The sequence below is a fragment of the Aeromonas sp. S5(2024) genome, from assembly GCF_041403025.1.
Classification (GTDB): domain Bacteria; phylum Pseudomonadota; class Gammaproteobacteria; order Enterobacterales; family Aeromonadaceae; genus Aeromonas; species Aeromonas hydrophila.
The window spans coordinates 110723-168393 of the sequence record NZ_JBGLRI010000010.1; the positions used below are offsets into that span (position 1 = coordinate 110723).

At 63.4% G+C, this 57671-nt stretch carries 52 protein-coding genes; 12 read left to right on the top strand and 40 right to left on the bottom strand.

Features of this window, described 5'->3' with window-relative positions; all coding sequences use genetic code 11:
• Nucleotides 1–8: 8 nt before the first annotated feature.
• The 6 genes from ACB032_RS18030 (at nt 9) to ACB032_RS18055 (ending at nt 5634) form a co-directional block, all read left to right on the top strand.
• Nucleotides 9–725, top strand: a complete 717-nt coding sequence (locus tag ACB032_RS18030) for a MarC family NAAT transporter (RefSeq protein ID WP_162516719.1) — start codon at nt 9–11, stop codon at nt 723–725.
• 160 nt (nt 726–885) lie between these two features.
• The gene (locus ACB032_RS18035; protein WP_005308127.1) at nt 886–1089 is read left to right on the top strand and encodes a hypothetical protein; all 204 of its coding nucleotides are present in this window, start codon (nt 886–888) and stop codon (nt 1087–1089) included.
• Nucleotides 1090–1353: 264 nt separating this feature from the next.
• Nucleotides 1354–2250, top strand: a complete 897-nt coding sequence (gene murQ, locus ACB032_RS18040) for an N-acetylmuramic acid 6-phosphate etherase (protein WP_371138475.1) — start codon at nt 1354–1356, stop codon at nt 2248–2250.
• Between the two features lie 99 nt (nt 2251–2349).
• On the top strand, nt 2350–3804 hold the full coding sequence (murP, locus tag ACB032_RS18045) for a PTS N-acetylmuramic acid transporter subunit IIBC (RefSeq protein WP_011704386.1): 1455 nt from the start codon (nt 2350–2352) through the stop codon (nt 3802–3804).
• Between the two features lie 101 nt (nt 3805–3905).
• Nucleotides 3906–4979, top strand: a complete 1074-nt coding sequence (locus tag ACB032_RS18050) for a porin (RefSeq protein WP_042005526.1) — start codon at nt 3906–3908, stop codon at nt 4977–4979.
• Between the two features lie 49 nt (nt 4980–5028).
• Nucleotides 5029–5634, top strand: a complete 606-nt coding sequence (locus ACB032_RS18055) for a DUF2057 domain-containing protein (protein WP_371138476.1) — start codon at nt 5029–5031, stop codon at nt 5632–5634.
• Nucleotides 5635–5722: 88 nt separating this feature from the next.
• Here ACB032_RS18055 and ACB032_RS18060 read toward each other — a convergent pair whose 3' ends face one another.
• The 27 genes from ACB032_RS18060 to mshI form a co-directional block, all read right to left on the bottom strand.
• Nucleotides 5723–6583 carry an SIS domain-containing protein gene (locus ACB032_RS18060; protein ID WP_011704383.1) on the bottom strand — a complete coding sequence of 287 codons (861 nt, stop codon included), beginning with the start codon at nt 6581–6583 and terminating at the stop codon, nt 5723–5725.
• Nucleotides 6584–6615: 32 nt separating this feature from the next.
• Entirely contained in the window at nt 6616–8064 is a 1449-nt protein-coding gene (gene tldD, locus ACB032_RS18065) for a metalloprotease TldD (RefSeq protein WP_016349174.1), read from the bottom strand.
• Between the two features lie 150 nt (nt 8065–8214).
• Nucleotides 8215–9021 carry a carbon-nitrogen hydrolase family protein gene (locus ACB032_RS18070; protein ID WP_371138477.1) on the bottom strand — a complete coding sequence of 269 codons (807 nt, stop codon included), beginning with the start codon at nt 9019–9021 and terminating at the stop codon, nt 8215–8217.
• 28 nt (nt 9022–9049) lie between these two features.
• Entirely contained in the window at nt 9050–9370 is a 321-nt protein-coding gene (locus tag ACB032_RS18075) for a Dabb family protein (protein ID WP_371138478.1), read from the bottom strand.
• Between the two features lie 34 nt (nt 9371–9404).
• Nucleotides 9405–13304 carry a YhdP family protein gene (locus tag ACB032_RS18080; protein ID WP_371138479.1) on the bottom strand — a complete coding sequence of 1300 codons (3900 nt, stop codon included), beginning with the start codon at nt 13302–13304 and terminating at the stop codon, nt 9405–9407.
• Nucleotides 13305–14774, bottom strand: coding sequence for a ribonuclease G (gene rng, locus ACB032_RS18085; RefSeq protein ID WP_011704378.1), 1470 nt, complete (start codon nt 14772–14774; stop codon nt 13305–13307).
• Nucleotides 14775–14960: 186 nt separating this feature from the next.
• Complete coding sequence (locus tag ACB032_RS18090; protein ID WP_336750761.1) at nt 14961–15548, bottom strand: nucleoside triphosphate pyrophosphatase; 588 nt, start codon at nt 15546–15548, stop codon at nt 14961–14963.
• A 51-nt stretch (nt 15549–15599) separates the two neighbouring features.
• On the bottom strand, nt 15600–16085 hold the full coding sequence (gene mreD / locus ACB032_RS18095) for a rod shape-determining protein MreD (RefSeq protein ID WP_005308115.1): 486 nt from the start codon (nt 16083–16085) through the stop codon (nt 15600–15602).
• Nucleotides 16085–16990 carry a rod shape-determining protein MreC gene (gene mreC, locus ACB032_RS18100; RefSeq protein WP_011704376.1) on the bottom strand — a complete coding sequence of 302 codons (906 nt, stop codon included), beginning with the start codon at nt 16988–16990 and terminating at the stop codon, nt 16085–16087. The genes mreD and mreC overlap by 1 nt, the downstream gene beginning before the upstream one ends.
• 42 nt (nt 16991–17032) lie before the next feature.
• Nucleotides 17033–18073 carry a rod shape-determining protein gene (locus ACB032_RS18105; protein WP_005308111.1) on the bottom strand — a complete coding sequence of 347 codons (1041 nt, stop codon included), beginning with the start codon at nt 18071–18073 and terminating at the stop codon, nt 17033–17035.
• 204 nt (nt 18074–18277) lie between these two features.
• Nucleotides 18278–21991 (bottom strand): MSHA fimbrial biogenesis protein MshQ, encoded by a 3714-nt coding sequence (mshQ, locus tag ACB032_RS18110; RefSeq protein ID WP_371138504.1) that lies wholly within the window; start codon nt 21989–21991, stop codon nt 18278–18280.
• Between the two features lie 2 nt (nt 21992–21993).
• Nucleotides 21994–22461: an MSHA biogenesis protein MshP gene (locus ACB032_RS18115; protein WP_371138480.1), complete on the bottom strand. Its 468-nt coding sequence runs from the start codon at nt 22459–22461 to the stop codon at nt 21994–21996.
• Complete coding sequence (gene mshO, locus ACB032_RS18120; RefSeq protein WP_371138481.1) at nt 22451–23272, bottom strand: MSHA fimbrial biogenesis protein MshO; 822 nt, start codon at nt 23270–23272, stop codon at nt 22451–22453. The genes ACB032_RS18115 and mshO overlap by 11 nt, the downstream gene beginning before the upstream one ends.
• Nucleotides 23272–23832, bottom strand: a complete 561-nt coding sequence (locus ACB032_RS18125; protein ID WP_371138482.1) for a prepilin-type N-terminal cleavage/methylation domain-containing protein — start codon at nt 23830–23832, stop codon at nt 23272–23274. The genes mshO and ACB032_RS18125 overlap by 1 nt, the downstream gene beginning before the upstream one ends.
• Entirely contained in the window at nt 23819–24319 is a 501-nt protein-coding gene (locus tag ACB032_RS18130) for a type II secretion system protein (protein ID WP_371138505.1), read from the bottom strand. The genes ACB032_RS18125 and ACB032_RS18130 overlap by 14 nt, the downstream gene beginning before the upstream one ends.
• A gap of 66 nt (nt 24320–24385) precedes the next feature.
• The gene (locus ACB032_RS18135; protein WP_039212866.1) at nt 24386–24817 is read right to left on the bottom strand and encodes a prepilin-type N-terminal cleavage/methylation domain-containing protein; all 432 of its coding nucleotides are present in this window, start codon (nt 24815–24817) and stop codon (nt 24386–24388) included.
• Nucleotides 24818–24831: 14 nt separating this feature from the next.
• Nucleotides 24832–25503: an MSHA fimbrial major subunit MshB gene (mshB, locus tag ACB032_RS18140; protein ID WP_371138483.1), complete on the bottom strand. Its 672-nt coding sequence runs from the start codon at nt 25501–25503 to the stop codon at nt 24832–24834.
• A 77-nt stretch (nt 25504–25580) separates the two neighbouring features.
• Nucleotides 25581–26042, bottom strand: coding sequence for a hypothetical protein (locus tag ACB032_RS18145; RefSeq protein ID WP_371138484.1), 462 nt, complete (start codon nt 26040–26042; stop codon nt 25581–25583).
• A gap of 169 nt (nt 26043–26211) precedes the next feature.
• Complete coding sequence (mshG, locus tag ACB032_RS18150; protein WP_270801616.1) at nt 26212–27432, bottom strand: MSHA fimbrial biogenesis protein MshG; 1221 nt, start codon at nt 27430–27432, stop codon at nt 26212–26214.
• Nucleotides 27433–27485: 53 nt separating this feature from the next.
• Nucleotides 27486–29195: an MSHA fimbrial ATPase MshE gene (gene mshE, locus ACB032_RS18155; protein ID WP_011704368.1), complete on the bottom strand. Its 1710-nt coding sequence runs from the start codon at nt 29193–29195 to the stop codon at nt 27486–27488.
• Nucleotides 29196–29227: 32 nt separating this feature from the next.
• Nucleotides 29228–30325 (bottom strand): MSHA fimbrial biogenesis protein MshN, encoded by a 1098-nt coding sequence (gene mshN / locus ACB032_RS18160; protein ID WP_371138485.1) that lies wholly within the window; start codon nt 30323–30325, stop codon nt 29228–29230.
• On the bottom strand, nt 30322–31212 hold the full coding sequence (gene mshM, locus ACB032_RS18165; RefSeq protein WP_041216125.1) for an MSHA fimbrial biogenesis protein MshM: 891 nt from the start codon (nt 31210–31212) through the stop codon (nt 30322–30324). The genes mshN and mshM overlap by 4 nt, the downstream gene beginning before the upstream one ends.
• 77 nt (nt 31213–31289) lie before the next feature.
• The gene (mshL, locus tag ACB032_RS18170) at nt 31290–32963 is read right to left on the bottom strand and encodes a pilus (MSHA type) biogenesis protein MshL (protein WP_371138486.1); all 1674 of its coding nucleotides are present in this window, start codon (nt 32961–32963) and stop codon (nt 31290–31292) included.
• A 70-nt stretch (nt 32964–33033) separates the two neighbouring features.
• On the bottom strand, nt 33034–33360 hold the full coding sequence (gene mshK / locus ACB032_RS18175) for an MSHA fimbrial biogenesis protein MshK (protein WP_016349155.1): 327 nt from the start codon (nt 33358–33360) through the stop codon (nt 33034–33036).
• Entirely contained in the window at nt 33353–34000 is a 648-nt protein-coding gene (gene mshJ / locus ACB032_RS18180) for an MSHA fimbrial biogenesis protein MshJ (protein ID WP_371138487.1), read from the bottom strand. Before mshJ ends, mshK begins: the two co-directional genes overlap by 8 nt.
• Entirely contained in the window at nt 34000–34593 is a 594-nt protein-coding gene (gene mshI1, locus ACB032_RS18185) for an MSHA fimbrial biogenesis protein MshI1 (RefSeq protein WP_371138488.1), read from the bottom strand. The genes mshJ and mshI1 overlap by 1 nt, the downstream gene beginning before the upstream one ends.
• Nucleotides 34593–35456, bottom strand: a complete 864-nt coding sequence (mshI, locus tag ACB032_RS18190; RefSeq protein WP_039212858.1) for an MSHA fimbrial biogenesis protein MshI — start codon at nt 35454–35456, stop codon at nt 34593–34595. Before mshI ends, mshI1 begins: the two co-directional genes overlap by 1 nt.
• Before the next feature lie 69 nt (nt 35457–35525).
• On the opposite strand from mshI, the gene ACB032_RS18195 reads away from it, so the two are divergent.
• Nucleotides 35526–36473 (top strand): 1-aminocyclopropane-1-carboxylate deaminase/D-cysteine desulfhydrase, encoded by a 948-nt coding sequence (locus tag ACB032_RS18195; RefSeq protein ID WP_371138489.1) that lies wholly within the window; start codon nt 35526–35528, stop codon nt 36471–36473.
• A gap of 75 nt (nt 36474–36548) precedes the next feature.
• On the opposite strand, the gene ACB032_RS18200 is transcribed toward ACB032_RS18195, so the two are convergent.
• A complete protein-coding gene (locus ACB032_RS18200; protein WP_162498745.1) occupies nt 36549–38477 on the bottom strand; it encodes an RNase E specificity factor CsrD in 1929 nt (642 codons plus the stop codon).
• A gap of 536 nt (nt 38478–39013) precedes the next feature.
• Between ACB032_RS18200 and ACB032_RS18205 the strand changes: the two genes are divergently transcribed.
• Nucleotides 39014–40549 (top strand): EAL domain-containing protein, encoded by a 1536-nt coding sequence (locus ACB032_RS18205; RefSeq protein WP_371138490.1) that lies wholly within the window; start codon nt 39014–39016, stop codon nt 40547–40549.
• Nucleotides 40550–40710: 161 nt separating this feature from the next.
• Nucleotides 40711–41808, top strand: a complete 1098-nt coding sequence (locus tag ACB032_RS18210) for a calcium:proton antiporter (RefSeq protein ID WP_017408799.1) — start codon at nt 40711–40713, stop codon at nt 41806–41808.
• Nucleotides 41809–41953: 145 nt separating this feature from the next.
• Here ACB032_RS18210 and hutH read toward each other — a convergent pair whose 3' ends face one another.
• The 10 genes from hutH to ftsY form a co-directional block, all read right to left on the bottom strand.
• On the bottom strand, nt 41954–43486 hold the full coding sequence (gene hutH / locus ACB032_RS18215) for a histidine ammonia-lyase (RefSeq protein ID WP_219281242.1): 1533 nt from the start codon (nt 43484–43486) through the stop codon (nt 41954–41956).
• A 4-nt stretch (nt 43487–43490) separates the two neighbouring features.
• Complete coding sequence (gene hutU, locus ACB032_RS18220) at nt 43491–45200, bottom strand: urocanate hydratase (protein ID WP_371138491.1); 1710 nt, start codon at nt 45198–45200, stop codon at nt 43491–43493.
• Nucleotides 45201–45254: 54 nt separating this feature from the next.
• Nucleotides 45255–46193: a formimidoylglutamase gene (gene hutG, locus ACB032_RS18225; protein WP_371138492.1), complete on the bottom strand. Its 939-nt coding sequence runs from the start codon at nt 46191–46193 to the stop codon at nt 45255–45257.
• Nucleotides 46186–47421 (bottom strand): imidazolonepropionase, encoded by a 1236-nt coding sequence (gene hutI / locus ACB032_RS18230; protein ID WP_371138493.1) that lies wholly within the window; start codon nt 47419–47421, stop codon nt 46186–46188. Before hutI ends, hutG begins: the two co-directional genes overlap by 8 nt.
• A gap of 155 nt (nt 47422–47576) precedes the next feature.
• The gene (gene hutC / locus ACB032_RS18235) at nt 47577–48281 is read right to left on the bottom strand and encodes a histidine utilization repressor (RefSeq protein ID WP_371138494.1); all 705 of its coding nucleotides are present in this window, start codon (nt 48279–48281) and stop codon (nt 47577–47579) included.
• 11 nt (nt 48282–48292) lie between these two features.
• Complete coding sequence (gene can, locus ACB032_RS18240) at nt 48293–48952, bottom strand: carbonate dehydratase (RefSeq protein ID WP_005308055.1); 660 nt, start codon at nt 48950–48952, stop codon at nt 48293–48295.
• A gap of 200 nt (nt 48953–49152) precedes the next feature.
• On the bottom strand, nt 49153–50007 hold the full coding sequence (gene rpoH, locus ACB032_RS18245; RefSeq protein ID WP_016349143.1) for an RNA polymerase sigma factor RpoH: 855 nt from the start codon (nt 50005–50007) through the stop codon (nt 49153–49155).
• Nucleotides 50008–50459: 452 nt separating this feature from the next.
• On the bottom strand, nt 50460–51413 hold the full coding sequence (ftsX, locus tag ACB032_RS18250; protein WP_011704350.1) for a permease-like cell division protein FtsX: 954 nt from the start codon (nt 51411–51413) through the stop codon (nt 50460–50462).
• Nucleotides 51413–52081 (bottom strand): cell division ATP-binding protein FtsE, encoded by a 669-nt coding sequence (gene ftsE, locus ACB032_RS18255; RefSeq protein WP_011704349.1) that lies wholly within the window; start codon nt 52079–52081, stop codon nt 51413–51415. Before ftsE ends, ftsX begins: the two co-directional genes overlap by 1 nt.
• Before the next feature lie 90 nt (nt 52082–52171).
• The gene (ftsY, locus tag ACB032_RS18260; protein ID WP_371138495.1) at nt 52172–53929 is read right to left on the bottom strand and encodes a signal recognition particle-docking protein FtsY; all 1758 of its coding nucleotides are present in this window, start codon (nt 53927–53929) and stop codon (nt 52172–52174) included.
• A gap of 110 nt (nt 53930–54039) precedes the next feature.
• Here ftsY and rsmD point away from each other — a divergent pair, with 110 nt between their 5' ends.
• Nucleotides 54040–54669: a 16S rRNA (guanine(966)-N(2))-methyltransferase RsmD gene (rsmD, locus tag ACB032_RS18265; protein WP_011704347.1), complete on the top strand. Its 630-nt coding sequence runs from the start codon at nt 54040–54042 to the stop codon at nt 54667–54669.
• A gap of 238 nt (nt 54670–54907) precedes the next feature.
• Nucleotides 54908–55219: a DUF1145 domain-containing protein gene (locus tag ACB032_RS18270; RefSeq protein ID WP_016349137.1), complete on the top strand. Its 312-nt coding sequence runs from the start codon at nt 54908–54910 to the stop codon at nt 55217–55219.
• 38 nt (nt 55220–55257) lie between these two features.
• Here the strand turns inward: ACB032_RS18270 and ACB032_RS18275 are convergent, their stop codons facing one another.
• Nucleotides 55258–55623: a YijD family membrane protein gene (locus tag ACB032_RS18275; RefSeq protein ID WP_371138496.1), complete on the bottom strand. Its 366-nt coding sequence runs from the start codon at nt 55621–55623 to the stop codon at nt 55258–55260.
• 20 nt (nt 55624–55643) lie between these two features.
• Entirely contained in the window at nt 55644–56264 is a 621-nt protein-coding gene (gene fabR, locus ACB032_RS18280) for an HTH-type transcriptional repressor FabR (protein WP_005308043.1), read from the bottom strand.
• A gap of 149 nt (nt 56265–56413) precedes the next feature.
• Between fabR and ACB032_RS18285 the strand changes: the two genes are divergently transcribed.
• A complete protein-coding gene (locus tag ACB032_RS18285) occupies nt 56414–57532 on the top strand; it encodes a fatty acid desaturase (protein ID WP_039212848.1) in 1119 nt (372 codons plus the stop codon).
• Nucleotides 57533–57671: the final 139 nt, after the last annotated feature.

Below are 57671 nucleotides of genomic sequence, written 5' to 3' on the forward strand. Positions count from 1 at the left end.
GGTTCATGATGTTCTTTCAGGTCGTATTTCTCGCCTTGCTGGCGCTGCTGCCCATGGTCAACCCGCCCACCACGGCCACCCTGTTGCTGGGGCTGAGCAAGGGCATGTCGCGCGAGCACGTACGCCGCCAGATCAACCTGGCCGCCATCTATCTGTTCTGCACCCTCTGCGTCAGCTTCTTCATCGGCTCCTCCATCCTGGATCTGTTCGGGATCTCCATTCCCGGCCTGCGCCTGGCCGGCGGCCTCATCATCGCCTTCATCGGCTTTCGCATGCTGTTCCCGGCACCGAGCCAGGCGGCCGGGGTCGACATCAACCAGAGCATCGCCTTCGTGCCGCTCACCATGCCCAGCATGTGCGGACCGGGCACCATGGCGCTGGTGATCAGCGGTGCCGCCCAGATCGCCGAGCTGCCGGACGAATACAGCCGCTTCACCATCTATGCCGCCATGGTCACCGCCTTCGCCCTGATGAGCCTGCTCAGCTGGGGGGTGCTCAAGCTGGCGGATCCGGTCTGCAAGATCCTCGGCGCCACTGGCATCGATGCAATGACCCGGATCATGGGCTTCTTGCTGGTCTGCATGGGTATGCAGTTCTGCATCAACGGCATCAAGGAAGTGGCGCAGGATCCGGTGTTCCACGGTGCACCGGCGGCACAAACGGCACCCGCGTTGCCACACGTATCCGGCGCCCTTGATCAATTGCCGGACCCGCGCCAGCCCTGACTGAAAACGGTGTCATAAAAGCGCAGGAATCGTCGCTGATCTTGCGCCTGATCATGTTGTTGACACATAAATGAGTTAGTGTGTTTTTCATACAGATTCGATTCAGAGAGTGCTTGGTAGGTTTATGGATGGACACCCACTCACTTCAGGAGATGTGCAAATGGAAAAGATGCTGACCGAGATTGGAAGCTACAGCCTGTTTCATGAATATCTGAACGTGGTCGGTGCCGCCAGCCCCGCTCTGACCCGGATCAAGAGCCGGTGGGAGTACAAGCAGAGCGATCGTCTGGTTGCCCAGATCAGGGTCGATCAACAAGGCAACGCGCGCTTCTTCATCGACGCCCGCGCCATTTCGGTCAACTGACCGAGCCCCGTATCTGCAGCCCCGGCCCTTGCCGGGGCTTTTTATTGGCTGACGCTCACCCCTCCTCGGCGCAATCAGCACCACCCAGCTCCCCCGCCTGGATGTCACCGTGTAGGAATTTTAATGACTTAAAAACAAAAATAAATGGAATAATTAATTATGCGACATTGATCTCATCATAGAAATCAAAAATCGATAATCATGCCTGTCATCAAGAGGGATGTTTTACGCCGGGAGTGGCGATGACCTTAAGCAGAGGAAACGATGACCATTGACCTATCAAGCATGATTACCGAGACCCGCAACCCGGCCAGCGTCGAGATCGACCAGCTGCCGACCCTGGAGATGCTGCGCGTCATCAATCAGGAGGATCAGCAGGTCGCACTGGCGGTCAGCCAGTTGCTACCCGAGATCACCCGGGCGGTCGATGCCATCGCGACAACGTTCGGCAAGGGAGGCCGGCTGGTCTACATCGGCGCAGGCACCTCGGGCCGGCTCGGCATTCTGGATGCCAGCGAGTGCCCGCCGACCTACGGCGTCTCTGCCGAGCAGGTGGTCGGCCTGATTGCCGGCGGCCACAAGGCCATCTTGCAGGCGGTCGAGAACGCCGAAGATGACGCCGAACTCGGCGCCCAGGATCTGAAAAATATCCAGTTCTGTGCCAACGACGTGCTGGTGGGCATCGCCGCCAGCGGCAGAACCCCCTACGTGCTGGGTGCCATGGCCCACGCCAGAGCGGTGGGCGCCACGGTCTGCAGCATCAGCTGCAACCCCGGCAGCCCGCTGGCCCAGGCGGCCGACATCAGCATGGTGGCGGTGGTCGGCCCCGAGATCGTCACCGGATCCTCCCGCATGAAGGCGGGTACCGCGCAGAAACTGATCCTCAACATGCTCTCCACCGGCGCCATGATCCGCACCGGCAAGGTCTACGGCAACCTGATGGTGGACGTGGAAGCCACCAACGCCAAGCTGGTGGAGCGGCAAAAGCGCATCGTGATGGAGGCCACCGACTGTGAACGCGCCGTGGCGGAGCGGGCGCTGGCGCAGGCGGACAACCACTGCAAGACCGCCATCGTGATGATCCTGGCGGGACTCACGGCCGACGAAGCCCGCACCCGCCTGCAAAGCAGCAACGGCTTCATCAGCCAGTGCACCCACTGATCGGCAAACCGCATATTGGCCGGGCCAGGGACGGCAATACCACAACAAGAACGGGGTGCCCAGGCACCCTCATGACACAACAGACTGACTGGGTTCTTTATGGCAAAAATAACTGACACCATGGTTGGCCAGCTCATCCAGGCCATCGGTGGTCGCGACAACATCACCCACTGCGGCCACTGCATGACCCGGCTGCGGCTAAGCCTGGCCGACAGCCTGCATGCCGACCGGGATACCATCAAGCGCATCGCCGGCGTGATGGGGGTCATCGAGAGCGACGACCAGTTCCAGATCGTGCTGGGGCCGGGCAAGGCCCAGACCGCCTGCGAGCTGATGAACGGCATGCTGAGCGCGGGGCTCGGCGCACTGGAGGCGCCAACCGCCCAATCCGCCGATCTGGGCGAGATCGCCGCCGCCAAGAAACAGGCGCTGAAGCAGAAACAGACCAGTGCGGCCCACCGCTTCCTGGCCAAGTTTGCCACCATCTTCACTCCGCTGATCCCCGGCTTCATCGCCGCCGGCCTGCTGCTCGGCTTCGCCACCCTGATCGAGCAGACCCTGCTGCTGGAAGGCCAGCAGGCGGGCGGCATGCTGGCCGAATTCGTCGGCTACATGAAGCTGTTCAGCAAGGGCTTGTTCAGCTTCCTCAGCATCCTCATCGGCTACAACGCCCAGAAGGCGTTCGGCGGCTCCGGGGTCAATGGTGCCATCCTCGCCTCGCTGTTCGTGATGGGCTATGACCCGCAGGCCACCAGCGGCATCTATGCCGGGGTCAGCGACTTCTTCGGCCACCAGATAGATCCGCGCGGCAACATCATCGGGGTGCTGATCGCCTGCATCATCGGGGCCTCGGTGGAGCGTCAGGTACGCCGCTTCATACCCGACAGCCTCGACATGATCCTCACCTCCGGCATCACCTTGCTGATCATGGGGGCCGTCACCTTCGTCCTGATCATGCCCCTCGGCGTGCAGCTCTACAACGGCATGTCCTGGCTCTTCATCCACCTCAACGGCAATCCGTTCGGTACCGCCATCCTGGCCGGCCTGTTCCTCATCTCGGTGATGTTCGGCATCCACCAGGGATTCGTGCCCGTCTACTTCGCGCTGATGGATGCCCAGGGCTTCAACTCCCTGTTCCCCATCCTGGCGCTGGCAGGGGCCGGCCAGGTCGGCGCCGCCCTGGCACTCTACAGCCGCGCCGGCAAGGACTCCCTGCTGCGCACCCAGGTCAAGGGCACCATCATTCCCGGCATCCTAGGGGTGGGCGAGCCGCTCATCTACGGCGTCACCCTGCCGCGGGTCAAACCCTTCATCACCGCCTGCTGCGGCGGCGCCCTCGGCGGCTTCCTGGTCGGCCTCATCTCCTGGCTAGGCCTGCCGGTCGGTCTCAATACCGTGTTCGGCCCCTCCGGCATCGTCGCGCTGCCGCTGATGACCTCGGCCCAGGGGATCTTCCCCGGCATGCTGGTCTACGCCGCCGGCCTCGCCGTCGCCTACCTCGGCGGCTACCTCATCACCCTGATGTTCGGCTGCAAGAACGTCGATCTGAGTTAATCCCCCCTCCGGATTTATCGCCAAGGTCTGGCCCCGAGCAATCGGGGTCACGGCCAAACTCACCCCGGCTCTGGCACAGAGCCCACACAGGAAAGACAACAATGAAACAGTCCATGCTTGCCCTGGCCATTCCTGCCCTGCTTGCCGTCGGTACGGCGCAGGCCGCCGTCATCTATCAGGCCGATGACGGCTCCAACGTCGATCTCTACGGTCGCCTCGGCTTCAACATCTCGGACAAGAAGAGCGGCAACGATCAGGGCGATTTCGACGGCCGTATCGGCTTCACCGCCCGCCAGACCGTCAATGAGCAGGTGGCCGTGATCGGCATGGCCCAGTACCAGGTCAACGCCGCCGAATACGCCAACAACGTGCAGAAGAACAGCAGCGATCTCACCGCCCGTTACGTCTGGGCCGGGCTCGATGGCGGCCAGTGGGGCAAGCTGACCGGTGGCCGGGTCTCCTCCGGGCTCATCATGTTCACCGACATCGGCGACGTGTTTGCCGCCTCCGATGTCTCCATGGCGCGCCAGGCCAGCAAAGTGGACTCCACTGCGGTACAGGTGTTCCGTCAGGACGGCACCCTGCAATACCAGAACACCCTCGGCAATCTCGACTTGTCGCTGGCCTACATCCTCGGCAACGGCACCTCGGATCTCGACTATGGCTACAACGGCGCCCTGCGCTACACCTTCGATCTCGGTGCGGCGGGCAAGCTGGCGCCGGTCATCGCCTACCAGCAGAGCAAGGCGGCCCAGACCGGGGCCAGCAAGGTCGACCCCAATGCCGACGAGTACCGCTTCAGCGGCATCGGCACCCGCTACACCCTGGGCCCGCTGATGCTGGGCGCCCTCTATGCCAGGGATCAGGTGAGCTATCGCAACGGCCAGGCGGACAGCGAAGACAAGGTGTGGGAGCTGACCGCCGTCTACGACATCAACCAGAAGTGGGCCGCCCGCGCCGGCTACCGCCACCTCGACAACGACGGGGGAGACGGCATGAGCCTGCGCGACACCACCCTGGAGCTGCAGTACAAGCTCACTCCGCGCTCCTCCCTCTACAGCGCCTACGTGTTCCGGGGCGGTGAAGACGGGCTGGCCGGCAGCACGGTCACCAGTTTTGGCGGCAGCAGCAACAGCGAGGATTTCTACCACCTCGGCCTGCGCTACGAGTTCTGATCCCCTGCCGGCCAGTCGGCCGGCTTTTTGCATTCTGCTGGAGCCCCCCATGATCCGCCTCCCACTGCTCACCACCCTGCTGCTGTTGCTGACCCTGCCGACCCAGGCCGCCCGGCTGGAGCTGGCAGACAACCTCACCCTGCTGGCCTCATCCCGGGGCAAGGCCTCTCCCTTCGAGCGCGCCCTCACGCTGCCCGCCGGTGAAACCCGGCTGCTGGTACGCTTCGACAGCCCGCTCGATCCCGGCTCCACCAACGAGAGCCAGGGGCGCGTCCGCTCCGCCCCGCTGCTGCTGACCCTGACTCTGCCCGCCAGCGGCACCCTGCGGCTGGTCACCCCGCCGCTGCCCACGCCGCAGGCCATTCGCCGCTTTGCGGCCAGCCCGGCACTGCAGCTGGCGACCGCTGACGGCACCCGCCCCTTGCTGGCCACCGCCCTGCCACGCAGCCAGGACAGCCTGCTGACCGACTATCAGGCACTGCTGGCCCGTTACGACGGGTCGGCCAGCGCAGCCACCGCCCTGCCCGCCGTCACGCCCATGCTGCCCGCAGCCACCTCGGGCGCCGTGCCCGTCGACCCTGAACTGCAACGGCGCTACCTCGCCGCCGACGAGGCCCAGCGCAAGGCCTTCCTGCGCTGGGCCCTCGCCCTCTGAGCCGCCACTGGCCCATAAAAAAACCACCCGCAGGCGGGTGGTTTTTTTCTCTCGGCAGGTCTCGGCGTCTGTTGCTACCGGGCCCGCGTCACTCCTTGTTGAGTCGGTCGATGGCACCCCGGGTGCCGTCGATCAGCGCCCAGGCCTCGTCACGGCGCTGCACCAGACCGAGGAACAAGATGTCGGTGATGGTGTTCTGGGCGGTACGCGATGAGATGGAAGAGATGCGCAGCTCGTTCTCGTCGGCCACCGTGTCCAGCACCATGTCGGCCATCTGCCGCAGAGGGGTGTTGCGAAACGAGGTGACCGCGATCAGGGTGGCGCCGTTGCGCTTGGCCAGCTCGGCTGCCGCCAGCACATCCCGGCTGGCGCCGGAATAGGAAACCACCAGCTGCACGTCCCCTGGTCCCAAAGTCTGGGCGATGGAGATCTGCACGTGGCTGTCCTGGGCGAACAGGGTGGTGACCCCGATCTTGAGCAGCTTGTACCAGAGATCCTTGGCGGTCAGCGCCGAGCCGCCGATCCCCACCAGCTGGACCCGGCCAGCCTGGTTGATGACGTCGAGCACCCGCGCCAAAGTGGCGTTGTCGAGGGCCTGGGTGGTCTCCACGATGGAGTTGATCTTCTCCTGGGCCAGCTTCTTGGCCATGGTCTCCAGATCGTCGTCGCGGCCGATGCCGTTGTAGAGATCCCCTACGTTGTCGGTCTTGATGGCGTGCTTGCGCCCCAGATCCTCGCTGACCGCCAGCTTGAAGGCGGTGAAGCCCTTGAACCCGATCTTCTGGGTGAACTTCACTATGCTCGACTGGCTGACATCAGCCTGCTGGGCCAGCTCCTGGGAGGAGAAGTGGGTCACCTGCTCCGGGCACGCCAGGATGTAATCGGCGATCTTGAGCTCGCTGGGGGAGAGCTGACTGCGGATATTGGAAATTTTCGACAGGGTAAGCATGGGTTCTCTCTGCTGCTTGTTCTGCGGCGCCCTTACTGGGTGCCGCCCACGGTGAGCTGATCCAGCTTGAGGGTGGGCTGGCCGACACCGACCGGCACGCTCTGCCCCTCCTTGCCACAGACCCCGACCCCGCGATCCAGCGCGAGATCCTTGCCCACCATGGAAACCTGGCTCATCGCCTCGGGGCCGTTGCCGATCAGGGTCGCCCCCTTGATGGGCGCGGTGATCTTGCCATCCTCGATGAGGTAGGCCTCGGAGGCGGAGAAGACGAACTTGCCGGAGGTGATGTCCACCTGACCACCGCCGAAGTTGGGGGCGTAGATCCCCTTCTTCACCGAGGCGATGATCTCGGCCGGATCATACTGACCCGCCAGCATGTAGGTGTTGGTCATGCGCGGCATCGGCAGGGCGGCGTAGGATTCGCGGCGGCCGTTGCCGGTGAGCGGCACGCCCATCAGGCGGGCGTTCTGCTTGTCCTGCAGGTAACCCTTGAGGATGCCGTTCTCGATCAGCACGTTGTAACCGCCCGGCGTCCCCTCGTCGTCGATGGAGACGGATCCACGCCGACCCGGCAGGGTGCCGTCGTCGACGATGGTGCAGTGCTTGGAAGCCACCTGCTCACCGATGCGGCCGGCAAAGGCAGAGGAGCCCTTGCGGTTGAAATCCCCCTCCAGACCGTGGCCCACCGCCTCGTGCAGCAGCACACCGGGCCAGCCGGCACCGAGCACCACCGGCATGGTGCCGGCCGGGGCATCGATGGCGTCGAGGTTGACCAGCGCCTGGCGCACCGCCTCGCGCACATAGCCAAACGCCCGGCTCTCCAGTCCGTCCAGCTCGAGGAAATAGTCGTAGCCGAAGCGGCCACCGCCACCGGCACTGCCGCGTTCGCGACGATCGCCCTTCTCGGCGATGACGGTCACCGAGAGACGCACCAGCGGGCGCACGTCGGCGGCCAGGGTGCCATCGGTGGCGGCCACCAGCACCTCTTCATAGACGCCGCTGATGGAGGCCATCACCTGATTGATGGCGGGATCCAGACTTCTGGCGAACTTGTCCATCTGCTCCAGCAGAGCGATCTTCTGCTGCTTGTCGAGGGTCTGCAGCGGATCCAACGCCGGGTAGAGCAGGTTGGCTTCGGTGCGAGCCCACGCCTTCACCTTGCCCTGCGCACCAGCGGCCGCGATGCCACGGGCGGCGGTCACCGACTGTTGCAGCGCCAGCAGGCTCAGTTCATCCGAGTAGGCGAAACCGGTCTTCTCGCCGCTGACGGCGCGCACCCCCACCCCCTGATCGATGTTGTAGCTGCCATCCTTGACGATGCCGTCCTCCAGCATCCAGGACTCGTGCCAGCTGCGCTGGAAATAGAGGTCGCCGAACTCCACCTGATGGCTCATCAGGCTGCCGAGCAGCTGCTGCAGTCGCCCTTCGTCGAGGTCGTGGGGGGCCAACAGGGAGGCACTAACCTGGCTCAATAGACTCAATCTTTCTCTCCACTCTCGATGCGAGATGTCGTAACGGTTAAATCCCAGACCGTGGGTTCGCTTGGCGAAACGTCAGCAGACGTCCAACCCACCATCGGGCTTGCAAGCGTCCGACTCCCCCGCCACAGGGCGAATCGAACCTGCACATGTTCATAGCAGACGGGCATGGCCCAGCACCGGCATGGTGCGTTGCAGTTCGTCGACAAGACCGGGGTCCAGCGGCGCCAGCACGGTGCCGCGCCCGCTGTCCAGGCTGGCCAGCACCCGACCCCAGGGGTCGATCACCATGCTGTGGCCCCAGGTCTGGCGCCCCGTCTCGTGGGTGCCGCCCTGATTGGCGGCCACCAGGTAACACTGGTTCTCGATGGCGCGGGCCCGCAGCAGCGGCTCCCAGTGCGCCTCGCCGGTCACGGCGGTGAAAGCGGCAGGCACCAGCAGCACGCGGGCGCCGGCGCGGGCCAGCCGGCGGTACAGCTCGGGAAAGCGCAGATCATAACAGATCGAGAGGCCGAGGGGACCAAACGGGGAGTCCACCAGCACAGGCTCCTCGCCGGGGCTGAAGGTTTCCGACTCCCGGTAGCGGCCGTGATTGTCCGCCACGTCCACATCGAACAGGTGGATCTTGTGGTAGTGGCCCTTGAGATCGCCACTGGGGTCGAACACCAGGGTACTGGTGTGGATATGGTCGGAACCGGCGATGGTGGTCGGCATGGCCCCCGCCACCAGCCAGATGCCGTAATCACGGGCCCATTCGGCCAGCTGCTGCTGGATCGGGCCCTCACCTATGGTCTCAGCCCCGTCCAGATACCCCTGCCGCTCGCCAAACAGGGCGAAGTTCTCCGGCAGCAACACCAGCAGCGGCCGCTCACTCGGCAACAGGGCCAGCTCGGCGGCGATCTGCTCCCGGTTATCCTGCCAGCGACGGCCCGATACCAGCTGTATTGCGGCTAACCACATGAGGCGCTCCTTGTCGTTGTTGCCACCGTCAGATGCTGACCGCATCGCCGGCCTGCAGGGTGTAATCCAGCACTATGATACGTTCCAGCACCGGGCGGAAGATGGCCTTGAGGGCATCGTGATCCGGGTGGGGCAGATAGTGCTGGCGGGCCGCCTCGTCGGCAAAGGTCATCAGCACGCTGTGGGTGAAGCCCTCGGCCCGCCCTTCCGGGCTGTCATCCCGCCCCCACTCCACCGCCAGCACGCCGCTGACCTGATGGGGGATGGCGAGAAAGGCCGCGCGCACCGCGTCTATCTGTGCGGGCAGAGTGCCCGGCTTGAAGGCGATCAGCAGGATATGTCGGATCATGGCTCACTCCTTGTGATGGTGCCGGGCCGCTCGTTCAGCGCTGGGCGGGCCCCGCGTGTTTGGGGGTCAGCAGGAAGGGGGTCACCTCCTGCGTCGGCAGGTTGGGGGCCACCGCGTCGACCGCCTCCTTCTGCTGCTGATTAAGCTTGATACGGGCCCGATCCCGTCCCGCTTCGATCAGCTTGGGATCGTCGAGCGGGCCGGAGACCCGGAAATCGATACGGGTGACCACATCCACCACCGGCTCCAGCAGTTTGGAGAGCGCCAGCACGTAGAGCCCGGTGATCGGGGTCAGCGAGAAGGCCGCCACCACCGGCAAGGTGCCGCCCAGGTTGGGGGAGAAGCTCAGCTCGTAGTCGAGCCGCCAGCGCACCAGATCGGCGATGCCCTCGCCGCGCAGGTTGCCGGCCGCCCCCTTCATGTAGAAGTCGCGGTTGTCCACCACCCCCTGCTTGATCTTGGCGGAGGCCGACATGGACTCGAAGTAGAAGCCCTTGTCGAACACGTCGCGAAAATCGAGGCGCAGCTTGCGCAACAATGAATCCAGGCTGAGCAGGGAGAGCAGTCGCGCCCCCTTGTCGTTCACCTCGCGCAGGGTGCCGCCTTCCAGCTGGTAGTCGGCGGTGCCGCTCAGGGTCGGCACGTTCGGCCGATAGGGCACATCGCGCCAACTCAGATCCAGCGCCATCTTGCCGGGCGCATCGCCGATGGGCGAGGTGTAGCCGAGCCGCTTGAGCAGCAGCTCGCTGTTGTTGCTGCTGATGTGGGCGCGGGCGCGGGTCTGCATGCCATCCGCCCCGGCCAGCCACTCGGCGCTACCGTTCAGCTGGCTGCCCGCCAGCCGCATCTCCAGCCCCTTGAGGCTCAGCTTGTCAGCCCCCGGGATCAGCTCCCCCTTCACCTCGCCCAGCGGTAATTCGCCGAAGCGGCAATCCACGCAGCTGAAGGTGAGCCAGGGGATGGCATCCATGATGGCTCTGTCCTGTCTGGCATCGGGATCCGGGCTCAGATCCGAACTTTTGCCGGACCAGTGGATGCGGGCAAATTTGGCGTCGATGGGCTGACGCTCGGACACCGGCAGGCGCACCACCCCCATCACGTCCGGGCTGTCGATCATCACCTCGGTGGCCTGATTGACCGGCCCCACGGTGAAGTGCACCGCCTTGAGGTTGGCGCTGCCGATGTCGGCGCGGGCCAGGCGACCGTCCACCCACCACTCCTGCGGCAAGAAAGAGGGGCCCACCACCGCATTGCCGCTCGGCGCCGTGCTGGCCGGCAGCCACTGCTTGAGACGGGCCAGCCAGCCGGCCACGTCGGCCTGCTGCTGGTTGATGGCGAGCAGCATGGGCCGGTCGCGCAGCACCCGGGCGCCGGGCTGCCCCACGTCCACCCGCACCCGGCTGAGGTAGGGCACGCCGTCGCCGTACACCAGCCGGCTCTGCATATCCACGTCGGCCCCCAGCACGGCGCGGATGTCGGCACTGCCATCGCGGCCACGGGCGGTCACCTTGAGCGGCAGCCGGCTGCCGGCCGCCTTGGCAAGCGGCGCTGGCAGATCCAGCCCCATGCCCTGCAGGTTGGAGTCGAGCGCCAGCTGGAAGCTGAACGGCTGATCGCTTGGCAGGGTCAGCCCCAGGCTGCCGGCCCAGTTGCCGCGCCCCTTGAGGATATCCAGTGCCGGGATGTCCTGACGCTGGCGACGGCTGTCCCACTGCCCCTTGAACTTCAGATCGACCTGATAGCGATTGGGCTGCTGGCGGCCCTGATAGTCGAGGGTGAGCGGCTGGTTCCACAGGCTCGCCTTGAGGTTGCTGAAGCGGGTCTGCTCGTTGTCATACTCGAGCCGCCCCTGCACCTGCTCCAGCGGCAGATCCAGGCTGGTGACCCGCACCTTGTTGTTGCTGAACAGGGCATCGCCGCTGGCCTTGACCTCGCTCTCGCCATCCAGCGGAATATCCAGCTTCACCGAGCCCTTCATGGGGCCGCGGATCTCCACCTCGCGCAGCGCCTGACCGACCGAGCCGCCGAGCGGCGAGTCCTGCAGGTAGTCGCTGATGGCCTTGCCCTCGCCCTCAACCTTGGCGTCCACGTAGAGGTGGGCCCCCGGATAGAGGTCCGGGATCCAGGCGTGCACCGAGTCGGAGCTGGCCTTGCCGAGCTGGGTGGCGCGGCTGTTCATGTCGAGACTGGCATTCTGGAACAACAGATCGATCTGCAGGTCGGTAAGCGGTTGCCAACCGGGGAAGAATTCGTAGGAGGCCTGCTGCAGCGGCACCGCCACCTGGAAGATGCCCTCGCCCTTGCGGTAGGGGAAGTCGCGGAATTCGCCATACCAGAGCAGGTCAGCCCCCTTGGCCTTGCCCCCCTTGATGGCCCCGCTCAGGTAATCCACCAGGCTCTTGTCCATCACCTGCAGCGGATAGTAACGGTCGGCGTTGGCCGCGTTCTTGACGTCGATGCGACCGGTCAGGGCGAGGAAGGGGTGCTCGAACAGATCGAGCCGAAAGCGGCTGGCCAGGCTCAAGTCCGGGTTGTCCAGCACCAGATCCTGGCCATAGAGCACCCAGCCCTGCGCCACCTGCCACCAGTCGAGCCGCGCCGAGAAGCGATCGATGGGGATCGGCGCCTTGAAGTGACGGGCCGGATCTATGGCATCGTTTGCCAGTTGCAGCCGGGCGCTGCCGCCGGTCGGGGTGAGCCAGAACTCGCCGTTGAGATCGCGCACGCCAGGCACGTCGTGCCAGGCGTTGACCCGGATGTGGGACAGCTGGCCACTGACGGAGAGCCCCTGCCAGCCAGCATCCGCCTGCAGGATCAGATCCTGGATCTTGCCGGTCGGGCGGGTGCGCTTGAGGGTCTCGGTCAGCTCGGGATAGATCCCCGACACCAGCTGGCTCAGGTTGGCGATCTGGTCCAGATCGATGGCCGGTACATAACCCTGGATGCGATCGCCGACCCGCTCCAGCTGCAACCGGCTGTGCAGCCAGGGCTTGCCGTCGAGCTTGAAGGTGACGTCGTGGCTGGCAAACTGCCACTCCTTGCCGTCCCGGCGCAGCTGGATCTTGCCCCCCTGCAGCCCGAGCCGGTGCAGGTCACCCTGTTTTTCATCCTGCCAGATCAAATAGTTGTCGCCAAACGCCAGCAGCGAGTCTCCCAGCTGACCGGCCTTGAACTCGCTCCAGAGCTGAAAGTCGAGCTGGCCGCTCACCTTGGGCTCTCCTGAGTGGGTGCGGGCCAGCATGGGGCTGATGTCGAGCTGGCGGGCCCCCAGATAGAGCTGGCCCTTGAGCCGATCGAGCCGCACCTGGGGGGCATCCACGTCGACGATGAGGTCGAGGGTGCTCTCGCCCACCCCGTTGATGAGGTAAGCCTTGCCGACCCCCTGATGGCGCTTGCCGCGGTTCTGCCAGCGCAGCTGGGCGATGTCGAGGGCGCGCACCTCCCCCAGCGCCGTGGTGAGGCTGAGGCGGGTGTCGTGAATATCGAAGGTGGAGAGCTGGGTCAGCAGAAAACGCAGCAGGGCCTGCTGCTGGTCACTGCCGTTGCCGGTTTCCGGCTCCGCAGGCTGGCCCAGATCCAGCGCGATGTCGCCATCGCTCAGGATCAGCTGGCCAAACACCGGCTTGAGTTCGTTGAGGGAGCGCCAGAAGTCGAGGTGGGCCCACACCTTGCCAAGACGCAGGGCGAAGCGACCCGAATTCGGCGCGATCACCAGTTGCTGCAGTTCGAGGGCCGGGCCGCGCTGGGTCCAGTCCAGCCCGATGCGATCGACGCTGGCCTCCAGCTTGCTGTCGGCCAGCAGGGTATTGAGTAGCGCCTGCCGGTGCTGATTGAGCAAGGGGCCGCCAAAGCGCACCAGGCTGACCAGGATGGCCAGCAGCACGAAGAAGACCCCGAGGGCCAACCAGCCCCGACTCAGCCAGCGATAGACCAATTACATCATCACCACGTCGAATTGCTCCTGCCCGCAGAGCGGCTCGCTCACCACCCTGACCTGCTTGCCGATGAACACTTCCAGTTCGGCCAGGCTGTGAGACTCCTCGCCCCGCAGGTAGTCGGCCACCGCCGGGGCGGCGTAGACGGTGAACTGATCCGCGTCGTAGGCCCGGTTGACCCGGATGATCTCCCGCAGGATCTCGAAGCAGACCGACTCCACCGTCTTGACCCGACCGCGCCCCTTGCACTCGGGGCACTCGGAGCAGAGCACGTGCTCCAGGCTCTCGCGGGTGCGCTTGCGGGTCATCTCCACCAGACCGAGCTGGGAGAAGCCGTTGACGTTGGTCTTGGCACGATCCTTTGACAGCGCCTGCTCCAGGCTGTGCAGCACCCGCCGGCGGTGATCCTCGGACTGCATGTCGATGAAGTCGATGATGATGATGCCGCCGAGGTTGCGCAGGCGCAGGTGGCGGGCGATGGCCGCCGTCGCCTCGACGTTGGTGTTGAAGATGGTCTCTTCCAGGTTGCGATGGCCGACGAAGGCCCCGGTGTTGATGTCCACCGTGGTCATGGCTTCGGTCTGGTCGATGATGAGGTAGCCGCCGGATTTGAGCTCCACCTTGCGCTCCAGCGCGCGCTGGATCTCGTTCTCCACGTCGTAGAGATCGAAAATGGGCGACTCGCCGGAGTAGTACTCCAGCTTGTTGGCAAGCTCAGGCACGTACTCCTCGGTGAAGCGCTTGAGCTGATCGAAGCTCTGGCGCGAATCGACCCGGATCTTGTCGAGCTCGGCCCCGACGAAGTCGCGCACCACCCGAAAGGCCAGGCTGGGATCCTCGTAGAGGATCTTGCAGGGGGGGTACTTCTGCTTGCGCTCCAGGATCTTGCGCCACAGGCGTTTCAAGAAGGCGGCATCCTGCTCCAGCTCCTGCTCACCCACCCCTTCGGCGGCGGTACGGATGATGTAGCCACCCAGCTCGTCCACATAGCCGGCCACGGTGCGCTTGAGGCGCTCGCGCTCCGCCTCGGATTCGATGCGCTGGGAGACGCCGACGTGGGCACTGCCCGGCATGAACACCAGATAGCGGGACGGCAGGGTGATGTCGGTGGTGAGGCGGGCGCCCTTGGTGCCCAGCGGATCTTTCACCACCTGCACCATGATGTCCTGCCCCTGGCGCACCAGCTCGGCGATGTTGCCGGCCTGGAACTGCTCTTTCTCCTTCACCGCCACGCACTCAGTGTGCGGCACTATGTCGGAGGCGTGCAGGAAGGCCGCCTTGTCCATGCCGATATCGACGAAAGCCGCCTGCATGCCGGGCAGCACCCGGCTGATCTTGCCTTTGTAGATGTTGCCCACGATGCCGCGCTTGGCCTGACGCTCCACGTGCACTTCCTGCAGCAGACCGTTTTCGACCAGGGCAACCCGGGTTTCGGAGGGGGTGACGTTTACCAGCAGTTCTACCGACATAAGTTACCTTGCCTTTCTAGTTTTAAATTCTGGCAGCCAAACCGGCACGTGCCCGGTGAGTAACGCAGTAAGAAACAGCCGGTGCATGTCACCGACCTATGCCTTGCCTGTGATGGCTTCAAATTCTGATCGCCTTGCTGCGAGCGGTTCGCGGAACCGGCACAGCGCAACAAGGCAGCGGTTGGATTACCGGGACTGTTCCAGATGATGCTTGATCAGCAGATCTGTTTCCAGCAGGGGCAGGCCGACCACGGCGCTGTAGCTCCCCTCGATGCGGCTGACGAACTTGCCGGCAATGCCTTGAATCGCATAGGCACCGGCCTTGTCACAGGGTTCACCGGTGCGCCAGTAAGCCTCGATCTCGGCCTCGTCCAGCTTGCGAAACGCCACGTTGGTAGTGACCAGTCGCACGTCGCAGCGCTCCGGGGTGGCCAGCGCCACCGCCGTCATCACCTGATGTACCTTGCCGGAGAGCGCCTCCAGCATGTCCTTGGCGTCGAGCAGATCGGACGGCTTCTCCAGCACCCGGTCACCCAGCACCACTATGGTGTCGGCGCCCAGCACCGGCAGCGCCGTGGACGCGGCGGCCACGCCGGCCGTGGCCTTGTCGCGGGCCAGCCGGCAGACATAGTCCTGGGGCTTCTCGCCCTCTTCCCGCTGTTCCGGCACATCCAGCTTGAGTACCTCGAAGCGGTAGCCCAGCTGGGTCAGCAGTTCGTGACGGCGGGGCGAGCCCGAGGCGAGATAGAGTTGCAGTTCGTTGTGCTTGTTCATAATCACTTCGCGAGCCAGGGTACGGTTACAATGAGTTGTTTTTACTCATATTCACTTGATATTGAAGCGCCGGCGCACCTTGCGCAAGACTAGGAAAACCCAGGGCCATATTAGCATCGTGCTCAGGGTCGACCAAAAGTAGGCAAAATTGAGGCTGGCACGGCTGAACAGGTGCTCGGCCCAGAAGATGGTCACCTTGCCCACCAGCGAGAGGCAGCCGATGATCAGCGCCTGTTGCCAAAGGGAGAAGTTGCGGATCTTCTGGAACTGGAACGCCGCCAGATAGGTGGTGATGGCCATCGCCATGGCCCGCACGCCGAGGGTGCTGCCGAGCAGCACGTCCAGCAGCAGGCCCGCCACCCAGGCGGTGCCGACGTTGGTCCGGTGTGGCAGCGCCAGCGCCCAGTAGATGAGCACCATGGCGAGCCAGTCCGGCCGGAAGGGTTCGAGTTGGAAAGGAAGCGGCAGGATCGACAGACTAAGGGCCAGCAGGATCGAGATCCAGATCCAGATCCTGCCGCTGGCGGGTTGCAACATCAGCGCGTCGCTCCCGCAGCCGAAGGCGCCGCAGCCGGGGCTGCCGCAGGGGTCGGCGCCTCTTCATCGTCATGCACTTCCGGTTTCTTGTCGGTCCACAGCAGCAGCAGATAGCGCAAGCGGTCCAGTGCCACCAGCGGCTTGGCCTCGACCTGGGCGAAGGGCTTGCCCTCCACGTAGTCGGAGCGGGTCACGGTCGCCACCGGATAACCTTCCGGGAAGCGGCCGCCAAGGCCCGAGGTGACCAGCAGATCGCCAACCTGGACGTCGGTGTTGCGCGGCAGGTTGCGCAGCTCCAGCTTGTCGAGCTCGCCGCTGCCGGAGGCAATGGCGCGCAAGTCGTTGCGCAGCACCCGCACCGGGATGCCGTGGCTGGAGTCGGTGATCAGCAGGACGCGGCTGGTGGTGGAACCCACGTGCAGCACCTGACCGATCACCCCCTGATCGTTGATCACCGGCTGGCCGTTGTAGACACCGTCCAGCGCCCCCTTGTTGATCAGCACCTGATGGCTGAAGGGGTCGGAATCCACCGACAGCAGCTCGGCCACCATCTTGCGGGACTCCTTGTGTACCGGCGAACCCAGCAGCTCGCGCAGACGCTGGTTCTCGTGCTCCAGATGATCCATCTTGAGCAGGCGCGAGCGCAGGGTGAACAGCTGTTGTTCCTGCTGCTTGGTCTGCTCGATGAGGCCGGCCCGGGTCTGCACCTGGGTCGACATGGTGTCGAGCATGATACCCGGCGCATTGGCCATGTATTGCAGCGGGCTGACGAGCGAACTGAGGTAGACGCGGACGTGGCTGAACACACCGAAGCGGGAGTCCGCTACGATGGCAGCAATGGAGATGATGACGGCGAGAAACAACCGTAACTGAAGCGAAGGGCCTCTACCAAAAATGGGTTTCATGGGTCGTCAAAAAAGAGCCGGCACGCTGGCCGGCTTTGGGTCTTATTCGTAGTGGAACAGATCGCCACCGTGCATATCGATCAGCTCCAGTGCCTTGCCGCCACCACGGGCCACGCAAGTCAACGGATCTTCGGCAACCACCACCGGGATACCGGTCTCTTCCATCAGCAGACGGTCGATATCCTTCAGCAGGGCACCGCCACCGGTCAGCACCATGCCGCGCTCGGAGATGTCGGAGGCCAGCTCGGGCGGAGACTGCTCCAGCGCCACCATCACGGCAGAGACGATGCCGGACAGCGGCTCTTGCAGCGCTTCCAGGATCTCGTTGGAGTTGAGGGTGAAGCTGCGCGGCACACCTTCAGCCAGGTTACGACCACGTACTTCGATCTCGCGCACCTCTTCGCCCGGATAGGCGGAGCCGATCTCGTGCTTGATGCGCTCGGCGGTGGCTTCCCCGATCAGGCTGCCGTAGTTGCGGCGCACGTAGCTGATGATGGCTTCGTCGAACTTGTCGCCGCCGATACGGACGGACTGGGAGTACACCACACCGTTCAGGGAGATGATGGCCACTTCGGTGGTACCACCACCGATATCGACCACCATGGAACCGGTCGCTTCGGAGACCGGCAGGCCGGCACCGATGGCGGCAGCCATGGGTTCATCGATCAGGTAGACCTCGCGGGCACCGGCACCCAGAGCGGATTCCTTGATGGCGCGACGTTCCACCTGGGTGGAGCCGCACGGCACGCACACCAGCACGCGCGGGCTGGGGCGGAAATAGTTGTTGTCGTGAACCTGCTTGATGAAGTGCTGCAGCATCTTCTCGGTCACGTAGAAATCGGCGATCACGCCGTCTTTCATCGGGCGAATGGCGGAGATGTTACCAGGGGTACGACCCAGCATCTGCTTGGCGGCATGACCGACGGCAGCGACCGATTTGGCGTTCCCGCGCTCTTGGCGAATGGCGACAACTGAGGGTTCGTTAAGGACGATCCCTTGATCTTTTACGTAGATCAGGGTGTTGGCAGTTCCCAAGTCGATCGACAGATCGTTGGAAAAGACGCCTCTGAGCTTTTTGAACATGGCTACGGGAAATCCTAAGAATTTGGAGGTGCAGAAAACCGGCTAACTTTACCAATGCCCACCCCAATCGGCAAGCGCTCAAACTGTCGCCAACCCATCGGGCGCGACAAAAATGCGAGTCATCACTCACCCGCACAAGCCGACAAACGCTAATAAACAAGGGGATAGGGGGGCGAAGTTGACAGATCCGCCCCAACTCCCTGCTCAGTGCATCACTTCGCGCCGATAAATAATTCTGTCATTACCCCGGCTGGAGCCGAAAATGGCCTCACCCAGCAGGCTGTTCGGGTTCCCCGGATCGGCCAGCCAGCGCGGCTGTTGCGGTTGTTTTTCCAGCACGATGCTATATGGCACGCGTACCGCGAACTGAGGAGCCGCAAAGTGGAACAGCAACTCTCCCTTGTCGGCCTTCCCTACGACGGCCCCTGGCGAAGGGGCTCCCAGTCCGACTCTAATCCTGGCCGTCGTTCCCAACACCAGATCGCCACTGGCCACATCATAGTGCTGGGTATCGTCGGTAAAGAGCACGCCATCATTGGCCAGCGAGAGTGTGCTGCACACATCGGCTTCATTGCGGCTCCAGGCGCCGTTCTGGTAGTACTGCATCAGCAAGGAGAGCGACAGCGGCTCGCTGGCGGCGCCACGATCCGTGCCGGCCAGCACCCTGCCGTAGTAGGCAACCATGGTGTCATCAACCACTGCCGGGATGCTCAGCTGCTTCGCATTGCAGGTCACTCCGACTTGGCAGTCACCCGACACGCCTGTGTTCATGTTCATTCCGGTCAGGGTCGTGATCGACGGGTTTTCACCATCGATGACGCGCAACCCGAACCGTAGTTTGAAAAAGGGCTCTTCCGGCGTGGTGAGCGACGGCGTCCGCTCTGCCAGACGGGCAAACCGGCTGCTGCCATCGAAAATGACCTCGCCAGCCTGCCAGTTGGTCGCCAGGCTGCCGATCCGATCGGTTCGATCGATGCCGTCCTTGTTGTCGGCACCAACCAGATAGACCAGCCCTCTGGCAAAGGCGTCGCGGTAATTGAGGGTCACCCCGCCCTGCTTATTGCGAGCCTGCAGACGCATCTTCACGCCAAACGGCTGACTCATATAGCTGAAACCGCCACAGGCGGGGGTCACGGTCCCGCTGAACAGATTAAAGTCCCAAGGTACGAAGCGGCCCACCGGCACGCTGCTGGCGGGAGGGATGGTGTAGCCGAAATAACCCGTAGATACAGTGCTTCCCTCTGGCGGCGTTGCCACCGGTGGCGTCGCCGTCATCCGGAATACCCCGACCTCGCTCACCGTCTGGGTAACGCTGTTGAGGCTGTTGCTCGCGGGAACATGGTTATAGGTAGCCGTTCCCACCGCTGCATTGGTGCCGGGGTTTGGCGCCATCAAGGTGCTGCCCAGGGCAATCTTGGGCAGGACAAAGTTGGGCGTGGTCTGGTTCCCGGCACAAATATCCCCATCGTTGGCCGATTCCCAGGCCATCGCCTTGATGTCTACCTGGAAGCTATCTCCCGCCTTCTTGAACACCGGGCAACTGCTGTCCCCTGCCGCGCAGACGCCTTGCGGGGGCGTAATGCACAAGCCGACCGGACGCGCCACAAACTGGTCGGCGCCGGTCATCACCAGCCCCGCTTCATTGCCCGTGCCGTCGTAGCGGGCATCCAACTGCATCTGGCCGGCATCCGGATACTTGACCGTAATGGTCGACTGGCCTTGCGCGTCAAAAGTAAGCGGCACCAGGGTAGCACTGCCCAGATCGGTACCGATCACACTGCTGTTGACGCTTATCTTGCTATTGAAGTTATTGCTGGTCGGCAAAACGTAGCTGCTCCAGAACTTGATGCTCTTGTTCTGATTGGCAAAACCCGGCACGCACAGCTTGGTCACGTCGCTCTTCTTGACCGCCTTGATGGCTACCGTCTGCGGCTGGTTCGAGTAGGTATCCGGCACATCGAAGAAGAAACCGCTATCGGCAAAATTCAGGGTACAGGCAGCCGCACTGGGTGTCCCGGCGCCAGCCTTGCACAAGGTTGTGCTAAACGGCTTGGTAGCCGGAACCGAACCGGATACCCCTATGGTGACCGCAGTGGCGGTGTTGTTGCGCAGTTGAACAGTCGTGGAACCGCCACTGAAGGTCACCGTATTGCCGCCAACCCAGCCATTGCTGCTGGAAAACGGCTCCAGACTCAGGGTCGCGGTCACAGGGTCGGTGATCAGAGTGGTACAAGCCGCATCGGCGCATGCCTTGACCGTCACCGTCTCCGGATTGCAGGTCAGCGCCTGACCCGAGTGATCGAGCTGGAAGTGGTCGATCTGTACCCCCACCGGGTTGGAGCGCAGGGCGCAGATCCGCACGTTGTCTATCTCGTGGAAGTTGGTCACCGAACCGGTGGAGCCGGTCAGGGAGAGCAGGAAATTGGCCGGCACCGCCGCCTGACCGGTCTGGCTCGTCATGTTGATGGGGCCAACCAGGGTGCTATACCCCGAGCCGGTATCCCGCTCGACGGTGGCCAGCGAGTTGCCTGCGGAGCGGGAGTCGACCGTGATGCGATAGCGATGGGGGCGATTGCTGTTGGTTCCGCTGTCGACGGGCGGGTTCAGGTTGCTGGCCGTCCCCGTCAGATAGCGATAACCCGAGGTGCCCGACCCCGAACCACGGATGGAGACCGCCTGCGGCCGCGACCCCAGGTTGGTACTTCCCCCCTCGTTGGCATAGTTGCCGTACTCGTCGAGCCCCACCCCGAGCCAACCGCCGGCAAAGCCGCTGATCCCTGTCTTGTAGCCATAGCCCAGCGGGCCGCCAAAGGCCCCCGGTTGCGGCGTCAGGGTGGCATCTGAGAGCACCACCGCCATGCCGTCCGCCCCGCTCGTGCCGGAAGTCTTGTAGGCGTATTGATCGAATTCGACCGTCACCAGGTTGCCAGCCCCCGGGAAGAGGCGCTGGAAGGTGGCCGAAGTGGCCTGATCGGTAATGTTCTGGGTGAGGCGCAGACGGCCGTTCTGCACCGATGGCAGGGTGCTGTTGTTGCGCTGGGCGACCACCCAGCTGTCCGGGTTGATCTGGGCGCTGTCGAAGCCATCGGCAAAACAGGTCAGCATGGGCGGCAACACCGCCGTATTGATGCTGGATTGGGCATCCATCTTCAGGTAGCCGGCCGTCACCTTGCCATAGACGGTGGCATTGTTGTTCATGTTGAGCAGCCCGTCGGTATAGAGGTAACCATAAAACGTGGTGCTGTTGTCGATCACCATGTTGTTGTAGTTCACCCAGATGAGGCTGCCCTGGTTGTTGGCGTTGATACTGACCGTGTTGACCAGCTTCACGTCCTGGTTGACGAAGATCCGGGTGGTCCCGCTGCCGGAGAGACGGATGGTGCCGTTGTCCAGGTTCAGGCGGTCGATAAAATAATCCCCCTCGCCCAGTACCAGGGTCGCGTTGTTGCGCACCGTCAGCGTTTTGAACTGATAGGTGCTGCGACTGGGGAAAGTCATGGTGCAGCTTTCCACCGTCATGGTGTCATAAGCCGCGCTGGAAGCACTCTGTGAGCCGGACGAGCAGGTCTGGGTCGTATTAGCATTGTTGGAGGGGAAAGCGTTGTTGCCGTTCAGCGCCAGCCCGCGAATGTCACTGCCGGTGACGGTACAGACCTTGTAGCCGCCAGCACCGTCGTCGCAGCGCCGCGTGTTGTTCTGATCCGGCTGGATGGAGCAGAAGTTGAGTGGCAGCCCGCCGCTACCATTGATCTTGGCGTTGTTGAGCTGGATCAGCTGGTATCCGTTGATCTGGTGGCAGGCATCGTTGTTGTTGCCATGATGGCCCTGCACCACGGCCGGGAAAAGTGCGCCGGTATCTATGGGATCGAACGCCCAGACCTGGCTAGTGAAGAGGGCCAGCGCCCACAACCATTTCATCATCAGCCTCCGTCATACGCTTCGACCATCAGGGTGCGGCTCACCCTGAAGTCTGGACTGGCGCCATCAAGATTGTCGTTGCCACAGCTGCCGACGCTCTCGAGCCGATAACCGGTGCTCGTCACGCCGTTATAGGTAGTGGTCACGGTGCGGCACTGCACCACCGCCTGACAGTCAACCAGCCCCGAATTGCCGGTGAAGCTGATCGGCTTGCTGGGCTCGCACACCGCAGGTGGCTGAGGTTGGGCCGCCGTCCGGTTGGGGAACAGTCGATATAGCGCTACTTCCAGCCCGCTCTGGGCCGCCAGCAAGGCACGCACGCTGCGCACCTCCACCGTATTCTTCTCGCTGCTGTCGAGCAAAAAACGCCCCATGACCGCCGCCAACATGGCCATCACCACGATCACGAACAGGGCGATCATCAGGGCACTGCCCCCCATCTTCTTGCTCTGGCGCCGCTCAGGGAACATTGAAGACCCCCAGCTTGTGGTTGAAGGTGACCGCTTCGCCCTGGCGTTCGAACACCAGCCGCACGCCAAACGCCCCTTCGGCATTGAAGGCCGAGACCTCCCGATAGAAGTTGCCGGCACGAAGCGACTCAGCCATCAGCACACCCGCTGCAACAGGGGCATCGATCGCGGCGCTGGATCGCGTCATCGTGCTTCCTTCCACACAGTAGCGTACCTGCTGATTGGCAAAATAGACCCGGCTGCCGGGCGAGATCCCGGCCAGGGTCTCGCCACTGGTATAGCGAACGGTCTGCGCCCCCGATACCGGCGCCAGCACCTCGGTGACCCTGGCGACACAGCGGCCATATTCACAGCCATTGATCAGTGAGCCGGTCGCTGACGTCGGCATCGGGAAGACCACCATAAGATCCCCCACCTTGACCGCATTGGCATCCTGGTTCAGTGGATTGGCCGCAGAGGCGGGGGTCGCCATCACCAGCTCCAGGGTAGATGTGCTGCCGGACTGGGCCCGGTTGAGTGCAAGATAGCGACTGGAGGTGCTGATGGGCCAGAAACGCAGGCAGGGGCCGCTGTCGTCCCAGCTGCCATCCAGGGCTTCAATTCGCTCGGAGCCCGGCAGCGCATCGCGCACCTCGCGGTTGAGCCGCTCCATGGCGAAGCGGGCATCGCTCATCAGCTGCTCGCGGCTGCTGGCATCGCCATAGATCTGGGAGCCGATGCCGATGAACTGGCTGGCGAAGGTGGCCATGATCCCCAGCAGCAAGATCACCATCACCAGTTCGATCAGGGTAAAACCGCCCGCCGGCCGCATCAGTAGTTGCCCCGATAGAAGGAGAAGTCGAGCACGCTCCCGTCAGGCAGGCGCACCTGCAGATCGATGCGCTTGCCCACCGAGCAGGGCGACACACAGCTCTTGAAGTTGCCATCGCTGAAATCGACCGGGCTCACCGCAATCCGGACTCGATAGTTGCGATACTCGTCGCTGGCGATGATGCCGCCGCTCTGGGTGTAGAAGCTGGCATCTTTCCAGCTGCCAGCAGTATCGAAATCGTCCACGTCGTTGAACATGTAGGGGGTGGCTTCACCGTCCGGGCCATAGTGGGTCGAGCAGGCGGGGATGGTGACGCCGGCCACCGTCTCGCCGCAACGATAGCGGCCACCGTTGTGATCCGACTGTTCATCGAACGATGTTTGCTGGATCTCGCCAGTCAGGCGCTGGGCCAGCTGGGCGGCCCGCACCTGCTGCACCGGATCCACCGCCTGGGGAGCCTGATTGATCAACAGCCCCAGGATACCGGTCAGTGCCACCGCCAGCAGCACTATGCCGACGATCAGCTCGATCAGGGTAAAACCGCGCTCAGGGGCTCTCATGGATATAGCCCTCGGATTCGATCTTGATGCGGCCGGTTTCCCGGCCATCGCTCACCAGTAGAGTGCAGCCGCTCGCACAAGCACCCAGCGGCCGCCCCATCTGATCAAAACGGAGCACAAAACCGCCATTACCGGTACCAACCAGAGAGAACAGCATACCGGATGAAGCGCTCACCACTCGGCCACGGGTCAGTTGGTTGTCAGTCCAGCCAGTCAAGGGATCGCTGCTCGGGCAAGGTGTTTGAGCCGTGACGCCATAGGTGCGATGGGCAAAACGGGGGGAAGCTACAACCAGCTGGGTACAGCGATCGGCGGGTTCATGCATGTTGATGGTCTGGACCAGCCGCAGCCGGGTCAGCAGCTCATCACGAAGGGTTTGGGTTTCAAAGCCGCCTTTGCCCAGCAATTTGGGCACGGCAAAGGCGGCCAGAATCCCTAGCAACAGGATCACGATAACCAGTTCAATCAGGGTAAAACCTCGTTGCATTCTCGTTCCCTGTTCACAAACAAGGAGGCGAGGCATAAGCCTCGCCTCCTTGATACTGACCCTGAATCAGCATCCACCCAGAGTGGTGGTGGCGCCAGCTGTGCTGGTAGCGGGAGCATAGGTCACGGTGCACTTGGATCCGCTGGTGGCGAATACAAAAGTACCGCTAGACACGGCACCAGTCCAAGAACCATCGATGGTGACGGCACGCTGGATGCCAGTGCTGGTCGCAGCCGGATAACCATAGACAACGCTAATGCTGGTACCATCGCTGCTGCTCACAGCACCGCTGGCATCACGTTCGACACCCACCAGTGCTGACTTGCTGTAAACCAGCTGAGCTGAGCTGCTGACTGCGGCCTGTACGCCCTGAGCAGCGGACTTCTTGGCATCATCCTGCAGATTCAGGAACTTGGGAGCAGCGGTCACTGCCAGGATACCCAGAATGATGATCACGATGACCAGTTCGATCAGGGTAAAACCCGCCTGTTTTTTCATATTACTTTCCTCTGTCAATTGATATTGGTGGTCACCTGACCGGAAGCCGGACGGTAACTGAAACTCATGAATGCATCAGTACTGCCTTGCGGATCCTGATACTTGCCATCACTACCCTTACTCAAACTATTGACCAGATAGTAGCGGCAGACCGAGTCCAGGCCGTTATTGGTCACACTGACATAGTATTTCAGGTCATTGCCGCTACCACGCACCTCGCTGAAGCTGGCGGTAGCCTTGGGCGGATTCTGCAGCAGACCCTCCCAAATCTTGAGACAGCGCGGGGCCGTCAGGTTGGCCGGATCCACGTCGATGCCGCCACCGGCCGAGGTATCCATGGGGTAACCGGGCGACAGCTCGCCGTTGCTGACCTGGGTGTCGGTCGGCGTGGTCAGATAAAAACGTGAACCGTCATAGAGCACGGTGTTGAGGCTGTCCTGCTTGGCGCGCCCTTCGGCCTCCCATTGAGCCCGCACCAGCGACACGCCGGTGGCAAACCCGCCGGAGACCCCCTCCACACTGGCTTTCTTGGCTTCGTCCGTGACATCGAGAAAGCGGGGCAAGGCGGTGACCGCTAGGATCCCCAGGATGACGATGACGATCACCAGCTCGATCAACGAGAAACCCGCCGCCCGATGGGGGCTCGCCACACCGGAATATCTTGGTACCAGTCGCGTTGTTATCATGGACCCTCCGTAATAACCCGCATTATTTCATGCAGATATAAAAAAATCATTTAGCTGAATCGCAAAACAAGCCTCATTCAGGGCTTTTGTTGCACTCTGCCGTCAGAAAATTGATAAATCAGCCAATTATTCTCCCAGCCGAACTGGCACCCTTCGCCATCCAGGCTCGCCAAGGCCTGCACCGGCGGCTGAGTCGACGCTGCCGTACCGATGAGTTGCTCCCACAGCCAGCGGCAGTTTTCCGACGGCGTCATCATTGTGCTGGCACCCAGTGGCCAGCCCCGCTCATCAAACTGCCAGGCCATCCCATCGGCATGCAGCACGGTGGGACGCCGCTGATCGAGCCAGAGCCCATGCAACCTTTGTGCACGCTCGGCAAATTGTTCCCCCAGCAGGGTCAGGCTGACGGCCAGCGCCTCCTCCCGGTGGACAAGATAGCTCCGGGCCAGGGTCGCCACCATGATCAGCAACAGGATCCCCACGGCCAGCCGCCGATAGCTCCCCAGCCAGTGATCATCCTGTTGTGACTGTCGACTCACCCATCTCGCTCCACGCTCTGCCGCTTACCCATACCGCCCGCCTCATTGACCGGTTATTTGCCGCGTACGGCCCACATCATGTCCCGCCTCAGTGACGGTAAAGATACCGGCTTACTTGCCGCGCACGGCCCGCATCATGCCCCGCCTCAGTGACGGTAAAGATACCGGCTTACTTGCCGCGTACGGCCCGCATCATGTCCCACATCGGCGTGAAGATACCCAGCGCCAGGATCAATACCATGACCGCCACGATCCCGATCAGGATCGGCTCGATCCGGGCGGTGAGGCTCTTGAGGTCATAGTCCACCTCCCGCTCGTAATACTCGGCCGCCTCGTGCAGCAGATCATCGACCTGGCCTGTCTCTTCCCCCACCGCAATCATCTGCATCACCAGCGGGGTGAACAGGCCGCTGCTGCCGGCGGTGCGCAGCAGGCTCTCACCCCGCTCGATGCCGGCCCGCATGTCGCGGATCCGGCCCGCCATCCAGGCGTTGTCCACCGCATCGGCCACCAGGCTCAGCGCCGTGTTGAGCGGTACCCCGGCCTTGAGCATCATGGAGAAGCTGCGGGCAAAACGGGCCAGCAGGGAGCGCTCTATGATGGTGCCGACGATCGGCAACTTGAGCTGCCATCTGTGCCAGGTCAGCTTGCCCTTGACCGTGTTCACCCAGCGCCGCCAGCCAAACACCATGGCCAGCAACACGCCGAGCATCACCCACCAGTAGTGCACGAAGAAGTGGGAGGTGGCGAGCAGGATCCGGGTCGCCAGCGGCAGCTCGACGCCAAATTTGGCGAACATGCCGGCAAAGACCGGGATCACCATGATGTTGAGGATCACCATGGCGATGCCGATGGCAATCAGCACGAAGCTGGGGTAGCGCATGGCGGTCTTGATCCGCTTGCGGGTTTCCAGCTCCAGCTCGAAATAGTTGGCAAGCTGCAAGAACGCCTCTTCCAGCTGACCCGTGTTCTCCCCCACGTGGATGATGGCTACAAACAAGCTGCTGAACACCCTGGGGTGGGCCTGCATCGAGCTCGACAGCGGCCGGCCGTTGCCCAGATCCTCTCCCAGCGCGTGCAGCGCCCGCTTGAGCGGCTTGCTGTGGGCACTCTCCTCCAGCCCGGCGATGGCGCGCAGGATGGGGATGCCGGCCCGGGTCAGGGCATACATCTGGCGGCTGAACACTACCAGCTCGTCCAGCCGCACGCCCCGCTCCAGCAAGAGGGACCAGTCGAGGGCGGCCGCCTTCGCCTTGCCTGGCTTGAGTTCGGTCGGCATCACACCGCGGCGCATCAGTTGCTCGGCCGCAGCCATCTCGGTGGCCGCGTCCACCACCCCGCTGACGGCATTGCCCTGGCTGTCGCGCCCCTTGTAGGCGAAGCTGCTCATGGGGTGCCTCGCGCCAGCCGGCCGCATTCATTGCCGATGAAGTTGGTCATCACTTACCCCAGGTCCTCCGCCAGCCGCAGCACCTCGTCCACCGAGGTGATCCCCTGGCGGGCGTAATCGAGCGCGGTCAGCGCCAGCGGCCGGTAGTGCGGGTGCTGGCGGGCCGCCTTGGCAAACCCTTCGGCGTCGTTGCGGCGCAGGGAATCCATCATGGGCTGATCCAGCTCCAGCAGCTCGTACACCCCGATCCGGCCGGCATAGCCGGTGAAGTTGCAGCTCTGGCAGCCGCGCCCCTTGTGATAGACGTGCTGGCCCGGCGCCTCGCCGGAGAGCACGGTCAGCCAGGTGGCCTGGCCTTCATCCGGCGCCTTCTCCTCGACGCAGTGCTCGCACACCCGCCGCACCAGTCGCTGGGCTACCACGGCCCGCAGCGCGCTCGCCACCAGATAGCCGGGGGCCCCCATGTCGATGAGGCGCAGGGCGCTGGTGACCGCATCGTTGGTGTGCAGCGTGGTCAGCACCAGGTGACCGGTGATGGCGCCGCGCAGGCCGATCTCCACCGTTTCGTTGTCCCGCATCTCGCCCACCAGCAGGATGTCCGGATCCTGACGCAGAGTGGAGCGCAGCACGTGGGAGAAGGTGAGCCCGATCTTGGGATTGACCTGTACCTGGTTGACCCTGGGCAGCCGGTATTCCACCGGATCTTCCACCGTGATGATCTTCTGGCTGGCCTGGTTGAGCTCGGAGAGGGCACCGTAGAGGGTGGTGGTCTTGCCGCTGCCGGTCGGCCCCGTCACCAGGATCATGCCGTGGGGTCGCTTGAGCTGGCGCCGGAAGCGGGTCAGGATCTCCGGCGGCATGCCGGTCTCGGTCAGCGACAGGATGCCGGAGGATTGGTCCAGCAGCCGCATCACCACGGATTCGCCGTACTGCACCGGCATGGTCGACATCCGCACATCCACGTCGCGGCCACGCACCTTCATGTTGAAGCGGCCATCCTGCGGCAGCCGCTTCTCGGAGATGTCGAGGCCGGCCACCAGCTTGAGGCGCAGTACCAGCGCCTGGGCAATACGCACCTCGCTCAGGATGTTCTCGTGCAGGATGCCGTCGATACGCTGACGAATGCGCAGCACCTTCTCGTCCGGCTCGATGTGAATATCGGAGGCCCCCACCTGCACCGCATCCTCGAACAGGGAGCGCAGCAGCTTGGCCACCGTCGCCTCCCCCTCGTCGCCGGCCCCCAGATTGCTGGAGCCCAGCTCGAAGCCGGCGTCCTGATACTCCTCGTGCAGCTGTTCGGCGAAGCTCTCTATTTCGCGGGTGCGGCGATAGAGGCGGTCGAAATACTCCAGCAGCTGACCTTCCCGCGCCACCGCCAGCCCCATCTCCCGCGGGCGCAGCAGCGCCGCGATGGCATCGAGGGCGCTCAAATCGGCCGGATCCGACATGGCCACCGTCACCTTGTTGTCGGTGAGGTTGACCGCCAGCGCGCGGTAGCGGCGCGCCTGCACTTCCGGCAGCAGCGGCACCGCCGACGCATCTATGGTGAGGTTGTTGAGATCGAAGAAGGGCACATCCAGCTGGCGGGCGAGGAACTGCAGCAGTTGCACCTCGCTGATGAAGCCGAGATCGATCAGGGTGGTGCCCAGCTTGCGGCCGGTCTGACGCTGCTGCTGCAGGGCGAGCTGCAGCTGATCATCCGAGATGATCTGCTCTTGTACCAGCAGGTCGCCGAGGCGCATTTTCAGTCTGGGTTGTGCCATGCAAACTCCAAAAAAGTGATCCCGGCCGCCCGTCAGGGGGTAAGCTGGGCAATCCGCTGTTCGAGCCAGCTGGTCGAGGCCTCGCCCAGGTTGCCGTGCAACTGGGCATTGCGATAGGCATCCAGCGCCCGCTGGCTATGGCCTTGGCCATCTTCGGCCACCCCGAGCCCGAGCCACCAGCGGCCCTGTTCCGGCTGCTGGCGCAACAATTTCACGTAAAGATCCGCCGCCTCGGCATGCTGACCCAGCTCCTGGCTGAGCCCGGCCCAGGTGGCGTAATAATCCAGATTGCTGGCCAGATCCGGTCGATGGCCGGTTAGCCAGCCGAGCGCCTTGAGCTGATCGCCACCGCTGATGGCGAGCCGCGCCAGCAGCAGCCGGAAATCGGCCTGTTCGGGATCGAATCTGAGCCCCTCTTCCAGCAACTGGCTCGCCTCGCTCAAACGCCCCTCGCCGTAGAGCAGGCCCGCCAGCTGCTCGCGCGCCCCCTGATTGCGCGGATCGTGGGCCAGCACCTGATAGTAGTTGTCCTGGGCATCGCGCAGCTGCCCCTTGGCCATGGCGGTGGTGGCCTTGCGCTCGGCCAGGGTGGCCAGTTCGGCTTCGGAGAGATTGACCGTCTCTATCTTGAGCACGCCGGGCTTGCGCGGCGCGGCCGCGGGGGCCTCCTGCTCCGCCGCGAGCTCGGCATAGAGATCGGGTTGCAGCTCCTCATCGCTCGGCCCCTCCTCATCGATGGCGGCCACATCGGCGTCATCGGCAGCGCGCTCCTCCGCCTGCTGCGGCTCGGCGGTAGGCGGGGCGGCAAGGTGGCGCGGGGTTGGCAGCGCCACCACCTGATCCACCGGCTCTTGTTCTGCACTGGCCGGCACCACTGCGGGAACCGCACGGGCGATGGCGTCCGGTGTGGGCTCGCTGGCCACCTGCAGCTGGCGCGCCTCGACGACCCGCTGGCTCTGCTGCCAGTAGATCCAGGTACGCCAGCCCAGAATGCCGAGGGCCAGCCCGCAGATCAGGGTCAGCAGCAGCATCCACCAGCCCTGCTGGCGCACGGGTGGCACATAGACGGCCCCCTCGCCCCCCTGCTGGCGCTGCTCCAGATCCTTGAGCATCTGATTGATCACGCTCATTGCCAGACTCCATAGGCGAGGGCACAGCCCAGCAGCAGCACGAGAGGCCACCAGCGGCGCGGCACGAAGCGGCGGGCATCATCGGTGTCGCGCACGGCCAGCCGCACCAGCCGGCTGTCGATCTGGCGCGCCCCCTGGCCATAGGCCAGCATCAGGCACTTCTGCGCCAGTATGTTGATGAGTCGCGGAATGCCGCGCGAGGCGCGCCACAGCTGGCGCAGCGCCCGGCCGCCAAACAGCGGAGCCCCGCGATAACCGGAAATCTGCAATCTGTGCTCCAGGTAGGCCCGGGTTTCATCGAAACGCAGCGGCCGCAGGCAGTAGGAGAAGCCGATCCGCTGGCGCAGCTGGCGCAGATGGGGCTTGGCCAGCCTGGCGTCCAGCTCCGGCTGGCCGAACAGCACGATCTGCAGCAGCTTGCTCGATTCGGTCTCCAGGTTGCCAAACAGCCGGATCGCCTCCAGCGTCTCGTCCGGCAGCGCCTGCGCCTCGTCGATCAGCACCACCACCCGGCTCCCCTGCTGATGCAAGGCGATCAGGTGGCGATGGATGCGATCGGTCAGGTCCAGCTCGCTCTGATCCCGCACCGCCAGTCCCAGCTCCAGCGCCAGGGCGATGCGCAGCTCGGCCGGGTTGAGATGGGGGTTGGGCAGCCAGGCCAGACGCACTGGCCGCTCCTCGGAGCCCAGTTCGCTCAGCAGCTTGCGGCAGAGCAGGGTCTTGCCGGTGCCGACTTCGCCGGTCACCTTGATGAAGCCCTCGCCCTGCGCCAGCGCCCAGTTGAGCACCTGCAGCGCCTCCTCGTGCGGGGGCAGCCCGTAATAGAAACCGGTGTTGGGGGTGAGGCCGAAGGGAGCCTCCTGCAAACCGAAGTGGTTCAGGTACATGGGCAATCCCCTACCCTCTCTGCCCGGGAGCCCGTGATGGCCCCCGGCACGTGATCAAACCGGTCCAGGATCATGACTCAGCCCTTGGGCGGATACCATTTGTCGAGCAGCTCGGAGGAGCGCTGCAGTTCGTTCTGCCAGGTGTCCTTCTCCACCACGGTCGGCTTGAGCAGGATCACCAGCTCCACCTTCTTGGTACTTTCGCGGCGGTTGGTGAAGGCCTCGCCGACCCAGGGAATGTCCCCCAGCAGCGGCACCTTGCTGACGATCTCCTGCTTGTCGGTCTTCATCAGGCCGCCGATGACGATGATGTCGCCATTGTTGGCCTGCACCACGGTATCGGATTCGCGGATCGAGCTCTTGGCCAGTGGCAGGATCAAGGGATCCGCCGTGCCGACATCGATGGTTTTCTTCTGCTCTTCGGTGTCGATGACGGAGGGGTGGATATGCAGCAGCACCTTGCCCTCTTCGTCGATCTGCGGCGTCACGTCCAGCGCGATGCCGGAGAAGAAGGGAGTCAGCTCTACATTGGGCGTGACTATCGGTGCCGATGTGCCTGAGGTTGTGGTCGTGGTGGAGGCGTTGGTGACGAAATACTCGTCGGTCCCTACCTTGATCACCGCCTTCTGGTTGTTGGTCGCCGTCACCCGCGGGCTGGAGAGGGTATTCACGTCCCCCTGGGTCTTGAGCAGATTGACCGCCACGTTGAAGTTGCCGTCGGAAATCTTGAAGCCGGCCCCGCCACCCAGGGCGCTGAAGATCTGGTTCGGGGTGTTGGCAATCGTGCTCGGCGTCAGCGAACCACCGCCGGTGATGCCCTTGTTGCCATCCCAGCTGGCGGAGAGACCGCTCCAGTCCACCCCCTGCTCGTAACCCTCGTTGAGGGCCACCTCCAGGATCCGCGCCTCCAGCACCACCTGACGCTTCAAGTGGCTATCTGACTGATTGAGGAACTCGCGCACCGCCTTGAGCTCCTTCGGATAGGCCCGGATAGTCACCAGGCCCGCCTGCGGGCTGGTGATGACGGCGCGGCCGTCGCCGCTGCCGATCAGGGTCTGCAGGGTATCGCGCAGATCGGTCCAGTAGTCGCTGTTGGTGTCGGTCTCGATGCGGGTGCCGTTGCTGTCGCTGTTCGAGTTGCCGTTGGAGGAGCGGTTGCTGGTACTGTTGTTGGTGCTGTTGTTGGCGTTATCGAAGTTGTTGTTATTGCTGCTGTTGTTGTCGTTAGAGGCCACCCCGCCGGTGCTGACCGAAGTACGGGAGAGACCGCGCCGGGACATCATCAGGTAGTTGACCGGGATGGTCTCGGTGCGCAGCCCGGCCGGGTAGACGTGGAACACGTTGCCCTTGCGCTGCACGTCGAAGCCGTACATGTCGCCCACCACCGCCAGCACTTCGGTCAGGGTCACGTCCTTGAGCTCGACCGAGATCTGGCCGGCCACCCCGGGGTGCACCGCCACGCTGTAGCGGGAGCCCTTGAACAGGGAGCCGAAAAACTCCACCGCATCCACGTCGTGGGCAGCAATGCGCAGCCGCGGTTCCGGCATGCTGATGGCCTGGGGCGGACGATTGAGCTGCAGCAGTTCGCTCTGTACCGACTTGGGTACGCTGGTCAGCGCCCCGCCCTTGTTCTGTTCGGTCATGGCATGCCTGAGTGCGTCCTTGGCCTGCACGGGTTCGGGGTGCCGGTAGCTGGTACAGCCTGCCGTCAACACGGCGGCGGAGATCAGGCAGAGATGATGTTTTTTCATGTAATAAGTGCACCCTGACTTGCAATTAAACTCGACAAACCTGGCTCCGCCCATCCCGGGTGGAGCGCGTTCAGATCCGGACCTTGCTGGCAAACAGGGTCAGCGACTGGCGCTTGCCCCCCTTCTCCAGCACCACGGCATCTGCACCTATGGCCACCACACGATAACCGTCGACCTGCTGGCCGACCCGATAACTGCTGCCGTTGAGCACCGCCAGTGCCGGGCCGTTGCCCAGCATGATGCTCTGCAGCCTGGGCAGACCGGCCTCGCGCTGGCCGGTTGCACTGGCGCCGCTGGTCGCGCCGCTCAAAGGGGCGGTGGGGTCCTGCAACAGCTCGGGCTGCGCCTGGGCCAGCAGACTGAACAGACACGCCCACAGGGGAAACCATCTAGCCACGGATAAACTCCTTGCTGGTGCTGAGGGTGTAGATCTCCATCTCCACCACCGCCTTGGGATACTCCTGCACCTGGTAGTCAAACTGCTTCCAGTAGAAGTGGCGCGGCAGCCCCTCCAGCGCCTTGAGATACTGATACACATCGAAATAGCCGCCCTCCAGCTTGAGCCGGATGCCGTGCTTGAACAGGTTGATGCGCTGCTCACCCGCCATCAGCGGCTCCGGCGTCAGCGACGTGAGTGCCACCATGTGCAGGTTGGCGGAGCGCGACAGCAGGGCCTCCAGCACGGCCGGCATCTCGTGGGCCTGGATCAGATCCACCGTCTGGGCCTTGAGTTCGGCGTCCAGCTTGCCCAGCTCGCCATCCAGCTGCGCCAGCTGGGTACGCACATGCAGATCCGGATCCCGCGCCAGTTTGGCCTGCTTGCCCTGGTTCTCGAGGTCCATGATCTCCAGATCCCGCTGGGCAGTGCTCAGCGACAGCCGCTCCTGCTCCAGCCGCACCGCGGCCCCATCCAGCCAGCCATAAATGGCAACGGCGCCAACCACGACCACCCCGGTCAGCAGGATCAGGACCCGCTCGCGCTGGCTGAGGGCGGCGATCTTGTCGGCCCAGGCCTGCCACTGCTCTTTCAGGCTCATCAGGGCTTCTCCCGCTCGATGCCGCTGAGCTGGAAGGCCAGCCGGCCCTCCTTGTCACGGCTTAACGTCAGCTCACCAAACTGCTTGCCCGCCAGCGACGGGGTTTGCTTGAAACGGTTGACCCAGGCCGGCACATCCTGGCTGCGTCCGGCGAAACCGGACAGGTTGACGTAACCCTCGGCGATCTCGATCCGCTGCAAGGAGAGCTGCGGATCGCGGATCCGGGACAGATCGGCCATCAGCCCGGCATAGCCCTGGGATTTTTGCAGCGCCAGGCTGCCCAGCTGCCGCATCAAGCCCTGCTTGGCGGTCAGCTCCTCCTGCTTGGTGACAAGCTGTTGTTGCAGCAGGCCATCGGCCTGATGGCGGGCCAGTTCGGCATCCAGCCGCTGCGCCTCGCCACGCTTGATCTCCAGCGCCGCCCGCACCTGCACCAGCTCGCGCCCGACAACGTGCTGCTGCCAGGCGATGACGCCGGCGGCGCACAGCAGCAACAGCACGCTGCCGCCCCATACCAGCGCCATCTGGTTGAGGCTGGCCCACTGCCGTCTGGGCCGAAACTCGGCGCCGTAGAGGTTGATCTGGCGTTTCATCAGGCATCCTCCCCCAGAGCAGCGGCATAAGCCGAGAGATATTCCACGCCGGACAGGATCGCCTTGTTGGCCATGGCGGAGACGGCAAAGCCGAAGGTCTGCTCCATGTGGCGCACCAGAGTACCGATGAAGGGCGAGGCGATGGCGAGCTGCATCTGGCCGAGTTCCGGCAGCTTGAGCTGGCCCACCAGATAGTCGAGGGAGCGCTGGATCTCCAGCGCCAGCGAATCGAGCAGCATGGCGTCAGGCTCATGCTCGCCGGTGAGGGCGCCGAAACCGCGCAACTGGCGGGAGAAGCAGAGCCCCCCCTGATGGAACACCAGCAGTTGCAGATCCTGCCCCTTCGGCTGCCACAGCAGCATGCGCACCGTCTGATCCGGCTCGTACAGCGCGGTCATCGCCAGCTCGTCGCTGACGATGGCGTCCAGGCTGGCGATGCCGTTGACCGCATCCGCCAGCTGCTGCACCCGTGCCTTGGGCACGCAGATCACGTTGATGCGCGGCCGACCCGCCGGCGGGGTGGGCAGATCCACATAATCCATGGCGAGCTGCAGCACGGATTCACTGACATAATCCTTGATCGCCCAGGGCAGGGCACCGGCCATCTCGGCATCGGGGACGGCGGGCTTGTCGATCTGGACCTGTTGATAAAGGCTGGCCGCGAGGGCGACTCGCACCTTAGACTTGGCGAGGCCGTGGCGGCTGAACAGCTCGGCCATGGCCTGGGGCCACTCTTGCGGGCCATTGATGGCGCGGGTGGCGAAGATGGGCGGGTTGCCGAGCGAAGCCAGCATGATCCGATCGCTGGCCAGCAGGAGTCCTACCTGACGGCTGGGGGTCGAACGTCTGAAAAGTTGTTTCATTGAAACCCGCACCTGGCTGCCCAAAACGGATTAAACCTTAGCATAAACAGAGCATTAGCCTCCAGATAAATGACCGATTACTCATTGTCACCCCAATCGCCCCCGATGGCGCTGCCGCCCCTGCAGCCCGCCCTGTTGCTCTCGCCGCTGCAAGCTGTCTCGCACCCGCTGTTGAGCGCCTATGGAGTCCAACTCTGGTGCAAACGGGACGATCTGATCCACCCCGCCATCTCGGGTAACAAGTGGCGCAAGCTCAAGTACCACCTGCTGCATGCCCGAGATCAGGGCAAACGCCATCTGCTCTCGTTTGGCGGCGCCTACTCCAATCACATCCATGCCCTGGCGGCGGCGGGGTGCCAATCTGGCCTGCGCACTACCGGCATCATACGCGGGGAGCCGGAAGCCGTCAGCAACTGCACTCTGAGCGCTGCAAAAGGCTGGGGCATGGATCTCGTTTTTGTCGACCGCCAAAGCTACCGGCGGCGGCAGGATCCCGCCTGGCTGGCCCAATTCGAGGATGAAGAGACCCTGATAGTGCCGGAAGGGGGCAGCAGCCCGCTGGCCATTCCCGGGGTGGCCGAGCTGGTCGATGAAGTGCCCTTCTCGCCGGATCTCTGGGTGCTGCCCTGCGCCAGCGGCGGCACCCTGGCCGGGCTCATCGCCGGCAAACGGGCACCGCAGCAGATCCTCGCCATCGCGGTGCTCAAGGGGGGCAGCTTCATCGCCGACGAGGTGCATCGGCTCCATCCTGCCGCCGCCCACACGCCCGGCTGGCGGATCGCGCTGGATCACCACGACGGTGGCTATGCCAAATTCAGTCCGGCGCTCTGGCAATGGGTACAAGCCTTCAGCGCCGAGACGGGCCTGCCGCTGGAACCCATCTACAGCGGCAAGGCGATGTGGGGGCTGTTTCGCGAGCTGGCGGCAGGCCGCATTCCGCGCGGCAGCAAGATCGTCTTCATCCACACCGGTGGCATGCAGGGGCTGGCGGGGCTGAGGGAGCAGGGGCGCCTGTGACGGCGTGCCAGGCGCAATACCGGCGCTGAGCCACAAAAAAGAGAGGGTCGCCCAGGCGACCCTCTCTTGCATCCATCAGGCGCCGGCCGGCTCCAGCACCAGCCGTTCCGGCTCGGCGAACCAGGGGCCCTGCCCGGCGTGCACCCCGAGGTGGCGCAGCATCTTCCACTCGTCGCCGCTCTCCACCCCCACGGCGATGACCCGGGTGCGGGTGTTGGCGCAGCCCCCCACCAGGCTGCGCACCGCCATCTGGTTGACCTGGCGGGTATGGATCTCGCGCACCAGGCTGGGGTGCAGCTTGAGGAAGTTGATCTCGAACTCCTTGATGTACTGGGTGCTCACCACATCCTGGCCGGCATGGTCGATGGCCAGCTGGCAGCCCAGCATGCGCAGTGCCCGCAGCGGCCGCTTGAGCGCCTCGTAGTGGCGGGTGACCTGAGCCTCGGAGAGTTGCAGGATCAAGCGCTCGTTGGTGCTGCGCGGCAGCTGGAACAGATCGAAGAACAGCCAGCGCTGAAACTCCCGGTGCAGCAGGCTCTGGGCGCAGAGGGTCAGGCTGATGGGGCAGCTCTGTTCGGAGCGCTGGCGCAACAGGCCGAGGGTCTGCTCCGCCACCAGCCGATCCAGCGGCAGCAACAGCCCCGCCTTCTCCGCCATCGGCATGAAGACGCCTGCCTGCAGCTCCCGCCCCTGCTCGTCGTGGATCCGGATCAGCAGATCCTGCTGCAACACCACCTGATCCCGCTCCTGCTGCACCGGCTGCACGTAGAAGTCGATGCCATGCTCCTCGATACGCCGGCCGATCAGGGTACGCCAGCGCACCGTGCCCTTGCTGCTCTGCTCCTCGTCCAGCTGTTTCTCGTAGAGGAACCAGCCGGTGTGGCCCTGCAGCCGCGCGCTCTTGAGCGCCAGCTCCGCCTCCTCCTGCACCTTGAGCAGGGAGTCCTCGGCCTGATAGCAGACCGCGCCGAGATAGACGGCGGTGTCTGGATTGACCGCCTCGGGCCAGTGCAGCCGCTGCAGGCTCTTGTGCAGCTGGCTGGCGCCATCCACCATCTCGCTTTCCGACATGTTGGGCAGCAGCACGGCAAACACCTGGCCGGCATAGCGGGCCTGCAGGGCACCGTTGTGTTTGCGCACGAAGGTGGCGATGGAGGCGCTCGCCTCCATCAGCAGATCCTGGCTCTGGCGGCCGTTCAACTCGGGATCCAGCTCCTCCAGGCCGGCCAGCTCGATCAGCAGCACGCCGCCACTCATCACGCTCGCCTCCATGATGGCGCTCTCCAGCCGGTTGTCGAAGAACAGCCGATTGCCGATGCCGGTCATCTTGTCGACGAAGGCGTTGCTGCGGATGAAGTTGTCGAAGCGGCTGCGCTCCTTGCGGGCATCCGCCAGCTCGGCCAGCAGATAGTCGAGGGCCTGGCTGGCCGGCTGCGGCCACTCGTCGGCCGGATCATGGGCCAGCTTGGTGAGCTTGTTGTCGAGGATCAGCTGGGCGCGCTCGGCCAGCAGCTCGGCCCCCCGCAACTGCAACCGCAGCCAGCGAATAGAGTACCAGAGGCCGAACACCACGATGAAGACGCCGAGGGAGATGCCGGACATCGCCTTGATGGAGTACTCGAACTCCTTGAACGGCCGCTCCAGCTTGAAGTCGGCCTGCATGCCCGGCTGATGGGGCATGGGCTGGTGATAGGGGATCAGCAGGCTCTCGTCGGTCGGCTGCTGCACGTCGCGAAACCAGTAGATCCGCTGCTTGTCCTGGCGGATCTCCAGCTCCACCACGTGGGCAGAGCGCAGCAGGGTCGGCAGCCAGCGGGTGAGATCCTGATGATCGTCGGCCACCTCCAGCTGCTTGTCGATGATCTCGACCAGCGAGTTGACCTTCTTCTGTTGCATCTCCATGCCCAGCTCACGAAAGCTGAACACCCCGCCAAGCAGCACCATGGCCATGGCCGCAATGACACACAGGGTAATAAACGAGACAAGCTGAGTGGTCAGTTTCATGTGCCTTTCCGTATGCCCGACAACATCCATGTGGCTTCATCGTATCAGCCAACCTCGAAGCGCGCCTATGGACGAAGATCCCGCTTCTGGAATTAAGCGGGCGAGCATACCCAAACCGGTACGAGAACACCAAGCCCCGGGCGGGGTGACGGCCAAAAAATGACGGATGATGGGAGGGAACTCAGTGCACTGGCTGAACGGCGGGCAGAAAAATGGTCCCACAAAGGGGACCAAAAGAAACACTCATATCAAAACTAACACTCTGTGCTACTGACAAAAAAACAGATACAGGAGTATTGAACACACGGTGAGTCAAACCGCACGGCTACTCTAGCCACTTCAGATAAGCTGGACAATTGTCATTTATGACAGGTCAGCGATTGAATCTTCAGCAACTCATTTTATAAAACCATTATTTATCAGCAGATTATAAATCTGCTGCACAAGTGTGATCCCCTCCGCTCAAATCGATGCAGCTAATGCACTATGATGATGCCTCTCATATGCATCCCATTCGTTCATCAGGCAGGTATCCCTTGCGATCCATCTCCCCCCTCTGGCTCACCCTGTTGCTGTTCTGCCTGCCCCTGCTGGCCAGCCTGCCCCTCAGCCAGCTGCTCGGCAGCCCGCTGGCCCACCAGCTGCTGCAGGAGAAGAAGACGGAGATCGAAGCCGCCCTGGCGGAACGCCATCGGGCGCTGGATGAGAGCATCCGCAGCCAGCTGACCCAGTTTCGCTTCGACTGCGGTGAGCAGGACATGGCGCTGCTGCGGGATCCCCGCTTTTACAACAGCCACATCCGCATCCAGGGGATCATGCTCACCGCCGGTGGCGGCTGCTCCAGCCTGGGGGTGGAGCTGCCCTTCACTCCGGCCGAACTGCCGCCCTACCCCAGCCAGGAGCAGTTCGGGATCGCCGCCACCATGGCCCGCTTTCACACCGAGCAGGAGCTGGTCGCTTACTACCGCACCGGCGGCAACATCGTCTACTGGGTGCTGAGCAACAGCTGGAGCCACGCCCTGCTGCAGTACCCCTGCCACAACTGCTTCTATCTGGAGTTCAGCCAGCAGCAGCCGGGAGTCGCCAGCCCGACCTTCCCTCGCGGCGACAGCGCCATCAAGCAGGAAACCGGCAGCCAGAGCCTCAGCCTCAGTTTCCTCGACCCCAATGAGCAGATCCGGCAAACCCTGTGGGCGGGCGAGGCGCTGGAGCGCTACGCCCAGCAGCAGGCCCGCCACTACGGGCTCTGGGGCGGCGCGGCGGTCGGGGCCCTGCTGGTCGCCGCCTACTGGGGGCTACGCAACTACCGGCGCTCGCTCAAGGGGTTGCTGCAGGCCGGGCTGGCACGGCGCGAGTTCGTGCCCTTCTATCAACCCGTGGTCGACAGCCGCAGCCAGCAGGTGGTGGGCTTCGAGGCGCTGCTGCGCTGGCAGCGGGGCGGCGGCCTGATCCCGCCCGGCGCCTTCATCGACTATGCAGAGGAGCAACAGCTGATCCTGCCGATGACCAGCCAGCTGCTGGAAAAGGTGATCGCGGACCTGCCCAGACTCGCCCCCGGCCAGTGGGTCAGCGTCAACATAGTGGCCGCCCACCTCGAGCACCCGCACCTGCGCAACCTGCTGCTGCTGCACGGCTGGCCCTCCCCCGCCCAGCTCACCTTCGAGCTGACCGAGCGCAAGCCCATCACCGACATCGAGACCGCGATCGCCGAAATCGGCGCCCTGCAGCAGCAGGGTTACCACTTCAAGCTGGATGACTTCGGCACCGGTTATGGCGGCTTCGCCTACCTGCAGCGGCTCGGCATCCGCCAGATCAAGATCGACAAGATGTTCGTCGACACCATAGGCACCGACGACCTCAAACGCAGCGTGCTGGATGCCACCATCGCCTTCGGCCGCGAATCGGGCATGGAGATGATCGCCGAAGGGGTCGAGCGTCAGTCTCAAGTGGATTACCTGGGCCAACGCGGCGTCCACCTGATCCAGGGCTATGTCTATGCACAGCCCATGGCGCTGACCAAGCTGAAGATCTGGCTGCTGGCCTGGTATCAGAACCACACGGGCGAGCGATGAGCCACACTGCCGAGGCCGGCCGCTCATATCTTGCAACAAAATGATTTTCCCTTGAGCGGACAACTCCCCTTATCATGAACAGGCGCGCCACCTCGTGTGGCGCCGCCACCCTGTTCCTTACCCGTCGGCTCACGCCGCCCTGATGATGAGAACCATTGCCTATGAAGTCATTTATCCGGCAAGAGATTGCCCTGCCCGTTGGCCTGCTCACCCTGCTCTTTTTCAAGACGCTCGGCAGCGACCTGCTGACAGAGGCCACTCCGCTCGGGATTTATCTTCCTGTCTCGGCGGTGCTGCTTGCCATCGTCACCTGGGCCATCTTCTCGGTGGTGCGCCACTCGGATGCCCTTGCCATCAAGCTTGGCGAGCCTTTCGGCACCCTTATCCTCACCCTGTCGGTCATCTCGCTGGAAGTGGTGATGATCTCCTCGGTCATGCTGACCGGCGAGCCCAATCCGGTGATGGCCCGCGACACCATGTTTGCCGTGGTGATGCTGGTGACCAACGGCCTGGTGGGCTTCACCCTGCTGTTCGGCGGCTGGCGCTACCACACCCAGAGCTTCAATCTGGACGGGGTCAAATCCTATCTGGTGGCCATTATTCCGCTGGCGCTGCTCTGCCTGGTGCTGCCCAACTTCACCGAAGGGGGCAACATCGGCAGCATGTCGAGCGCCATGTCCTGGATGCTGATCATCATCTCGGTGCTGCTCTACGGCGTCTTCCTGCTGATCCAGACCCGCAGCCACAGCCACTTCTTCATCGACAGCGATCACGAAGATTACGAAGAGCACCACGGCCCGCTGCAGAGCAACGTCTACCACACCCTGTTGCTGCTCGCCTATCTGGTGGTGGTGATCCTGCTGGCCAAGACCCTCGCCATTCCCATCAACCACGGGGTCAAGGTACTGGCGGCACCGCCGGCGCTGGGTGGCTTCATCGTCGCCTGTATCGTGCTGGCCCCCGAGGCGGTCGGCGCCATCAAGGCGGCCTTCAACAATCAGCTGCAGCGGGCCATGAACCTCTACTTCGGCTCTGTGCTGGCCACCATCGCCCTCACCGTGCCTGCGGTGCTGTTCATCGGCGCCATGCTGGGACAGGAGGTGCGCCTGGGCCTCTCCGCCGCCGACATGGTGCTGCTGTTCACCACCCTCATGGTGTGCAAGGTGACCTTCAGCAGCGGCCGCACCAATGTGCTGCACGGGGCCACTCACCTGGTGCTGTTCGTGGTGTACCTGTTCCTGATGTTTGAGCACGAATAACCGCGTTCAACCAACGTCAGAAATGCAAAGACCGCCCGATTGGGCGGTCTTTTGTTATCTGCTCCGGGATCTCACGGACGCCAGAGAAGCGGCTTCCCCCTCATCCCCTACCCTTCTCCCGCCAGGGGAGAAGGGAGAGCAAGGCTTACAGGCTCGGCAGCACGCCGGCCGGGAGCAGGTCGTTGTAGCTGGCGCGGCCCAGCAGGGCGGCGGCCGCCTCGATGTCCGGTGCGAAGTACCTGTCCTTGTCGTAGAAGCTGACCTCTTCCCGCAGCCTGCCCTTGGCCAGCTCGATGAGCTCGGTGCTGCGCAGGGGGGCACGAAAATCCAGCCCTTGCGCTGCCGCCAGCAGCTCCACCGCCAGAATGCCGCGGGTGTTCTCGGCCATGTCCGCCAGTCGACGGCCGGCGAAGGTGGCCATGGAGACGTGATCCTCCTGGTTGGCGGAGGTCGGCAGGCTGTCCACCGAGGCCGGATGGGCCAGGGTCTTGTTCTCGGAGGCGAGCGCCGCCGAGGTGACCTGGGCGATCATGAAGCCGGAGTTGACGCCGCCGTTGTTGACCAGAAACGCCGGCAGACCGGACATCCGCGAGTCGATCAGCAGCGCCATGCGCCGCTCGGACAGCGACCCGATCTCGGCGATGGCCAGCGCCAGGTTGTCGGCGGCGAAGGCCACAGGTTCTGCGTGGAAGTTGCCGCCGGAGAGGATGTCTTCATCCTCGGCAAACACCAGCGGGTTGTCGGAGACCGCGTTGGCCTCGCACACCAGCACCTCGGCCGCCTGGCGGATCTGGGTCAGACAGGCACCCATCACCTGCGGCTGGCAGCGCAGGGAGTAGGGATCCTGCACCTTCTCGCAGTTGTGATGGGACATGCCGATCTCGCTGCCATCCACCAGCAGGTGGCGGTAGCAGGCGGCCGCGTCGATCTGGCCACGCTGACCGCGCACCGCATGGATGCGGGCATCGAACGGCCGGCGGCTGCCAAGGGCGGCCTCCACGCTCATGGCACCGATGGTGATGGCGCCGGCGTAGAGATCCTCGGCGTGGAACAAGCCTTCCAGTGCGAAGGCGGTGCTCGCCTGGGTGCCGTTGAGCAGGGCCAGCCCCTCTTTCGGTGCCAGTGCGATGGGCTCCAGCCCGGCAATCTTCAGGGCCGTGGCGGCGTCGATCAGCTCGCCTGCGTGGCGGGCCTTGCCCTCCCCGATCAGCAGACAGCTCATGTGGGCCAGCGGCGCCAGATCGCCGGAGGCGCCGACGGAGCCCTTCTTCGGCACCACCGGATAGACTTCGGCGTTGATGAGGGTCATCAGAGCCTCAAGCACCACCAGCCGGATGCCGGAGAAGCCGCGCGCCAGCGAGTTGAGCTTGAGCACCATCATCAGCCGTACGGTGGCGTCATCCATGTACTCGCCAATCCCTGCCGCATGAGAGAGCACAATGGAGCGCTGCAGCTCGTCCAGCTGCTCCACCGGAATGCGGGTGTTGGCCAGCAAGCCAAAGCCGGTGTTGATGCCATACACCACCCGGTTTTGCTCGATCACCTTGGTGACTACGGCGGCGGAGGCGTGGATCCCCGCCAGGGCGGCGGGATCCAGTGCAATGTGTACCGGCTCGCGGCTGACGCGGCGCAGGGTGGCAAGATCCAGCTCGCCCGGGGTAATAGTCAATTCAAACATGGTGTTACACCTTTCCTTTGACACCGTTGGCGCCGTCAATCATCGGCAGATCCAGTTTCGCCTCGTGGGCGCAGTTGATGGCAATCTCGTAGCCGGCGTCGGCGTGACGCATCACCCCGGTGGCCGGGTCGTTGCGCAGCACCCGACCGACCCGCTTGGCGGCGTCATCGGAGCCATCACAGACGATCACCACGCCGGAGTGCTGGGAGAAGCCCATGCCGACCCCGCCACCGTGGTGCAGGGAGACCCAGGTCGCGCCGCCGGCGGTGTTGAGCAGGGCATTGAGCAGCGGCCAGTCGGAGACGGCATCGGAGCCATCCATCATCGATTCGGTCTCGCGGTTCGGGCTCGCCACCGAGCCGGAATCCAGGTGATCGCGGCCGATGACGATGGGGGCTTTCAGCTCGCCATTCTTGACCATCTCGTTGAAGGCCAGGCCGAGGCGTACCCGATCCTTGACCCCGACCCAGCAGATCCGCGCCGGCAGGCCCTGGAAGGCAATGCGCTCGCGAGCCATGTCGAGCCAGTTGTGCAGGTGAGGATCATCGGGGATCAGCTCCTTCACCTTCTGGTCGGTCTTGTAGATATCTTCCGGATCGCCGGAGAGCGCCACCCAACGGAACGGGCCAATGCCCTCGCAGAATAGCGGGCGGATATAGGCCGGGACGAAGCCGGGGAAGTCGAAGGCGTTTTTCACCCCCTCTTCCAGCGCCATCTGGCGGATGTTGTTGCCGTAATCCAGGGTGGCAGCACCGCGGCTTTGCAGGGTCAGCATGGCTTCCACCTGACGGGCCATGGAGTGGCGGGCGGCGACGTTCACCTCCTGGGGAGCGGATTTTTGCAGCGCGCGCCACTGGGCCACACTCCAGCCCTGGGGCAGGTAGCCGTGCACCGGGTCGTGGGCGGAGGTCTGGTCGGTCACCACGTCCGGCGTGATGCCACGGGCCACCAACTCGGCGAACACATCGGCGGCATTGCCGAGCAGACCGACGGAGACGGCGGTACCGCTCTGCCTGGCCTCTTCGATCATGGCCAGCGCCTCATCCAGGCTGTGGGCTTTCTTGTCGACGTAGCGAGTACGCAGACGAAAATCGATGCGGGTCTCGTCGCACTCCACCGCGATCATCGAGAAGCCGGCCATGGTGGCGGCCAGCGGCTGGGCGCCACCCATGCCGCCGAGCCCGCCGGTCAGGATCCAGCGCCCCTTGGGCTCGCCGTTGAAGTGCTGGTTGGCCACCGCGAAGAAGGTTTCGTAAGTGCCCTGCACGATCCCCTGAGTACCTATGTAGATCCAGGAGCCGGCGGTCATCTGGCCGTACATCATCAGGCCCTTCTTATCGAGCTCGTTGAAGTGCTCCCAGTTGGCCCAGTGCGGCACCAGGTTGGAGTTGGCGATCAGCACCCGCGGCGCGTCCTTATGGGTCTGGAACACCCCGACCGGCTTGCCGGATTGCACCAGCAGAGTCTGATCCTCCTCCAGCCGGGTCAGCACCTCGACGATCTTGTCGAAGCAGGCCCAGTTGCGGGCGGCGCGGCCGATGCCGCCATACACCACCAGCGACTGGGGATGCTCGGCCACCTCGGGATCCAGGTTGTTCATCAGCATCCGCAGCGGCGCTTCGGTGAGCCAGCTCTTGGCGGTCAGCGTGGTGCCGCGCGGGGCGCGGATCACGCGATTGGGATCGTGGCGGGGATCCTGGTGTTGCTGGGACATATACACTCCTTGTTTATCGATGCAGCAGGGTGGCGGCCGGCCGGTGGCAGGCCGCTACTTGGTTAACTGGTGGACCAGCCGCGCAGCCACGCGGGCACTGCGGTTGTCCTGATCCAGACTCGGGTTGTATTCGGCCAGATCGGCGAGCCGCAGCTTGCCGCTGGCCCGGATATGGGCGATAAGCGGTTCGATGACTGCCAGCTCCACACCGCGGGCGGCAGGGGCACTCACTCCCGGCATCACGGCCGCCGGCAGCACGTCCAGATCGATGGTCAGATAGAGGTAGTCACAGCGGGCGATGAAGGCATCCAGCCCGCAGAGCAAGACCGGCAGCTCGGCCGGCGTCATCGCCTCGTCCAGCACGTGCCACACCTCCAGCGCCTCGGCGCGCGCGAACAGCGCCCGGGTATTGGCGGTCTCGGCCACCCCGAGACAGGCGTAGGTAAAAGGCGAGCCCTGGGCGGCGCACTGCTCGGCAATCTGGAAGAAGGGAGTCCCGGAGCTCGCCTGCTCCAGCTTCATGCGCAGGTCAAAGTGGGCATCGAAGTTGATGATGCCGATCCGGCCACGACCAGCCAGATGACGATTGAGGCCGCTCCAGCTGCCGAAGGCCACCTCGTGGCCGCCCCCCAGCACCAGCGGGAAGTGCCCCTCGTCCAGCAGGCTAGCTACCCGTTCGGCCAGTCGGCCGTGGGCGGCATCGAGATCGCCATCCTCGCAGTGCACGTCACCACCGTCGTAGACGGGCCGACCCAGATGCCAGGCGCTGTTGGCCAGCAGCTTGCGCACCGCCAGCGGCGCACCGGCGGCCCCTACCCGCCCCTTGTTGCGGCGCACCCCCTCGTCACAAGCAAAACCCAGCAGCACCACGCCGGGCTCGCTGTCGGCTTGCCAGGGTTGCACCTTGTCGTGCCAGCGCAGGGCCAGCTCGCCATCTTCCGGATCCTGGCGCCCCTGCCAGACCGACATGTCGACCGGGTTGAACTTATCCATGGAGCGTCTCCTCACCGTTGACCACCCGGCTCACCAGCTGATCGACGCCGATGAGGTAGCTGAGCTCGGCCGGATGGCCGCAGTTCCAGACCAGAAAGTCCGCCAGCATGCCGACCCTGAGCTGTCCCAGCTGCTCCTGCTCGCCGAGGGCGCGGGCGGCGTGGCGGGTCACCCCGGCCATGGCCTCCACCGGGGTGAGGCCGAACAGGGTGCAAGCCATGTTCATGGCCATCCGCAGCGAGACGATGGGGGCCGTGCCAGGGTTGATGTCGGATGAGACCGCCATCGGCACCCCCGCCTTGCGCAGCGCGACGACCGGCGGCAGCTTGGTCTCCTTGAGGAAGTAGAAGGCGGTAGGCAGCAGGGTGGCCACCACGCCGCGATGGGCCAGCGCCTGGATCCCTTCCGGATCCAGGTACTCCAGGTGATCCACCGAGAGGGCGCCGAAGTTGGCGGCGAGCGTGCTGCCGCCCAGGTTGGAGAGCTGATCCATGTGCCCCTTCACCGCCAGACCGTATTGATCCGCCGCCAGATAGACCTGCTCGGTCTGGGCCAGCGAGAAGCCGATGTGTTCACAGAAGACGTCCACCGCATCGGCTAGGCCCGCCTCGGCGGCGGCCGGGATGATCTCCTGGCAGATGGTCTCGACCCAGGAGTCAGGATCGTCGCGATACTCCGGCGGCACCGCATGAGCCGCCAGCAGGGTGGTCTTGACCCGGATCGGCAGCGCCTCCCCCAGTCGACGGGCGACCCGCAGCATCTTGAGCTCATCCGTCAGGGTGAGACCGTAGCCGGACTTGATCTCCACCGTGGTGACCCCTTCCCGGATCAGAGATTTCACCCTCGGCAGCGCCAGCTCAAACAGCTGATCCTCACTGGCGGCGCGGGTGGCGCGCACCGTGCTGATGATGCCGCCGCCTTTGCGGGCGATCTCCGCATAAGGCACGCCCTTCTGGCGCAGTTCGAACTCTTCGGCGCGGCTGCCGGCGAAGATGAGGTGGGTGTGGCAATCGATGAGGCCGGGGGTGACCAGCTTGCCCTTCATGTCCTGCCAATGGGCGGGATAGGGGCCTTTGAGATCCTGCATCGGCACCAGGGCGTGGATCTGCCCCTCGTGAACGCCGAGGGCATGGGGCTCCAGCAGACCGTAGTCGGCCAGATCGGAGCGCAGGGTGGCGGGTGTCACGTTGAGCCAGACCCGCTCGCAGTTCAACAGTTCCTTGTTCATACCGACCTCTAAATGTATATACATTAACTTATATCCGATCTCTGACGGGAAAGAAAGGATCAAGTTCACATCTTGATAACAGCGTGTTCATTAGAGCTTAAACACAAAAAAGCCCGCCAGAGGCGGGCTTTGTCAAAAAGAATATGTATATACAATTAACTAAGGCTGGTCTTGGAGCTCAACTTGTAGCGGGAGCCCGGCGAGAGCAAACGGGCATAGGAGACCAGATAACCGTCGGACCAGGTACGCCGGTGCAACAGCAGGCAGGGGGTGTCGACCCGCACCTGCAACAAGCCGGCCTCGCCGGCGCTCGGCAGCACCGCCTCCACCACGTGCTCCATCTCGGAGAGGGGGCAGACCTCCATCAGATAACGGTTGGGGGTCTGGCTGGCAAAGTCCTGCTCACCGTACTGTGGCAGCAGCTCGGCATCGACGAAGCGCTCCTCCAGCTGCAGCGGCTCGCCATCGGCCTGATGGACGATGAGACTGTGGAAGATGGGGGCGCCAACCCGCAGGCCCAGCTGCACCGCCACCTTCTCGTCGGCGGCCTGGCGCTGCAGCCGGATCACCCGGCCGCTGTACTCGCTGCCCCGCTCGGCGATCTCGTCGGCGATGTTGCGAATGGCCAGCAGCGGCGACTCGGTGCGCCTGTCCGCCACGAAGCTGCCGGAGCCGGCGGTGCGCACCAGCCACCCCTCGGCCACCAGTTCGCGCAGCGCCTTGTTGACCGTCATCCGGCTCACGGTGAACTGCTCGCACAGGGCAGCCTCGGTCGGGATCCGGTCGCCCGCCTGATAGTGACGTTCACGGATCCCGTCCAGGATGTGCTGCTTGATCTGCAGATAGAGGGCCGGTGCCAACGGGATGCTCCTCAGCGACGGCGGTGGGGCGGACGCATGTCCGGCCAGGCGCGATAGACGTCCGGGATCTGCTCGGGCCCGCTGATGCAGAGATCGAGATCGTGCAGCAGACCGTCCTTGATGCCGTAGATCCAGCCGTGTACCGCCAGCTCCTGCCCCTTGCGCCAGGCGTTCTGGATGATGGTGGTGTGACAGACGTTGGCCACCTGCTCGGCCACGTTCAGCTCGCACAGGTAGTCGAAGCGCTCGTGCTCATCCTCGATGGCATCCAGCTGCTCGCGATACTTGAAGTAGACATCCTTGATGTTGCGCAGCCAGTTGTCGATGAGCCCCAGCTCCTGGTTCTGCATCGCCGCCTTGACGCCGCCACAGCCGTAGTGGCCGCAGACGATGATGTGCTTCACCTTGAGCACCTCGACCGCGTATTGCAGCACCGAGAGGCAGTTGAAGTCGGTGTGTACCACCAGGTTGGCGACGTTGCGGTGGACGAACACGTCCCCCGGCAGCAGCCCCATCAGCTGGTTGGCGGGTACCCGGCTGTCGGAGCAGCCGATCCAGAGGTATTCGGGGGCCTGCTGGGCGGAGAGGGTAGCAAAGAATTCGGGATCCTCGGCCTTGATCCGTTCCGCCCACTCGCGGTTGTTGGTAAACAAGTCGTTCAAGAGTTTCACTATCTGCTCTCCCTACTGTGGCAGTGGCGGCAACATACCATACACAAGGGTAACCAAGGCAAGGCCGACCAGATCCCCGCCAAACAAAAACAGGGCCATCAGGCCCTGTTTTTATGAGAGGAAGCATCAGGCTTCCATGGCATCTTTCAGCTTTTTGAGAGCATTTTTCTCAAGTTGGCGTACCCGCTCGGCGCACAGACTTATGCTTCCATCGCATCTTTCAGCTTCTTGAGCGCATTTTTCTCAAGTTGACGCACCCGCTCGGCGGAGACGCCGTAGGTATCGGCCAGCTCCTGCAGGGTGGTCTTGCTGTCATCGTCGAGCCAGCGGGCACGGATGATGTGCTGGCTGCGTTCGTCCAGGGTCGCCAGGGCCGAGCTCAGGCGACGGGTCGCGTGATCGTCCCAGTTGTCGTTCTCGATGGTAGCGGCCAGATCGGAGGATTTGTCCTCCAGATAGTGAACCGGCGCAAAACCGCCCTCTTCTTCATCATCGCCGACCAGATCGAACGCCTGATCGTAGTTGCTCATGCGCGCTTCCATCTCGGTGACGTCGGCGGCGGAGACGCCGAGGTCGGCAGCCACTGCCTGCACCTCTTCGTGGTTCAACCAGCCCAGACGTTTCTTGGATTTACGCAGATTGAAGAACAGCTTGCGCTGGGCCTTGGTGGTCGCCACCTTGACCATGCGCCAGTTGCGCAGAACGTATTCGTGAATTTCGGCCTTGATCCAGTGCACGGCAAAGGAGACCAGGCGCACGCCGACACTCGGGTCGAAGCGCTTGACCGCCTTCATCAGGCCGATGTTGCCTTCCTGCACCAGGTCGGCCTGGGGCAGACCGTAGCCGGCATAACTCTTGGCGACATGAACGACAAAGCGCAGGTGCGACATAACGAGCTGACGGGCAGCCTCGAGATCGCCACCCTGCTGCAAACGCTCAGCCAGTTCACGCTCTTCCTCTGCGCTCAGCACCGGAATCGAGTTTACTGCCTGGATATAGCCTTCCAGACTACCTTGCGGAATCAGAGCCATAGTGCGCTGCAATGAAGTTCCCATGTTCTACCTCTTACTTTTCAATCGAATCAGTCTAACACCCTGAGAGGGCCTGTCTACTGACCGGACGCCATTCTGCGGCCTGCATCAAACATGCTGAACATGTTTGAACCGGGGTTATCTTAGGCCGGCAGGATGAATCATGAATGAACAGTCAAAAAAAGGGGGTCACAATAAAGGACCCCCGAAAAGTAGCATGCTAAGTCCATTGTTGCGGAGCTCGCAACCTTCACATGCTTGCCAAGTCAGACGAGCAAGGCATAGGGGCCACACCCGTATAAATTCTTCAGCATTTGTAGACTGCTTATAAATCAGAAGGTTCACAGGATCCAGAGAAGATCCCGAAGATCGGCAATGTTCAGATTACTCCCAGAACGGCAGCCGTGCCAGAAACGGCCACTCTTTTACTTGATCCAGGTCGCAAAATCCAGCGCTTTAAAACGCTGATAAATTAATCAGGACGGTTCGATGTCGCGAATGTGACGATGGACCGAAAACCAGGAGGCAATCAGCCCCAGCAAGGCGCCCAGCAGGATCAGGTTGATCCCGTCCACCGCCCCCATCCCCACCAACCGGAAGTTGCTGTTGTAGAGGCCGGCCAGCTCCTTCACCACCCCTTCGCTCCAGATCACCATCACTTCGGTCAACCACCAGGCCAGCATGCCGCCGATGACCCCGAACCAGATGCCGGTATAAAGGAAGGGACGATGAATGAAGGCATCGGTCGCCCCCACCAGCTTGAGCACCTCGATCTCGGAGCGCTGGTTGAGAATATTCAGCCTGAGCGTGTTGCCGACGATCAGCAATACCGCGGAGAGCAGCAGCACCGCGATGCCGGTGATGGTGTGGCGCAGCAGGTTCATGATCCCCTGCAGCCGGGTCAACCACTGCAGATCCAGCTTGCCCTGTTCCACCCCGTCTTCGTTGTTGAGCTTGTTGAGCAGCTCGGCCGCCCCTTCCGGGTTCTGCCAGCGCGGATCCGGGATCACGCTCAGTACCGGTGGCAGCGGGTTGCTGTCGAGGTAGTCGAGCGCATCGCCAAACCCGGAGATCTCGCGAAACTCCTTGAGCGCCTCATCCCGGCTCATGTAGGTGACCGACTCCACCTCCGGGTAGAGCAGGATCCGCTGTTTCATGTCGAGGATGTTCTGCTCGGGCAGATCCTTGCGCAGATAGAGGGAGATCTGGGAGCTGGTCTGCCAGCTGCCCTCTACCACCTCGGCGTTTTTCAGCAGCACGTGGAAGCAGGAGGGCAGCGCCAGGCTGACCCCCAGCACCGCCAGCGTCATCAGCGAGGCGAGCGGGTTGCGCCACAGCTCCCCCAGACTGGAAAAAGCCTGCCGGGCGTGGTCGACCCAGTACATCATGAAGCGCCGTAGCGGTGGCTGTTTATGACGAACGATAGCCATCAGAGCTCCTCCCCTGCCGAATACATGCGACCCGCCTTGAGGGTCAGGGTGCGATAGCGCATGCGGGCGATCAGCCCCAGATCGTGGGTGGCAATCAGCACGGAGACGCCGAAGCGGTTGAACTCCTCGAACAGTCGCATGATGTCCATGGAGAGCTGGGGATCCAGGTTGCCGGTCGGCTCATCCGCCAGCAGCAGTGGCGGCTTGTTGACGATGGCGCGGGCGATGCCGACCCGCTGCTGTTCCCCGCCGGAGAGCATGCGCGGCTGGTAGCGTTCCTTGCCGAGCAGCCCGACCTTGTCGAGTGCCGCCGCCACCCGTTTGTTGATGTCTGCATGGCTGTAGCCGTCGATCACCAGCGGCAGCGCCACGTTGTCGAACACGGTGCGGTCCATCAGCAGCCGGTGATCCTGGAAGATCATGCCGATCTGGCGGCGCACGTAGGGGATCTCCCCCCGCTTGATATGGCTGACGTCGTCGCCATGAAAGAAAACACGGCCATCGGTGGGCCGTTCCATCACACTGATGAGCTTGAGGAGGGTACTCTTGCCTGCACCCGAGTGCCCGGTCAGGAAGGCCATCTCCCCCTTGCGCAGGTGAAAACTGACCTTCTGCAGCGCCTGATGGCCGCCGCTGTAGACCTTGCTGACCTTGTCAAAACGGATCATAACGGTTCCCTGACAGTGACCAACCCCGACCAGGGTCGGGGCTGGGGGCGCACGACTCGCGGCGCCCGAGCTTGCTCATCGCGAAGGAGATCACTCCTCGCGACTGAAAAGCGCCTCGATGAAGTCGTTGGCGACGAACGGACGCAGATCGTCGATCCCCTCGCCCACCCCGATATAGCGGATCGGGATCTGGAACTTGTCGGCCACCGCGAAGATGACACCGCCCTTGGCGGTGCCGTCCAGCTTGGTGAGGGTGATGCCGGTCAGGCCCACCGCCTCGCTGAACAGCTTGGCCTGGCTCAGGGCGTTCTGGCCAGTGCCTGCATCCAGAGTCAGCATGATCTCGTGTGGCGCCGCATCGTCCAGCTTCTTCATCACCCGCACCACCTTCTTGAGCTCTTCCATCAGGTTGCTCTTGTTCTGCAGGCGGCCGGCGGTGTCGGCGATCAATACGTCGGCGCCGCGGGAGCGGGCAGCCTCGATGGCGTCATAGATGACGGAGGCGGAGTCGGCGCCGGTGTGCTGGGCAATCACCGGAATGTTGTTGCGCTGACCCCACACCTGCAGCTGCTCGACGGCGGCGGCACGGAAGGTATCGCCGGCGGCCAGCATCACGCTCTTGCCCTCGGCCTGGAACTGCTTGGCCAGCTTGCCGATGGTGGTGGTCTTGCCGACGCCGTTCACGCCCACCATCAGGATCACATAAGGCTTCTTGCTGGTGTCGATCATCAGCGGTTGCTCGACCTTGGCCAGCATTTCGCCCATGTCCTGCTTGAGCAGGCCGTAGAGCGCCTCGGCATCCTTGAGCTGTTTGCGATCCGCGTGCTGCACCAACCCTTCGATAATGCGGCTGGTGGTATCGACACCGAGATCGGCGGTCAGCAGCTGGGTCTCCAGCTCCTCGAACAGCTCGTCGTCGATTTTCTTGCCACGGAACAGGCCGAAGAAACCGGAACCGATATTCTCTCTGGTGCGCACCAGACTGCGCTTGAGGCGGGCGAAGAAGCCCTCCCGCTGCGGCTTCTCCTGGGTGTCGTCATCCACCTTGGCGGCCAGCGGCAGGGCGGCCAGGGCAGCGGCCTCAGCCTCCATCTCGGCGACCAGGCGCAGATCTTCCGCTCGCTGAGCCTCTTTGGCGAGACGGGCTTCCTCGGCAGCCTGCGCTTCGGCGGCAATACGCGCCTCTTCCGCAGCGCGGGCCTCGGCAGCAATACGAGCCTCTTCTGCGGCGCGAGCTTCGGCAGCAAGACGCGCCTCTTCTGCAGCGCGGGCTTCGGCAGCAATGCGAGCCTCTTCCACGGCGCGGGCCTCGGCAGCAATGCGAGCCTCTTCCACGGCGCGGGCTTCGGCAGCAATGCGGGCTTCTTCTTCGGCACGGGCTTCGGCAGCAATACGTGCCTCTTCTGCGGCGCGGGCCTCGGCGGCAATGCGAGTCTCTTCTGCAGAGCGAGCCTCGGGGGCAATACGAACTTCTTGCGCAGCCTTGAGCTCGGCAGCAACACGGGCAGTCTCTTGAGCCTGCGCTTCGGCAGCGGCACGCTCCTCTTCGGCCAGCAGGGCTTCATTGACGATCACCGGCTCCAGATCGGAAGCACACTCCTCCACCACCAGAGGACCATGGTCGTCCAGCTCGGCAGGTGGGCAGCAATCGTCGTGCAAAACGGAATTCTGTGCGCTGGCAGGCACTTCAGCCGCCACGGCTGGCGTAGGATCGGAAACGGGAGCAGGGGCAGCAGCGACCTCGGGCTCAGCGGTAATCGGGGTGGCTTGCGGTGTCTGTGGTTGGACAGCCTCAGCCTCTTCTTTCTTGCGGCCGAAACCCAGCCAGGAAAACAAACCTTTTGCCATCTAAAAATACTCACATCAAAGGCTGACTGCTAAGATAGCCGTCCCTCGGCGGGTCGGCATAAAAATGAACCGCCTTATACTACCACTTTATTTTCTGACGACGAAACGCGATGCCCAGAGTGAAATCCAGCCGTAACGGCCCGAGCAAGAGCCCTGCCCCGCAGGGGAAATCGGGCTTTGTAAGAATCATCAGCGGCCAGTGGCGAGGCCGCAAACTGCCGGTCAGGGATGTGGAAGGACTCAGACCCACCACGGATCGCGTCAAGGAGACCATCTTCAACTGGCTGGCTCCGCATGTCCGTGGCACCCGCTGCCTAGATCTGTTTGCCGGCAGCGGCGGCCTGGGGCTGGAGGCGCTGTCGCGCTATGCCGAGCAGGTCACCCTGATCGAGATGGACAAGGGTGCCGCCGACCAGATCAAGAAGAACCTGACCACCCTCGGCAGCAGCCAGGGTCAGGTGATCCAGTCCGATGCCGTCAGCTGGCTGCAGGGGCCTGCCACGCCGTTCGATCTGGTGTTTCTCGATCCCCCCTTTCGCCGCGAGCTGCTGCCGCAGGTGTGCGAGCTGCTGGAGCAACGCGGCTGGCTGGCCCCAGATGCCCTCATCTATCTGGAGCGGGAGAAGGAGATGGCCGATCTGCCGCTGCCGGCCAGCTGGCAACTACTCAAGGACAAACAGGCAGGCCAGGTCTGCTATCAGCTCTATCTACGAGACACCAAGCATGACGCTGCGGTTTAAAGGGGGGAGATGGGCGCGGTGCCCCTCCCCGTCAATTTGGACAACGGCTCAAGGACAAGCAGGCCGATCAAATCAGGTCTGCTATCAGCTCTATCTGCGAGACACCAAGCATGACGCTGCAGTTTAAAGGGAGGAGATGGGCGCGGTGCCCCTCCCCGTCAATTTGGACAACGGCTCAAGGACAAGCAGGTCGATCAAATCCAAGTCTGCTATCAACTCTATCTGCGGGAGGTAAACGATGAAGCGGGTGTTTAATCTGTTGGCGATGGGCCTCATCCTGTTCTTCTGGTTCGGCGTGCTGGTCAGCCTGATCGCCCCGCTGCCGGGCAAGCTCAACGGCTTTCTGCCGGTGTGCGGCGTGATCGTGGCCCTGATGCACTGGGTGCAGGCCAGCATGGTCAAGGCGGCCTGCAAGCCCTACTTCGCGGTGAGCCGACTCGAGTTCACCCAGGTGCTGGTGTTCGGGGTGTTCGGCATGGTGGAGATCCGCGCCAGGCTGCAGGCCATCGTCGATGCCAAACAGCGCGGCACAGACAACAAAGCCGGGTGATCCCGGCTCTGTCATGGTGGTTCAGGAAGGAGTGCTGGTCACTCCTTCTCTTTTTTCCCCACGCTGATGCCGAGCTTGATGGAGAGCACCGCCAGCAGCAGCAACATCATGATCAGCGAGAAGAAGTTGCTGCCAAGCTCGGGGTACTGCACCTTGACCAGCGCCGAGTGGCCGAACACGCCGATGAAGAAGCAGAGCAGTATGCAAACGGGTGTGTTGCCCTCCAGCGAGACATGACGGTAGTGCTGGTAGAGCTGATAGGCAGCCAGCACCAGGGCGATCATCGGGAAGAAGGAGAAGGGCACCACCGACTCCGACAAGACCGTCAGAGAGGCATCACCACAGATGCCGATGAGCAGGGCCAGCAGCAGGGGTTTCTTCGGGATCGGGTTCTGATCATGCATGGAGCTGTCCATCCTTTGACTTAAGAGAGAGGTTCACGGCGCTTCTGGTTCTGGACCTCGGCGCCCATGGCGATCATGCGCAGCTGACGGATGGTGCGATCGGACAGGGCACGGCACTCCTCGCTGGTCATGTCGAGGGCATCGGCACCGGCGCTGAAGACGATGGTCACCATGGCTTCGGCCTGGATGTAGGCCTCTTCCCGCGGCGCCCCCGTGGTGGCCTCGAGGTAATCGGTCAGCTCGGCGATGAAGTGCTGGATCTCCCGCGCTACCGCCTGCCGGAATGCCGCCGAAGTGCCGGAGCGCTCGCGCAGCAGCAGCCGGAAGATGTTCGGGTTGTTCTCGACGAACTCCATAAAGGTCTGCACCGAGGTACTGATGACGCTGCCACCCCCGGCGATGCGCTGGCGCGCCTGGCGCATCAGCTGACGCAGGGTCAGGCCGCCTTCATCCACCAGGGTCAGCCCTAGCTCCTCCATGTCGCGAAAGTGACGATAGAAGGAGGTGGGCGCTATGCCGGCCTCCCGCGCCACTTCCCGCAGGCTGAGGTTGGAAAAACTGCGGTTGGCGCACAGTTGGCTGAACGCCGCCTCGATCAGAGTACGCCGGGTTTTTTCTTTTTGTTGCGCGCGAATACCCACGAAAACAGTCACCTTCAGGTTATCGAGGCCAAATGATAACCCGAAGGCTGCGCCAGGATCAGGTTTGTCTCCTACTTTTTTACCATTGACCCGAATTCTGGCTGCATGGAGAATGGCGCACAGCTGTTCGCTGAAAGGAACCGAGTGAGATGGAACGCCCCCCGATCATCATGACCAACACCCTGCTGTTTGCCCTCTCCGGGCTGACCGCACTGATCGCCGTGCCCTGGTACGGCATGACCCATGGCTATGACCTCTGGCAGTGGGGCAGCTTCCTGCTGCTGTTCTGCTATTGCGGCATCTCCATCACCGCCGGCTACCACCGGCTCTGGTCCCACAAGGCCTACAAGGCACACCCGATCCTGCAGTGGATCTTCGCCATCGGCGGCGCCCTCGCCCTGCAAAACTCGGCCCTGCACTGGTCTTCCGACCATCGCCGCCACCATCGCCACGTGGATGACAACCAGCAGGATCCCTACAGTGCGGGACGCGGTTTCTGGTACTCCCACATCGGCTGGATGCTGCGCGAATACCAGGGCGACACCTATCACGACTACAGCAACGTGCGGGATCTGCAGAACAACCCCATCGTCGTTTTCCAGCACAAGCACTATCTGGCGCTGACCCTGGCCACCAACATCGGCATCCCGCTGCTGCTGGGACTCATCCACGGCGATCTGCTCGGTATGTTGCTGCTGGCCGGGGTGCTGCGCATGGTGATGACTCATCACACCACCTTCTTCATCAACTCGCTGGCCCACATCTGGGGCAGCCAACCCTTCACCGACCGCAACAGCGCACGGGACAACGGCATCCTGGCCTTCTTCACCTTCGGCGAGGGTTACCACAACTTTCATCACCTGTTCGAGAACGACTATCGCAACGGCATCCACTGGTGGCAGTTCGATCCCACCAAGTGGCTGATCCGCAGCGCCTCCTGGTGCGGGCTGACCCGGGATCTGCGCGCCTGTCCGGAAGAGCGGATCGAACAGGCCAGGCTGGAGATGCAGCTGAAACGGGCCCAGGCCAAGCTGCGCAAGCAGGATGACAGGGAGCTGTGGCAGGCCCTGCTGCAGGAGGAGTACGACAAGCTGAACCAGCAGTTGCAGCACTACTACGCCAGCCGCAAACGCCTGCTGGAGCAGCGCAAGCGCAAGGCGCTGGCCCGCTACGACCAACTGAAGCTGCAGCTGGAGTATCGCAACCTGCACGATGCCTTCATCGCCGCCAAACGCAACTGGAGCCGACTGCTGGCAGGCATCGCCTGACCCTGGAACGTCGGGCTTAACAAAGAAAAAGACCGCCAATCGGCGGTCTTTTTCTGGGCACGACTCAGCCAGCGAGCCATAAAAAATGGGGTGACACTCGCATGTCACCCCCTCGCAAATAGCATGTTCCATATTGGAA

Coding starts and splice junctions, on each gene's coding strand:
- rng (WP_011704378.1), bottom strand. CDS start 14,774: ATGTCGGTAGAACTGCTGGTAAACGTCACCCCCTCCGAAACCCGGGTT.
- mreC (WP_011704376.1), bottom strand. CDS start 16,990: ATGAAACCCATTTTTGGTAGAGGCCCTTCGCTTCAGTTACGGTTGTTT.
- mreD (WP_005308115.1), bottom strand. CDS start 16,085: ATGTTGCAACCCGCCAGCGGCAGGATCTGGATCTGGATCTCGATCCTG.
- ACB032_RS18035 (WP_005308127.1), top strand. CDS start 886: ATGGAAAAGATGCTGACCGAGATTGGAAGCTACAGCCTGTTTCATGAA.
- mshL (WP_371138486.1), bottom strand. CDS start 32,963: ATGAAAAAACATCATCTCTGCCTGATCTCCGCCGCCGTGTTGACGGCA.
- hutU (WP_371138491.1), bottom strand. CDS start 45,200: ATGTCCCAGCAACACCAGGATCCCCGCCACGATCCCAATCGCGTGATC.
- ACB032_RS18200 (WP_162498745.1), bottom strand. CDS start 38,477: ATGAAACTGACCACTCAGCTTGTCTCGTTTATTACCCTGTGTGTCATT.
- mshM (WP_041216125.1), bottom strand. CDS start 31,212: ATGTACCTGAACCACTTCGGTTTGCAGGAGGCTCCCTTCGGCCTCACC.
- rpoH (WP_016349143.1), bottom strand. CDS start 50,007: ATGGGAACTTCATTGCAGCGCACTATGGCTCTGATTCCGCAAGGTAGT.
- mshQ (WP_371138504.1), bottom strand. CDS start 21,991: ATGAAATGGTTGTGGGCGCTGGCCCTCTTCACTAGCCAGGTCTGGGCG.
- murP (WP_011704386.1), top strand. CDS start 2,350: ATGGCAAAAATAACTGACACCATGGTTGGCCAGCTCATCCAGGCCATC.
- mshE (WP_011704368.1), bottom strand. CDS start 29,195: ATGGCACAACCCAGACTGAAAATGCGCCTCGGCGACCTGCTGGTACAA.
- ACB032_RS18055 (WP_371138476.1), top strand. CDS start 5,029: ATGATCCGCCTCCCACTGCTCACCACCCTGCTGCTGTTGCTGACCCTG.
- mshI (WP_039212858.1), bottom strand. CDS start 35,456: ATGAAACAACTTTTCAGACGTTCGACCCCCAGCCGTCAGGTAGGACTC.
- ftsE (WP_011704349.1), bottom strand. CDS start 52,081: ATGATCCGTTTTGACAAGGTCAGCAAGGTCTACAGCGGCGGCCATCAG.
- mshB (WP_371138483.1), bottom strand. CDS start 25,503: ATGATAACAACGCGACTGGTACCAAGATATTCCGGTGTGGCGAGCCCC.
- ACB032_RS18125 (WP_371138482.1), bottom strand. CDS start 23,832: ATGAGAGCCCCTGAGCGCGGTTTTACCCTGATCGAGCTGATCGTCGGC.
- ftsY (WP_371138495.1), bottom strand. CDS start 53,929: ATGGCAAAAGGTTTGTTTTCCTGGCTGGGTTTCGGCCGCAAGAAAGAA.
- ACB032_RS18075 (WP_371138478.1), bottom strand. CDS start 9,370: ATGATCCGACATATCCTGCTGATCGCCTTCAAGCCGGGCACTCTGCCC.
- ACB032_RS18275 (WP_371138496.1), bottom strand. CDS start 55,623: ATGCATGATCAGAACCCGATCCCGAAGAAACCCCTGCTGCTGGCCCTG.
- ACB032_RS18070 (WP_371138477.1), bottom strand. CDS start 9,021: ATGTGGTTAGCCGCAATACAGCTGGTATCGGGCCGTCGCTGGCAGGAT.
- rsmD (WP_011704347.1), top strand. CDS start 54,040: ATGCCCAGAGTGAAATCCAGCCGTAACGGCCCGAGCAAGAGCCCTGCC.
- ACB032_RS18030 (WP_162516719.1), top strand. CDS start 9: ATGTTCTTTCAGGTCGTATTTCTCGCCTTGCTGGCGCTGCTGCCCATG.
- mshO (WP_371138481.1), bottom strand. CDS start 23,272: ATGCGGCCGGCGGGCGGTTTTACCCTGATCGAACTGGTGATGGTGATC.
- mshI1 (WP_371138488.1), bottom strand. CDS start 34,593: ATGAAACGCCAGATCAACCTCTACGGCGCCGAGTTTCGGCCCAGACGG.
- ACB032_RS18050 (WP_042005526.1), top strand. CDS start 3,906: ATGAAACAGTCCATGCTTGCCCTGGCCATTCCTGCCCTGCTTGCCGTC.
- ACB032_RS18285 (WP_039212848.1), top strand. CDS start 56,414: ATGGAACGCCCCCCGATCATCATGACCAACACCCTGCTGTTTGCCCTC.
- ACB032_RS18105 (WP_005308111.1), bottom strand. CDS start 18,073: ATGTTCAAAAAGCTCAGAGGCGTCTTTTCCAACGATCTGTCGATCGAC.
- hutG (WP_371138492.1), bottom strand. CDS start 46,193: ATGGATAAGTTCAACCCGGTCGACATGTCGGTCTGGCAGGGGCGCCAG.
- ACB032_RS18130 (WP_371138505.1), bottom strand. CDS start 24,319: ATGCAACGAGGTTTTACCCTGATTGAACTGGTTATCGTGATCCTGTTG.
- murQ (WP_371138475.1), top strand. CDS start 1,354: ATGACCATTGACCTATCAAGCATGATTACCGAGACCCGCAACCCGGCC.
- ACB032_RS18135 (WP_039212866.1), bottom strand. CDS start 24,817: ATGAAAAAACAGGCGGGTTTTACCCTGATCGAACTGGTCATCGTGATC.
- mshN (WP_371138485.1), bottom strand. CDS start 30,325: ATGAGCGTGATCAATCAGATGCTCAAGGATCTGGAGCAGCGCCAGCAG.
- mshG (WP_270801616.1), bottom strand. CDS start 27,432: ATGAGCAGCTTCGCCTACAAGGGGCGCGACAGCCAGGGCAATGCCGTC.
- ACB032_RS18090 (WP_336750761.1), bottom strand. CDS start 15,548: ATGAACAAGCACAACGAACTGCAACTCTATCTCGCCTCGGGCTCGCCC.
- ACB032_RS18060 (WP_011704383.1), bottom strand. CDS start 6,583: ATGCTTACCCTGTCGAAAATTTCCAATATCCGCAGTCAGCTCTCCCCC.
- ACB032_RS18195 (WP_371138489.1), top strand. CDS start 35,526: ATGACCGATTACTCATTGTCACCCCAATCGCCCCCGATGGCGCTGCCG.
- mshJ (WP_371138487.1), bottom strand. CDS start 34,000: ATGAGCCTGAAAGAGCAGTGGCAGGCCTGGGCCGACAAGATCGCCGCC.
- ACB032_RS18210 (WP_017408799.1), top strand. CDS start 40,711: ATGAAGTCATTTATCCGGCAAGAGATTGCCCTGCCCGTTGGCCTGCTC.
- ACB032_RS18270 (WP_016349137.1), top strand. CDS start 54,908: ATGAAGCGGGTGTTTAATCTGTTGGCGATGGGCCTCATCCTGTTCTTC.
- hutH (WP_219281242.1), bottom strand. CDS start 43,486: ATGTTTGAATTGACTATTACCCCGGGCGAGCTGGATCTTGCCACCCTG.
- ftsX (WP_011704350.1), bottom strand. CDS start 51,413: ATGGCTATCGTTCGTCATAAACAGCCACCGCTACGGCGCTTCATGATG.
- hutI (WP_371138493.1), bottom strand. CDS start 47,421: ATGAACAAGGAACTGTTGAACTGCGAGCGGGTCTGGCTCAACGTGACA.
- ACB032_RS18115 (WP_371138480.1), bottom strand. CDS start 22,461: ATGTTCCCTGAGCGGCGCCAGAGCAAGAAGATGGGGGGCAGTGCCCTG.